This window comes from Mucilaginibacter sp. (genome assembly GCF_028288205.1).
In the GTDB taxonomy this organism is placed as follows: Bacteria; Bacteroidota; Bacteroidia; order Sphingobacteriales; family Sphingobacteriaceae; genus Mucilaginibacter.
In genome coordinates, this window is the sequence record NZ_JAQBOD010000023.1 from 1 (window position 1) to 45,964 (window position 45,964).

The 45,964-nt window shown below is 39.2% G+C and carries 35 protein-coding genes, 1 tRNA gene and 1 riboswitch; of the genes, 31 read left to right on the top strand and 5 right to left on the bottom strand.

From position 1 onward, the window contains the following. Nucleotides 1-568 precede the first annotated feature (568 nt). Nucleotides 569-640: transfer RNA gene (locus JWR23_RS05350), tRNA-Glu, on the bottom strand. 199 nt (nucleotides 641-839) lie between these two features. Between JWR23_RS05350 and JWR23_RS05355 the strand changes: the two genes are divergently transcribed. Genes JWR23_RS05355 through JWR23_RS05375 form a run of 5 tightly spaced genes read left to right on the top strand, consistent with a single transcriptional unit; the run spans nucleotide 840 to nucleotide 6,936 of the window. Beyond that, nucleotides 840-2,231 carry a mercuric reductase gene (locus JWR23_RS05355; protein WP_299513875.1) on the top strand — a complete coding sequence of 464 codons (1,392 nt, stop codon included), beginning with the start codon at nucleotides 840-842 and terminating at the stop codon, nucleotides 2,229-2,231. A 6-nt stretch (nucleotides 2,232-2,237) separates the two neighbouring features. Next, nucleotides 2,238-3,206, top strand: a complete 969-nt coding sequence (locus JWR23_RS05360; protein ID WP_299513877.1) for an ABC transporter ATP-binding protein — start codon at nucleotides 2,238-2,240, stop codon at nucleotides 3,204-3,206. Further along, nucleotides 3,199-4,770 carry an ABC transporter permease/substrate-binding protein gene (locus JWR23_RS05365; protein WP_299513879.1) on the top strand — a complete coding sequence of 524 codons (1,572 nt, stop codon included), beginning with the start codon at nucleotides 3,199-3,201 and terminating at the stop codon, nucleotides 4,768-4,770. Before JWR23_RS05360 ends, JWR23_RS05365 begins: the two co-directional genes overlap by 8 nt. A 5-nt stretch (nucleotides 4,771-4,775) precedes the next feature. Further along, complete coding sequence (egtB, locus tag JWR23_RS05370) at nucleotides 4,776-5,924, top strand: ergothioneine biosynthesis protein EgtB (protein ID WP_299513882.1); 1,149 nt, start codon at nucleotides 4,776-4,778, stop codon at nucleotides 5,922-5,924. 19 nt (nucleotides 5,925-5,943) lie between these two features. Next, on the top strand, nucleotides 5,944-6,936 hold the full coding sequence (locus JWR23_RS05375) for an L-histidine N(alpha)-methyltransferase (protein WP_299513883.1): 993 nt from the start codon (nucleotides 5,944-5,946) through the stop codon (nucleotides 6,934-6,936). A gap of 288 nt (nucleotides 6,937-7,224) precedes the next feature. Here the strand turns inward: JWR23_RS05375 and JWR23_RS05380 are convergent, their stop codons facing one another. Beyond that, the gene (locus tag JWR23_RS05380; protein WP_299513885.1) at nucleotides 7,225-7,620 is read right to left on the bottom strand and encodes a VanZ family protein; all 396 of its coding nucleotides are present in this window, start codon (nucleotides 7,618-7,620) and stop codon (nucleotides 7,225-7,227) included. A gap of 5 nt (nucleotides 7,621-7,625) precedes the next feature. Then, a complete protein-coding gene (gene gcvH / locus JWR23_RS05385) occupies nucleotides 7,626-8,006 on the bottom strand; it encodes a glycine cleavage system protein GcvH (RefSeq protein WP_299513887.1) in 381 nt (126 codons plus the stop codon). Nucleotides 8,007-8,106: 100 nt separating this feature from the next. Between gcvH and JWR23_RS05390 the strand changes: the two genes are divergently transcribed. Continuing rightward, nucleotides 8,107-8,685, top strand: coding sequence for a DUF4142 domain-containing protein (locus JWR23_RS05390; RefSeq protein ID WP_299513889.1), 579 nt, complete (start codon nucleotides 8,107-8,109; stop codon nucleotides 8,683-8,685). An 89-nt stretch (nucleotides 8,686-8,774) separates the two neighbouring features. Here JWR23_RS05390 and JWR23_RS05395 read toward each other — a convergent pair whose 3' ends face one another. Further along, nucleotides 8,775-9,185, bottom strand: a complete 411-nt coding sequence (locus tag JWR23_RS05395; RefSeq protein WP_299513892.1) for a response regulator — start codon at nucleotides 9,183-9,185, stop codon at nucleotides 8,775-8,777. A 250-nt stretch (nucleotides 9,186-9,435) separates the two neighbouring features. Between JWR23_RS05395 and JWR23_RS05400 the strand changes: the two genes are divergently transcribed. From JWR23_RS05400 to JWR23_RS05495, 20 genes are all read left to right on the top strand, one after another. Beyond that, a complete protein-coding gene (locus tag JWR23_RS05400; protein ID WP_299513895.1) occupies nucleotides 9,436-9,876 on the top strand; it encodes a MerC domain-containing protein in 441 nt (146 codons plus the stop codon). A gap of 20 nt (nucleotides 9,877-9,896) precedes the next feature. Further along, nucleotides 9,897-10,328 (top strand): Fur family transcriptional regulator, encoded by a 432-nt coding sequence (locus JWR23_RS05405; RefSeq protein WP_299513898.1) that lies wholly within the window; start codon nucleotides 9,897-9,899, stop codon nucleotides 10,326-10,328. Nucleotides 10,329-10,347: 19 nt separating this feature from the next. Further along, the gene (locus JWR23_RS05410) at nucleotides 10,348-11,172 is read left to right on the top strand and encodes an N-acetylmuramoyl-L-alanine amidase (RefSeq protein ID WP_299513900.1); all 825 of its coding nucleotides are present in this window, start codon (nucleotides 10,348-10,350) and stop codon (nucleotides 11,170-11,172) included. A 142-nt stretch (nucleotides 11,173-11,314) separates the two neighbouring features. Then, nucleotides 11,315-11,515: a hypothetical protein gene (locus JWR23_RS05415; RefSeq protein WP_299513902.1), complete on the top strand. Its 201-nt coding sequence runs from the start codon at nucleotides 11,315-11,317 to the stop codon at nucleotides 11,513-11,515. Nucleotides 11,516-11,568: 53 nt separating this feature from the next. Continuing rightward, nucleotides 11,569-11,634: riboswitch (Fluoride riboswitch) on the top strand. Between the two features lie 46 nt (nucleotides 11,635-11,680). Next, complete coding sequence (locus tag JWR23_RS05420) at nucleotides 11,681-13,054, top strand: voltage-gated chloride channel family protein (RefSeq protein WP_299513904.1); 1,374 nt, start codon at nucleotides 11,681-11,683, stop codon at nucleotides 13,052-13,054. Nucleotides 13,055-13,124: 70 nt separating this feature from the next. Next, nucleotides 13,125-14,240: a cyclopropane fatty acyl phospholipid synthase gene (gene cfa, locus JWR23_RS05425; RefSeq protein WP_299513905.1), complete on the top strand. Its 1,116-nt coding sequence runs from the start codon at nucleotides 13,125-13,127 to the stop codon at nucleotides 14,238-14,240. A 316-nt stretch (nucleotides 14,241-14,556) separates the two neighbouring features. Next, nucleotides 14,557-14,931: a transmembrane 220 family protein gene (locus tag JWR23_RS05430; protein WP_299513907.1), complete on the top strand. Its 375-nt coding sequence runs from the start codon at nucleotides 14,557-14,559 to the stop codon at nucleotides 14,929-14,931. Further along, nucleotides 14,924-15,772 (top strand): EboA domain-containing protein, encoded by an 849-nt coding sequence (locus JWR23_RS05435; RefSeq protein WP_299513909.1) that lies wholly within the window; start codon nucleotides 14,924-14,926, stop codon nucleotides 15,770-15,772. Before JWR23_RS05430 ends, JWR23_RS05435 begins: the two co-directional genes overlap by 8 nt. Before the next feature lie 13 nt (nucleotides 15,773-15,785). Further along, the gene (locus JWR23_RS05440; protein WP_299498287.1) at nucleotides 15,786-16,772 is read left to right on the top strand and encodes a TatD family hydrolase; all 987 of its coding nucleotides are present in this window, start codon (nucleotides 15,786-15,788) and stop codon (nucleotides 16,770-16,772) included. Between the two features lies 1 nt (nucleotide 16,773). Continuing rightward, entirely contained in the window at nucleotides 16,774-17,664 is an 891-nt protein-coding gene (gene eboC, locus JWR23_RS05445; protein WP_299513911.1) for a UbiA-like protein EboC, read from the top strand. A 115-nt stretch (nucleotides 17,665-17,779) separates the two neighbouring features. Next, the gene (locus JWR23_RS05450; protein WP_299513913.1) at nucleotides 17,780-18,946 is read left to right on the top strand and encodes a 3-dehydroquinate synthase; all 1,167 of its coding nucleotides are present in this window, start codon (nucleotides 17,780-17,782) and stop codon (nucleotides 18,944-18,946) included. 53 nt (nucleotides 18,947-18,999) lie between these two features. After that, nucleotides 19,000-20,205, top strand: a complete 1,206-nt coding sequence (gene eboE / locus JWR23_RS05455; RefSeq protein ID WP_299513916.1) for a metabolite traffic protein EboE — start codon at nucleotides 19,000-19,002, stop codon at nucleotides 20,203-20,205. Nucleotides 20,206-20,208: 3 nt separating this feature from the next. Beyond that, nucleotides 20,209-21,561 carry an alkaline phosphatase family protein gene (locus JWR23_RS05460; RefSeq protein ID WP_299513919.1) on the top strand — a complete coding sequence of 451 codons (1,353 nt, stop codon included), beginning with the start codon at nucleotides 20,209-20,211 and terminating at the stop codon, nucleotides 21,559-21,561. 143 nt (nucleotides 21,562-21,704) lie between these two features. Beyond that, a complete protein-coding gene (locus JWR23_RS05465) occupies nucleotides 21,705-23,441 on the top strand; it encodes an RICIN domain-containing protein (protein ID WP_299513922.1) in 1,737 nt (578 codons plus the stop codon). 546 nt (nucleotides 23,442-23,987) lie between these two features. Further along, nucleotides 23,988-25,715 (top strand): RICIN domain-containing protein, encoded by a 1,728-nt coding sequence (locus tag JWR23_RS05470; protein WP_299513925.1) that lies wholly within the window; start codon nucleotides 23,988-23,990, stop codon nucleotides 25,713-25,715. A gap of 235 nt (nucleotides 25,716-25,950) precedes the next feature. Beyond that, complete coding sequence (locus JWR23_RS05475) at nucleotides 25,951-27,171, top strand: Pycsar system effector family protein (protein WP_299513927.1); 1,221 nt, start codon at nucleotides 25,951-25,953, stop codon at nucleotides 27,169-27,171. 69 nt (nucleotides 27,172-27,240) lie between these two features. Then, nucleotides 27,241-28,098 carry an SdiA-regulated domain-containing protein gene (locus JWR23_RS05480; protein WP_299513929.1) on the top strand — a complete coding sequence of 286 codons (858 nt, stop codon included), beginning with the start codon at nucleotides 27,241-27,243 and terminating at the stop codon, nucleotides 28,096-28,098. A gap of 8 nt (nucleotides 28,099-28,106) precedes the next feature. Then, nucleotides 28,107-31,712 (top strand): BamA/TamA family outer membrane protein, encoded by a 3,606-nt coding sequence (locus tag JWR23_RS05485; protein ID WP_299513931.1) that lies wholly within the window; start codon nucleotides 28,107-28,109, stop codon nucleotides 31,710-31,712. 2 nt (nucleotides 31,713-31,714) lie between these two features. Continuing rightward, nucleotides 31,715-34,075: a GAF domain-containing protein gene (locus tag JWR23_RS05490; RefSeq protein WP_299513934.1), complete on the top strand. Its 2,361-nt coding sequence runs from the start codon at nucleotides 31,715-31,717 to the stop codon at nucleotides 34,073-34,075. A gap of 102 nt (nucleotides 34,076-34,177) precedes the next feature. Continuing rightward, on the top strand, nucleotides 34,178-36,769 hold the full coding sequence (locus JWR23_RS05495) for a BamA/TamA family outer membrane protein (protein WP_299513936.1): 2,592 nt from the start codon (nucleotides 34,178-34,180) through the stop codon (nucleotides 36,767-36,769). 17 nt (nucleotides 36,770-36,786) lie between these two features. On the opposite strand, the gene JWR23_RS05500 is transcribed toward JWR23_RS05495, so the two are convergent. Further along, nucleotides 36,787-37,926 carry a hypothetical protein gene (locus JWR23_RS05500; RefSeq protein WP_299513938.1) on the bottom strand — a complete coding sequence of 380 codons (1,140 nt, stop codon included), beginning with the start codon at nucleotides 37,924-37,926 and terminating at the stop codon, nucleotides 36,787-36,789. Nucleotides 37,927-38,197: 271 nt separating this feature from the next. Between JWR23_RS05500 and JWR23_RS05505 the strand changes: the two genes are divergently transcribed. The 5 genes from JWR23_RS05505 to JWR23_RS05525 all read left to right on the top strand — a co-directional run. Next, entirely contained in the window at nucleotides 38,198-38,770 is a 573-nt protein-coding gene (locus JWR23_RS05505; protein WP_299513940.1) for a fasciclin domain-containing protein, read from the top strand. 644 nt (nucleotides 38,771-39,414) lie between these two features. After that, nucleotides 39,415-39,942: an RNA polymerase sigma-70 factor gene (locus JWR23_RS05510; protein WP_299513949.1), complete on the top strand. Its 528-nt coding sequence runs from the start codon at nucleotides 39,415-39,417 to the stop codon at nucleotides 39,940-39,942. Between the two features lie 168 nt (nucleotides 39,943-40,110). After that, entirely contained in the window at nucleotides 40,111-41,082 is a 972-nt protein-coding gene (locus JWR23_RS05515) for a FecR family protein (protein ID WP_299513942.1), read from the top strand. A 230-nt stretch (nucleotides 41,083-41,312) separates the two neighbouring features. Next, nucleotides 41,313-44,840, top strand: coding sequence for a SusC/RagA family TonB-linked outer membrane protein (locus tag JWR23_RS05520; protein ID WP_299513944.1), 3,528 nt, complete (start codon nucleotides 41,313-41,315; stop codon nucleotides 44,838-44,840). A 37-nt stretch (nucleotides 44,841-44,877) separates the two neighbouring features. After that, on the top strand, nucleotides 44,878-45,964 hold a 1,087-nt coding region (locus JWR23_RS05525), incomplete at its 3' end, for a SusD/RagB family nutrient-binding outer membrane lipoprotein (protein WP_299513946.1).

The window sequence follows — 45,964 nt, forward strand, 5'->3', positions numbered from 1 at the left end:
CATGCGTGGAAAGTATGATCTGCTTATTATAGTTTACAACGATACTTCTTAATAGGTCGATAGTTGAAAGGATATTGACGCTGTCCATAGACTGAATCGGGTCATCGATAAAAATACAATCGTAACCTGAGGTGTTTAGCAGTAGCCAAAAAGATGCCTAAACTTAAAATATTAATCTGAGCGGTGCTAAAATAAAGGTTGGGTATCAGTTCGATCTTTTTGTTAACCTTATCTCTGACAAAGACATCCAGGCGTGGCGTGTCCGCGTCAAAATCAGCACTGAAATGCACTTCTTTGAAATCGGGGTGAGGGTCAATCTTGCGGTATAGGTCGTTAATCAAGTCCTCGAAAAAGAATTCTTTTGCCAACTGCCTAAAGGGAGTCGAACACCTAAAACATTGATTAAATAACCCCAGGGCACTTTTTTTAGAGAGAAAAAGTTCTGCAAAAATTTTCATTAAAACATCGAACACCTTTTTCGGGCTTACATGAATGTTCTAATTTCATGATAGTCAAAAAGTTAACTGCATAAAAAAAGGAAACATACAATTATGTACGTTTCCTTAAGTAGCCCGTAGGGGAATCGAACCCCTGTTTCTAGAATGAAAATCTAACGTCCTAACCCCTAGACGAACGGGCCATTTTAGGGCGTTTATTCCCTTATTTTGGGATTGCAAAGATATACCTTTAATGATAAATTAAAAATATTCTTTCAAAAAAATGCGCTTATGACTTTTAAACGGCAAAACTGAACTAAATCGGGCAAACAAAAACTGCCTTTACGCATTGTAAATCTATCAAAGTATAAACTTATCTTTATTAAATAAAACCGCAAAACCGTGAAACCAAAGCAATATGACGTAATAATAATTGGTGCAGGGCAGGCGGGCTTACCCCTGTCAAAAAAACTGGCAAAAGCCGGCAGAAAGGTAGTACTGATTGAAAAGCGATGGGTTGGTGGCACCTGTATAAATGATGGCTGTACACCTACAAAAACCTGGATAGCATCAGCTAAGGCTGCATATATGGCTGCAAATAGCGGCCCGCTTGGTGTTAAAGTTAAAAGCTACAAGGTAAATATGGCCCAAATAAAAAAGCGCAAGGATGATATTGTAATGCACGCGCGCACGGGCAGCCAAAAGGCTATAGAAGAAACCACTAACCTCGACCTGGTATTTGGCGAAGCTGTTTTTACCGGCATTAAAACTATAGCGGTAAAACTAAATAATGGCGGGACCGCGTTCTTTACGGCTGATTTGATATTTTTAAATACCGGCACAAAAACATTTATACCTGACATTGAAAGTTTGGCCGACATAAACTATCTTACCTCAACCTCTATTTTAGAATTGGACAAAGTGCCTAAAAAACTACTGGTGCTTGGCGGCAATTATATAGGGTTGGAGTTTGGGCAGATGTTCCGCAGGTTTGGTAGTAAGGTTACTATACTTGAAAAATCGCCAAGATTAATTTGGCGCGAGGATGAGGATATTTCTATCGAAATGCGGAAGATATTAGAGTTGGAAGGTATTGATATACAGACGGGTTCGCAGGCTATAAAGTTTGAAAAAACCAGGAAGGGTAAAGTTGTTGCTACTATCAAAAATGCCGGGCGTGAAAGAAAAATAAAATTTAGTCATGTTTTGGTAGCCGTTGGCCGTACACCCAATACAGAAACATTGGGACTTGATAAAACCGGTGTAAAGGTTGATGGGAAGGGCTATATCATAGTAAATGGTAAACTGGAAACCAATGTAAAAGGTATTTATGCATTAGGCGATGTTAAAGGCGGGCCGGCATTTACGCATATATCGTACAACGATTATACCATTGTTTACCGTAACTTGATAGAAAAAACGAATTACAATACTAATGATCGCCCTATACCGTATTGTATGTTTACCGATCCGCAATTAGGCCGTGTGGGCATAAGCGAAAAAGAAGCTAAAGAACAGGGTTTGGATGTAATAATAGCCAAACTACCTATGACCCGTGTGGCCCGTGCTGTTGAAACCGGCGATACCCGCGGATTTATGAAAGCTGTTATTGATGCAAAAACCAAAAAGATATTAGGCGCAGCCATTTTAGGTGCCGAGGGTGGCGAGATCATGTCGGTGCTGCAAATGGCTATGGAGGGTGATATTACTTATGACCGTATACGCTATTGTGTTTTTGCTCATCCACTCTATTCAGAGTCATTAAATAACCTTTTTATGCGCCTTAACAATTAGCTCCTTATGATAAAGGTTGATCATTTAAGCAAATCATTCGGGAAGATTAAAGCTGTGGATCATATTTCGTTCGAGGTAAAGGAACAGGAGAACCTTATTCTTTTAGGCACCAGCGGCAGTGGCAAAACCACTACGCTTAAAATGATTAACAGGCTTATTGAGCCAACCGGGGGCAAGGTGTTTATTAATGGCGAAAATATTTTAGATCAATCGCCTGAGGTTTTGCGCAGAGGCATTGGTTATGTATTGCAAAATAATGGGCTGTTTCCTCACTATACAGTTGCCGCAAATATTGCCATTGTTCCCCAATTGCTTAAATGGGATAAAAAACGAATTGAACATCGCGTTAGCGAATTGCTGGAAAAACTACACCTGGATAAAACCTATCTTAATGTTTACCCTAACGAGTTGAGCGGTGGCCAACAACAACGTGTAGGATTGGCCAGAGCGTTAGTTGCTGATCCGCCGGTTTTATTGATGGACGAACCCTTTGGCGCGCTGGATAATATTACCCGCTCAAAAATCCATGCCGAATTTAAGGCATTGGATGAGTTAAAGCGCAAAACCATTATCATGGTAACGCATGATGTGCAGGAAGCTTTTGAATTAGGCGACAGGATCTGCCTGATGCATAAGGGTAAGATCATTCAAAACGGCACGCCAACCGAATTGCTTTTTAGGCCGGCTAATAGTTTTGTGAAGGATTTTTTAAAGGAACAGCGTTTACAGCTTGAGTTTAAGGCTATAAGGCTAAATGATATAGCCCCCCTGCCCCCTGAAGGGGGAGCTTTTGATTTGCATGGTGAGCGTGTTGATGCTGGCGTGGCTTTGTGGTCGGTGCTTGAGCAATTTAAATTTACCAAAGCCGAGGGCTTGTCTATCATCAATCATCAAAATAAAAAAATAGGATCTATTAGTTTTGAGGAGTTAATGGCGGCATTTTATCAATATAAAAAACACCAGCCGCATGAATGAGCAACAGCAAACTTTATGGGGTTTTATGGTACAACAGAGCGATAAGTTGCTTACACAAACGTTGCAGCATATCGGGCTTACTTTTATCTCGCTTATAATTGCCGTGCTGGTTGGTTTGCCATTGGGTATTTTAATTACCCGCAAAAAAAACTTATCCGGCTCAGTATTAGGAATTGCGGGGATATTACAAACTATTCCCAGCATTGCTTTGCTTGGTTTTATGATACCATTGTTAGGCATTGGTGTTAAACCGGCTATTGTTGCTTTGTTGTTATATGCGCTGCTTCCCATCATTCGCAATACCTATACCGGCATTACCGGGGTTGATGCAGCGGTTAAAGAAGCTGCAGTTGCTATGGGCATGAATAAATGGCAGGTGCTTTTTAAAGTAGAGCTACCTTTGGCTATGCCGGTAATACTGGCCGGTATCCGTACCGCTACGGTAATCAATGTGGGTGTGGCTACGCTGGCGTCATATATAGCGGCGGGTGGCTTAGGCGAGTTTATATTCGGCGGCATATCCCTTAATAACACCAACATGATATTAGCAGGCGCTATCCCGGCAGCTTTGCTGGCTATTTTGTTTGATTTTTTGTTATCGTTATTACAGCACCTCAATTTAAAAAAACTAAAACGTGCTGCTATTGCTTTGCCGGTGTTGCTTCTTGTAATGGCATCGTTCTATTTTATTCCATCAGCTTATGGCGGCAAGTTAACTGCCGGTTTTACGCCCGAGTTTATGGGTCGGCAAGACGGTAACCTGGGCCTGCAAAGCAAGTACGGATTAAAGATCCGTACCATCGTTATTAGTGATGCGATTATGTATAAAGCCGCTTTTGAAAAAGAGCTGGATGTAATAAGCGGCTACTCGACAGATGGCAGGTTAAAGGCCTACGGATTGGTGATTTTGGATGATGACAAAAAAATATTCCCACCTTACTATGCCGCGCCAATTGTGCGGGAGGATGCCTTGAAAAAATTTCCTGACCTTGAAAAAATATTAAATATGCTATCGGGCAAAATAAATGATAGCATAATGACAGATTTAAACTACCGAACTGATTATCTTCACCAAAGCCCGGAACGTGTGGCTAAAGACTTTTTAATTGCACATAATTTATGGCAACCCAAACGCGGGGGAAATGGAAGTATTGTACGTATAGGCTCAAAAATATTTGGTGAACAATACATATTAGCCAGTATGTACACTATGCTTATTAAAGGCTATACCAATTATAATGTAGCCACAAAAACCGGTTTAGGGGGCACAAAAATTTGTTTTGATGCGCTTACCAATAACCAGATAGACCTTTACCCGGAATATACCGGCACTGGTTTGCTGGCAATATTACAACCCACGCAAAAAGCAATTGACGCGTTAGCGGGCGATAGGGATAAAACTTATATTTATGTTAAAAATGAGTTTGAAAAACGATACCAAATTAAATGGCTGCAACCTATAGGTTTTAACAATGCATATGCTTTAATGATGCGTAAAAAACAAGCAGACGAATTAGGTGTTAAAACTATTTCAGATCTGAAACAATATTTAGAGCGTAAATAAATCTGATGGACTTAACCGATTGCTACATAAAAGTTAGAAAACGTACCGAAAAGATATGCAGCCATTTGCAGATTGAGGATTACGTTGTACAGCCTGTGGTTGATGTTAGTCCGCCTAAATGGCATATTGGCCATACCACCTGGTTTTTTGAGACTTTTATATTGAAGCCCTATTTTACGGCCTACCAGGAATATGACCCGGATTATAACTATGTATTTAACAGTTACTACGAAACCGTTGGCAACAGGATAATACGCACAGACAGGGGTAATTTAAGCCGCCCAACGGTTAGTGATATATACCGCTACCGCGAATATGTGGACGAGGCAATGGCTAAGTTTTTGTGCCATGAGCCATCAGCAGAGGTGAGGGAACTATTAATCCTCGGCTTAAATCACGAGCAACAGCACCAGGAGCTTCTATATACCGATATTAAATACATATTGGGACATAACCCTTTGTTCCCGGCTTATGATAAAAGTTATATTTCGCCAAAGGTTGCGCAAAGCGATGCGGGTTTTATTAAATTGAATGAAGGTGTTTATGAAATTGGCTTTGAAGGCGAAGGCTTTAGTTTTGACAATGAATTAAATCGCCATAAAGTTTATTTAAACAGTTTCGGGATTAGCCCGAATTTGGTAACCAACGCCGAATATTTAGAATTTATAAATGCCGATGGTTATCACGATTTCCGCCACTGGCACGCCGAAGGTTGGGATTGGGTAAAAATTAATCAGATAGCAGCACCGCTTTACTGGCACTTAATTAACGATGAATGGTACCAGTATACTTTTCATGGTTTAGAGCAGCTTAAATTAAATGACCCGGTTTGCCATATCAGCTATTTCGAAGCTTATGCCTATGCGGCATGGAAAGGCTTAAGGCTGCCAACAGAATTTGAATGGGAGGCCGCGGCACTACAATTTGCATGGGGCAAAAGCTGGGAGTGGACAGAGAGTTCTTATTTGCCTTACCCGGGTTTTGCAAAAGCGGCCGGGGCAATTGGTGAATATAATGGTAAGTTTATGGTAAATCAAAAAGTGCTGAGGGGGGCGTCAGAAGTGACATCACCAGGGCATAGCCGTATTACTTACCGAAATTTTTTTCAAACACATTTACGATGGCAATTTACTGGCATAAGGCTTGCTAAGTAATAACACTAACCATTATACTATGAACCAACCTGCCACAAAACCCGAAATGATGGGCGCATCAAAGAATACAACCGCTATATTTTATGAGGATGTTATTAATGGATTGCAGTCATGCCCCAAGCGGCTTAACTCCAAGTATTTTTATGATGCTAATGGCGATAAGCTTTTCCAGGAACTGATGAATTGCCCCGAATATTATCCAACTAAATGCGAACTGGATATATTCTCCAATAAAACCGCCGCGTTGGCACAATCTATAATTGCTGATGGCGATGGGTTTGATTTGATAGAACTGGGTGCCGGCGATGCCATGAAATCAAGTTATCTGCTAAAATATTTATTGGAGCAGCAGGCTGATTTTAAGTATTTGCCTATTGATATTTCAAGCAGTGTAGTTAATTACCTTACCGTAAAGCTTCCGCTTACGTTGCCGGGCCTGCAAATTACCGGATTAAATGGTGAGTATTTTGAGATGCTTACAAAAGCGGCATCACTATCCGGCAGAAGAAAAGTTGTATTATTCCTGGGATCAAACATTGGTAACATGCCCGTAAATGAGGCTACAGAGTTTTGCAAGGGGCTGCGTAAACATTTAAACCCCGGCGATATGGTATTAATAGGGTTCGATTTGAAAAAATCGCCAAAAACGATACTTGCCGCCTATAATGACAAAGGGGGCATTACAAAAAAATTTAACCTGAATTTACTGGCACGAATAAACCGCGAATTGAACGCCAATTTTGATTTAACCCAGTTTGATCATTACGCCATGTACGACCCCGAAAGTGGTGCCTGTAAAAGCTATTTAATAAGCCTGAAGGACCAGGTTGTAACTATCGGTGGTAAAGAAAACGTACGGTTTATTAAGGATGAATATATTTATATGGAGATATCGCAAAAGTTTACCATTATGCAAACCGATCAAATGGCGGCAAACACGGACTTTCGGCCGGTCGATCGTTTCTTCGATAATAAAAAATGGTTTGTTGATGTGATTTGGATGGCCGGGTAGAATAACTCATTGTCATTTCGACGAGGAACGAGGAGAACTATCTCTTGAGCAACATCGAAAAAAATCTATACACTTAAAGGCTGACGATACAGGTGTATAGATTTCTCCCTATGGTCGAAACATGCTAAATATAATCTGTATACTAATTACCGCGATGCGTAAACAACTTGGGGTTCGCCTGCCTTTGGCGGGGTCTTTACTTTACCAAAGTGCGGGCAGCCGCAATCTTTTTTGAAAATACTGCACGCCGAAAGACTTAATGTGCCCAACAAACCAAGTATTATAAATCTACTTTTTAACATATTTAATTGCTCCAATTGTTACTAATATACTAAATATCCCCATACAAGCGCCAACAATGTCGGCAAAAAAGTCGTTCCAATCCGCGCTTCGCCAGGTAAAAACCAGTAGCTGAAGTAATTCTGTAAGGCCGCCAAGTGAAATAGCCACCAAGGTTATTATACCAGCAGTTTTATACGATAATTTGCTGCCATTTTGTTGCCTTATAAAACCATCACAGCAAAATACAACAAACACAAAGAAGAACCCGCAATGCACCAATTTATCAAAGCCGGTAAAAAACAAATGCGATTTCCCTACACTGCCAAAATCAGCATTGCACATTATTAAAACAAACAAGGCCCACAAAATTGTGAGCCTTTGATATTTAATAAATTCTTTCATTAATGTTATGCACCTACAAGGCCTTTATAGGCATCGGCAGATAATAGCGATTCTACATCGGCTGCATTAGCTACCGTAATTTTTACCATCCAGCCTTCGCCATATGGGTCAGAGTTTACCAGTTCGGGCTGGCTGTCAAGGGCCTTATTAACCTCTGTTACCGTACCGGTAACCGGCATAAACAGATCAGACACTGTCTTAACAGCTTCTACTGTACCAAAAACGTCTTCTTTACTAACCTCTTTGCCTACTGAGTTAATATCTATATAAACAATATCACCTAATTCGCCTTGGGCAAATTCGGTTATGCCTATAGTAGCTACGTTGCCTTCTAATTTAACCCATTCATGGTCTTTAGTATATTTTAATTCAGTAGGAAAATTCATGTTGCTTGATTTTATTTGGCCAAAAATAAGAAAACTTTATTCAACCAAATAAATTAACCTTATTAAACCGTATTTTTAATAAATATCAATCCCTAACTTGATGAAAAGAATAACACTATTAATTTGTACGGTATTTTCCGCATGCCTGCTACAAGCGTGCCACAGTAATAAAAATAACGAAGGCGATTCGGACGAGGGTACAACCAATACAGTTATTGATGCCTCAAAAAAAGTTACCATTATAGTTGGAAAGGACGATGCTAAATTTGTAATTGATGTTGCCCAAGGCTGCCTGGCCGAAATTAAAATAGGCGCGTTAGCCAAACAAAAAGGACAGGATAAACGAATAAAGAACCTCGGCGCTATGATGGTTAAGGACCTTACAAAAGGTAAAGGCCGATTAGTTGCCCTTGCAAAAGCCAAGAAAATAACCCTGCCCGATTCAATTAGTGCCGATGAGCAAAAGGCTATTGCTGAATTGGCCAAAAAATCAGGTAAGGAATTTGATCATGCTTATCTGGATAAAATAAGAGTTGATTATAAAAAGGCGCTGGAGCAGTTTCAAAACACATCCAAACACGCTTTTGACCCAGAGATAAAAGGGTTTGCAGCAAAAAATGTGCTGACCATACAAAGGCATTTAGATTTGATTGATGCAGTGCATGGGAGTATGAGATAGTTAACCCGTATCACTAAAATCCGTATCACCAAAAGACACTAAGATAAACAATTGCGCTATTATCAGAGGTCTCCTCTAAAGTAATCAGCTTAATTTGCGTTAAACATTTCTTTTATCTTATCAACGCTTAGAGGTTTAGAGATAAAGTTTTTTACCAGTGGATAAGATCTTGCCTTATTTATATCATTGCTAAAAACAGATGAGGATATAATATAGATCTTGCTTTTACCTAACGGGTCAATATTCAGGCGTTTGTATTCATCTAAAAACTCCCATCCGTTCATAATGGGCATGTTTATATCCAGCAAAATAAAGTCAGGTAATAAGGAAGGATCGTTTTTTTGTATTTCAACAAGCTCTTCAATAGCAAACCTCCCGTTAAGGCATGCGGATATAGCTGTATTATCCACAGCTTTTTTTATTAATTTAATTGAAATAAAATTGTTTATTTCATCATCATCCACTAATAAAATACTTACAGGTTTGCTATCGGCATTCATATATTAGGTTTATACGGACTAAGTTTTAAAAGGTTATTATTCCTATATGTTGTAAATATAAAGAAAAACAAAATTGTTTTATTGGTAATAAATTAACAAAAAACAATAATACATAAACTTAATTTTAAAAAGGTATAGCGTAAAGCTTTTACTTTTTAAGTAATTATACTGTCAAGCAAATATAATATTAATAAAATAAAATGCAATAATGTTGCATTTGCGGTACCTTTGCAAGATGGCAGCAAAAAAAATGAGATCTAAACTGGATAGCATAGGTATGACGGCTTCTACATTATGTGCTATACATTGCGCTATTGTGCCCATGCTAATTACCTTTTTGCCATTGGTTGGATTGGGTTTTTTGACTAACCCATGGTTTGAGTGGGGCATGATTATATTAGCTTTACTGTTAGGCGTATCATCAATTTTCATGTCATACTTCGGTACCCATCGTAAGGCATTGCCATTATTATTACTGTTTGCAGGTTTTACATTGGTAATAGCCGGCCATATATATTTAAGAGGCTGGATAGAGGCTATTGTTGTACCTGCCGGAGGTTTAACTATAGCTTTTGCACATTTTGTAAATTTTAAATATGTGGGTATATGCAACAATAGCAACCAGTTTTTTCATTTAAAACATGCACATAACGAAAAGCATATAGAGGGGGCTAATTCCGCTAATTCTTAGTAATTTTGTAAGGATAACCAATGAACAATAATCAACAGTTTGAATATTTATTAAAAAGGCACCAGTTAAAACGGACAGAGCCCAGGCTAAGGGTATTGTCATTGCTGTCGGCCAAAAGTGTTGCTACCTCACAGCCCGACCTGGAAAGTGTTATTGGCGATGTTGACCGGGTTACGCTATACCGGATACTAAGCGCATTCGAGGAAAAGGGCATTATTCATAAAGTATTTGATTTGAACGGGACCGCTAATTATGCCCTTTGCTCATCAGATTGTGCTGAGCATGATCATCATGACGAGCATTTGCATTTTAATTGTACATCCTGCAAAAAAGTGTATTGCCTTGATGACCTGGATGTACAACCCGTAAAGCTCCCGGCCGGATTTAAAGTAGAAACATTTAGTTTGAGCGCTACCGGCCTATGCCCAAAATGCAACAATAAAGAAGCATAAATTATACCCTATCGGCTAAATGAATAAAACCACCAGGAGTTTACAGATACTACTAAACAGTGCATTGCTGGTATTATTCATCTTATTAAACTCATTTACTAACCCGCAAGATTCTTCAAAAAAAGGCACTTTCCGTTTTAAAACAGTGGTGATAGATGCCGGCCATGGCGGTAAGGACCCCGGCACGCATGGCCTGCACATTACCGAAAAAACGGTGGCGCTATCTATCGCCAAAAAACTACGCAGGGCAATGCAGGAACAAATGAGCAGTGTTAATGTGATAATGACGCGCGCTGATGATACTTTTATACCGCTGGATAGAAGATCAGAGATTGCCAATGCGAATAATGGCAATTTATTTATTTCTATCCATTGTAATTCATCACCAGAGGGTACGGGCTATAGCGGTCATAAACAAAAAGGCACTATGATGCTGGTATATGGTTACCACCGTGTTAAAGAACAACTGGAAGCCATTCGCGAAAACTCCTCTATCCTGATTGAAAAAGATTATCAGACAAAGTATAAAAGCTATGACGAGAACGACCCGGTAAACCGCATTTTGCTAAACGCTTACATGCAAAAATACCGTAAGCAAAGCATCTTATTTGGCGATCTGCTTAATAAAGAATTTAAAACCGAAGGCAGGCAAACCATCGGTGTAAAAGAACAGGGCATATTGGTTTTGGCCCACAGCGCCATGCCGGCAGTAATGATAGAAACCGGCTTTATTAATAACCCTGCTGATGAAGATTACCTTATATCAGACGCCGGCCAGGATGAAATTGTACAAGTAATAATGAATGCGCTTAAAGAGTATAAGGTTAAGACGGCGGTGCAGTAGCCTAGGCGATTACTCACCGGTCTACGCTTCGCCGAAGAGAGGGTCGACGAGCATAGCGATGTCGGGGTGAGTAATCACCGCAAGCTTAACAAAGCGATAAAGTATATGAATAGATTAATCAATTATTAAAACCAATATAACCATGGATGAATTTGATAAAGCAATTGTACAAATAGGCATAAATAACTCCAGTGAAATAAACGGAGACCTGAAGGATTATTTCACTGTTATAAAAAAAGAAAACGGCACCTATAACTTAAAATGGGAAAAAGCCATTTCTACACATATACGGCATAAAGTTTCTGCTTTGGTTAAGAAGTATTATGTGCCGGAGGTTTTATAATGTTGACCGGGATTAATATGTTTCTTATTTAAATTTAATCCCTAACTTTGATTTCAACAAACGGAAATGGTGTCTTCCGACTCAACCGCCCTAAAAAAGCTGATGGCGCCTACAAAAATTTATTAACCCGCGGCATAGCCGTGCTTATTTTTGTAGGATATAATCATGAACAAAATATTTACCGCCACACACTTAACTACCCTAAAACATTTAATCCGCTGGACGTTGATCACGCTACCCATAGCAATTGCTATAGGCAGTATGGTGACCCTGTTTTTATGGCTGCTTACCTGGGCCGTACATTTCCGCTTTGCTCATCCCGAAATCTTATATGCACTGCCTTTGGCCGGTATAGCCATTTACTTCACCTATAAATATTATGGTAAATCATCTGATAAAGGAAATAACCTCATCATGGACGAAATACATGAGCCCGGTGGCGGCGTGCCTAAGCGCATGGCACCACTGGTATTATTAGCTACTGTTGTTACGCACTTGTTTGGCGGATCGGCAGGGCGCGAGGGTACGGCTGTGCAAATGGGGGGCAGTATTGCGCAATTATTCAGCAACTGGTTTAAATTAAGTGCTGCCGATACCCGTATTATACTTACCGCGGGCATAGCAGCAGGGTTCGGGGCGGTATTTGGCACACCCCTAACCGGGGCCATATTTGCTATGGAGGTGTTAACGCTGGGGCGCATTCAATATAATGCCTTGATACCCTGCCTGGTTGCAGGCATAGTGGGCGATATAACCGTTGCGGCATGGGGCATTCATCACACCGCCTATCATATTGATATTGTACCGGCTGGTCAGCATTTGTTTGCCGATTATTTGCCGTTTGATTTGTTGCTGCTGGCTAAAGTTATTGTAGCATCCATAGCATTTGGGTTAACCAGTTTGCTATTTGCAGAATCTGTTCATGGCGTTAAAAACCTTTTCAATAAATTCATCTTCCCAAAGTGGGCCATACCGGCATTGGGCGGATTAATGATTATAGCGCTAACATTTATTATTGGCAAACCTGATTATTTAAGTTTAGGGGTAGATGCAGAACATGCGGGAGCGGTTACCATACCATCGGCCTTTACTGCCGGTGGCGCCGATACCTGGAGCTGGCTATGGAAAACGATTTATACAACTATAACTCTGGGCACGGGTTTTAAAGGCGGCGAGGTAACCCCGTTGTTTTATATTGGTGCAACGCTGGGCAATACCTTATCTGTATTAATGAATGCACCCGTTAGTTTGTTTGCCGCGTTGGGCTTCATTGCAGTTTTTGCCGGGGCAACCAACACACCATTGGCTTGTACTATTATGGGTATTGAGCTTTTTGGTGGTGAGTATACTTTGTTTTTTGCGATTGCTTGTTTTACGGCTTATTTTTTCAGTGGTAACTCGGGTATATACAGCGCGCAACGAATTGCTGTCCCTAAAATTTTTGAGGAGAAATCGCCGGGCAAAATTATTTCCGGCACAAGCAGTAAAAGACGAAATTATCTGCAGGGAAAATTGGTAAAGTATAAGATAACTAAATAGAAGTGATCACTTTATCTCTTCTATCATGCCGAATTTATTTTTGTTACTTTGTTACTAATAGATTGATAGCATGAGCTCTCCAAAACAAATTATTGAACGCTTATTTAATGCCGCCGGGATCAAAATAAATGGCAATGACCCCTGGGACATAAGGGTGAATAATGAAAAAATATATAACCGTATCCTTAGCAAAAATTCTTTGGGAATGGGCGAGGGTTATATGGAAGGCTGGTGGGACTGCGATGATCTGGACGGTTTTTTTTTCAGGATACTGGCAAATCAAATGGACAGTAAGATCCCCATTGATATAGGTACAGTATTAACCGTATTAAAAGCACGTTTATTTAACCAACAAACTAAGGAGAAAGCAAAAGAAGTAGCCTATAAGCATTATAATATTGGTAATGACCTTTATAAAAAAATGCTGGATAAACGGATGATATACTCCTGCGGATACTGGGAGAACGCGCAAACTTTAGATGAGGCCCAGGAAGCAAAGCTCGACCTGATATGCCGTAAACTAAAGTTAGAAAGCGGTATGCGCCTGTTAGATGTTGGCTGCGGTTGGGGTGGTTTGGCTAAGTACGCCGCCGAAAAGTATGCCGTATCAGTAGTTGGTGTAACCCTATCAGAACCACAGGCGGTAATTGCCCGCGAAATTAACAAGGGGTTACCGGTTGATATAAGGGTGCAGGATTACCGCGATTTGAATGAACAGTTTGACAGGATAGTTTCGGTAGGTATGTTTGAGCATGTTGGTTATAAAAACTACAGCGCATTCATGAAAAAAATTTCAGTGAATTTAACAACCGACGGCATTTTTCTCCTGCATACCATAGGCGGCAATACAACGGAAACGAGTACCGACCCATGGATAAACAAATACATTTTTCCTAACGGCATGCGGCCATCTGCCAAACAAATAACAACCGCTATCGAGCCTGTATTTGTGTTGGAAGACTGGCATAACTTCGGTTTATACTATGACCGCACACTGGTAGAATGGCTAAAGAATTTCGAGCAGGGTTGGCCAGCTATAAGCAAAGATTACGATAATACCTTTTACCGCATGTGGCGATATTACCTGACCGTAAGCGCCGTATCATTCCGCGTACGCAAAAACCAACTTTGGCAAATAGTTTTAACTAAACAGAGTAGTTTACGAGGATATCAATCTGTTAGGTAAAAAAGCAAGTTATTCTAAAATAACTTTATTAATTGCAACCTCCATTTCGTCAGAATAGCCCTGATTTATCTATCAGGAAGTCCCGGTAGGCGAAAATTACAAAACGGATATAGCTGCGTTGAAAAGCAGAATAAAATAAAGAAGTGTACCAAGGTATACCAGGGTGTATTAACGTGTGCGTGGTACAGTACACTATCAAAATAGCCTATTCTTAACGTTTTACCTCAACTTGTAATTGCTTTTTTACAGAATACCTTACATTTGTGCGGTAATTTTACCTGCTCATAAACCCGGTATATTTTAAAAATTATTAGTCATGATCTTCATAATTGTTAATGTTGTTTTTTGCTTGTCGTTTTTGGTATTTGCTTACCTGAATCTGAACGATATTGATTGGTACCTTTGGGTGCCTATATATGTTGCTGTGGCCGCATGCTGCGGATTAGCTGTTTTTGGTAAGTATTACCCATCGGTTTATTTAGGATTGATTGCTTTTTACCTTATTTATGCCGTGATCCTGTTTTTTGCCAAAGACGGCGTGCGCGACTGGATAGTAAAATACAAACAGCCAAGCCTGGTAGAAACCATGCAGGCCGAAAAACCTTTCATTGAAAACACCCGCGAGTTTTTTGGCCTGCTCATTATATCCGCAGCGCTGATTATTGATTATTTGGTGGTGATGCATGTATAATTACAAAGTGGAAGAGATCAGGCCAATAATAAAGGATATCATCCGGGCCAATGTTGTGCCCGATATTTTGAATTGGCTGGAAGAGGAACGTGCGTTAAATACTTCGTTTGTTTTGCTGCCGCGAAAAACGGGTAAGGCAATTATAAATATTAACAAAGAGCAAACGGAACAGCTAAATACCATCATCCCCGGGTTTTCTGTAGGTGGCTGGAGCATAGACAGATTGGGACGCGCTTACCTCCTGTTGAATTTAGATGCCGCCAATAAAAGCGAATATTTCCGCAAAATAGAAAGCTTGTTTTTAGCCGCCGAGATGGGGGAATTAGTCGCGCTGTACTCAACTTTGCCATTGCTGGCTTACCCCGAGATATGGGTTAAAAGGTGTTCGGAAGGTATACGTAGCAATATTGGGTCTGTACTTGAAGCTATTATGTATCAAAATCCTTATCCCGCCCAAAACCTTGATCAAAGCGCCTGGAACCAGTTGGTGCTGAAAGCATTTTTTACCGATAAGGAAGTTGGCAAAATAATAGGTATTGATAGCCGTGCAAATAAAGAGCTGGCCTACATACTAAGTGATTACGCTCACGAACGCTGGGCCGCCAAACGCGAAGTAAATCCGAATTTGTGGAGATTAGTTGGTAAATTTATTGACGATAAACTTTTTGAAGATATAAAACGCCTGTTTGATGACGGCAATTTGGTTGACAGGAAAGCCGGGGCATTGGCTATATCCGCATCAAACTACCAGCCTGCAGCAGCGTTATTAAATAAATACCCCGAGCTGTCAACAGCAATTGAAAACAAGAAATTAAGCTGGGACACTTTAACCGGCAAATAAAATATAGAAAGATATGTGTTGCACCCATTCGTTTGAAGAAGTAAAATCTGAGCCTTTATCACCGCCTGTAAGCCTGGATGGCATAAAGGGTATGAAATTTTTTGATCCGCATGTTCACATGACCTCGCGTACTACGGATGATTACCAGGCCATGGCCGATGCAGGCGTTGTTGCCTTAATAGAGCCCGCTTTCTGGCTGGGTCAGCCCCGTACCGGTATTGATAGTTTCCGCGATTATTACAGCAGTCTGATTGGTTGGGAAAGGTTCCGCTCATCACAGTTTGGTATTAAGCATTATTGCACCATTGGCCTAAACTCGCGCGAAGCAAATAATGAAGCCTTAGCCGAACAAGTGATGGAAATATTGCCGCTGTTTGTTTATAAAGAGGGCGTGGTAGGTATCGGCGAAATTGGCTTTGACGACCAAACCCCTGCCGAAGAAAAATATTACCGCCTGCAACTGGAACTGGCAAAAGAATCTGGCCTGCCGGTACAGATACATACCCCGCACCGCGATAAAAAAGGCGGCACCAAACGCAGTATGGATATTGCCATAGAGCATGGCCTTGACCCGTATAAAGTTATCGTAGATCATAACAATGAAGAAACGGTTAAAGATGTATTGGACCGTGGCTTTTGGGCAGCATTTACTATTTATCCGTTTACTAAAATGGGTAATGAGCGTATGGTAGAGATAGCCAAACAATATGGCTCTGAACGTATCATGGTAAACTCTGCTGCCGATTGGGGCATAAGCGATCCGCTGGCTGTACCGAAAACGGCTGCCCTGATGAAGATTCGCGGTATTAGCGATGCGGATATTGAATTGATAACCTATCGTAACGCCATAACCGCGTTCGCGCAAAGCGGACAGATTGATGAGGCTGATTTTGCATCAATTACCAACGTGATAGACCAAAGCCAGAAATTTGAAGGCAATACCATTTTGCGCGGCGGACAACAACCACGGATAGATAAATCATCCATAATTATTAGTTAACATGAGAAAAAAAATAACCGTTTATTTAAGGCTGATGCGCCCGGCCAACATTGTAACCTCGGTTGCTGATGTTTTGGCGGGTGTGGCCATATCCGGTTATTTTTATCATCTCACGTTTACTACAGGCAGTTTTTATCCTATTGCTTTACTATGCCTGTCAACCATTGGCCTATACGGTGGCGGCATTGTTTTTAATGATGTTTTCGACGCAGAATTGGATAAGATTGAGCGCCCCGAACGCGCCATCCCAAGCGGGTTGGTCAGTAAAAAAGAGGCATCCTATTTAGGCGCATTTTTATTGCTATGGGGAATTGGATTTGCATTTTCATACAGTAATCATGCCGGGGCTATTGCCGTAACTATCGCGTTTTTTGCTTTGCTTTATAATAAGGTAAGTAAGCGTTATGCCTTTTTTGGTCCGCTTAATATGGGGCTGTGCCGGGGATTGAATTTGCTGTTAGGGATAAGTATAGTAGTATCATCTATTAACCAATATTGGTATTTAGCCGCAGTGCCTATACTGTATATATTCTCTATCACCATGATAAGCCAGGGCGAAGTACATGGCGGAAACAAACGCAATTTGTATATCGGCGGCAGTTTGTATGCAGTTGTTATTATTGCTATACTTTATTATTCGATTATTCAAAATCAGTTTATAACCATCCTGTTTATCCTGCCGTTTGCCTGGATGATATTTAGGCCGTTAATAACGGCTATACATCACCCTATTGGCAAAAATATAGGTATGGCTGTTAAGGCGGGCGTTATCTCGCTTATTTTAATGGATGCTGCGTGGGCCGCTGCGTTTGGGTCTATATGGGCGGCTATATTTATTGCTTGTTTGCTGCCTGTGTCTATGCGGTTTGCTAAGATGTTTGCGGTAACGTAATAATGAAATTAAAAGGAGGCACCTAAGGAGCCTCCTGATCCTAACTCAATATTTTCGTCAAATTTTGGATATATAAGCGATATTAATTTTATGTTTTAGATATTAGCTTTTTGATATGGAATATTTACAGCAGTCGTTTAGTGTGAAGTTTGAGTACAAGGTCTTTTTTACCACCGGCCTTTTTGATCTGACCAATACCGGTTTTGATGATTTTTTGTCGGCAGACGCGACATCAGCATCAGTAAAAAAAATATTGTTTGTAATAGACCAGGATGTACTAAATGCCAGCCCGGAACTGGCTGATAAAATAAGCAGATATTTTGCTATCCATAAAGCCGCGCAACTCATCCCCGAAATTATATTAATGCCCGGCGGCGAAACCGTAAAGAATAACGAATCTCATTTTAGTAAGCTATTAGATACCATAAATCACTATAGTATTGATCGTCATAGCTATGTTGCTGCCATTGGCGGCGGCTCACTTTTAGATATGGTGGGCTACGCGGCAGCGGTTGCGCATCGCGGGGTAAAGCATATCCGTATACCTACTACGGTTTTGTCTCAAAATGATTCGGGTGTGGGTGTTAAAAACAGCATAAATTACTTTGGTAAAAAGAATTTCCTGGGCACGTTTGCACCGCCCGTAGCTGTTTTTAATGATGACCAGTTTTTACTAACCTTGACCGACCGCGATTATCGCTCGGGTATATCAGAAGCAATAAAAGTCGCGTTAATAAAAGATGGCGCATTTTTTGAGTGGCTTGAAAATAACGCGGCCGCATTAGTGGCCCGCGATATGGAAACCATGAAATATTTAATAAAACGTTGTGCCGAACTACACCTTAACCATATTGCCAGCCTGGATCCGTTTGAAAAGGGCTCATCGCGCCCGTTGGATTTTGGTCATTGGAGCGCGCATAAATTAGAACAATTAACCAATTTTGCAGTTTTACATGGTGAAGCGGTAGCGTTGGGTATAGCTTTGGATACAGTTTATTCTAATTTATCCGGCCATTTACCGGTAGATGAAACACACCGCGTTATTAATTTAATAAAGAAGGTAGGTTTTGAAATTACTCATCCGTTATTGGAAGTAGTTGCAGATGATAGCCCGATTTTGGTTGGCCTGCAAGAGTTTAGAGAGCATTTGGGAGGGGAACTAACCATTATGCTGCTTGACCATATTGGCAAAGGAGTGGAAGTGCATAATATGAATACCACGCTGATAAAAAAAGCGAGTGAGGCATTACGGAACGAATACTCTGTGCTTGATCCGGCATAATTAGCCTTATCAAACCAGGAGCTTATAATTGTTAACTTATAAAACTTAGTATAATGCAATTAGCGTCTGGCCATTTAACTTATTGTACAAATATTCATGCGGGCGAAACCTGGTCCAAACATTTTGCTGCATTAAAAGAAAATTTTCCTGCTATAAAAACCCGGGTATCGCCGGATAAGCCAATGGGTATCGGCCTGCGCCTGTCAAATAAAGCCAGCCTTGATTTGCAAAAAGCAGAAAACCTGTTACTGTTTACACAATGGCTCAAAGAAAATGATGCTTATGTTTTTACCATGAACGGGTTTCCGTATGGCGAATTTCATCATACCGTAGTAAAAGACCAGGTACACGCGCCAGATTGGACAACCAAATTGCGTGTTGATTATACCATCAGGATGTTTCATATCCTGGCTGCCCTGCTGCCAAAAGGTATGGAAGGCGGCATTTCTACCTCGCCGTTAAGCTATAAATACTGGCATAAAACCGAACAGGAGTTGCAGAAGGTAAAAAATGAAGCTACCTCAAACATTTTATTGGTTGCAGGGGAGTTAATAAGATTGCGCCGGGCAACGGGTATAATAATGCATCTTGATATTGAGCCCGAGCCTGATGGGGTATTAGAAACCGGCAAAGAATATATTACCTGGTACAAAGACGTATTGCTTCCACTGGGAAGAGAAAGTATTGCAAAAAGATTTAATATTTCTGCTGATGAAGCGGAGCAACTGATTAAGGATCATATTACCTTATGTTATGATGTTTGCCATTTCGCAATTGGTTACGAGCCGCACCACGAAGTTATAAATGAACTGGCTGCAAAGGGCCTAAAAGTTGGCAAAATACAGATAAGCGCTGCTTTAAAAGCTACTTTACCACAAGATGCAGAACTACGTGAACCAATTAGAGATGCTTTTGCAAGATTTGATGAGTCTACGTATTTGCACCAGGTTGTCGCTAAAAAAATCAATGGCAAATTACTGCGTTACCCTGATCTGCCTGAAGCATTAGCCGATATAGAAAATGTTACGGTTAAACAATGGCGCGCACATTTTCATGTTCCGATATTTACAGAGGAGTTTGGCCTGGTGCAATCAACCCAGGCAGATATTGTTAAGGTGCTGGATATCCATAAAAGCGCGTTATTTACTAATCATTTAGAAGTGGAAACCTATACCTGGGGTGTATTGCCTGATGAAAAGAAGCTGCCTTTAAATGATTCGATAATACGCGAATTGAATTGGGTTAAAGATCAATTATAATTTATGATGATGAAAAAAACGGTTGTAATAGATGTGGTTGGATTATCCAAATCGGTAATAGGCGAGCATACCCCGTTTCTTCAAAAATATATAGCTGATAAAAATATTACTACAATCGAGCCGGTGCTGCCTGCAGTAACTACTTCGGTGCAATCAACTTATTTAACCGGTAAATGGCCCACGGAAACGGGCATAGTTGGGAATGGGTGGTATGACCATGTCGATGCTGAAGTTAAATTCTGGAAACAATCTAACAAACTGGTTAACGGCGAAAAAATATGGGACAAGGCTAAAAAAGAAGACCCTTCTTTTACCAGCGCCAATATGTTTTGGTGGTACAATATGTATTCAACTGCCGATTATTCGGTAACCCCTCGTCCGCAATATTTAGCTGATGGCCGTAAAATGCCCGATTGCTATACGCAGCCTGCCGGGTTACGTGATACTTTGCAGGAAAAACTGGGCCAGTTCCCTTTATTTCAATTCTGGGGACCGGGAGCCAACATTAAATCGACTCAATGGATTGCAGATGCATCCATGATAAACGATGACCTGCATAACCCAACGCTAACTACTATCTACTTACCCCACCTTGATTATTGCCTGCAAAAGTTCGGTCCCGATTTTTCAAAGATCAGCAAAGAGCTTAAAGAAATAGACCAGGTTGTTGAACAACTGGTTACCTTTTATAAAAAGAAAGGCGCCGAGATTATTATCCTGTCAGAATATGGTATTGCGCCGGTAAGCAATCCTATACATTTGAACCGTTTGTTCCGCGAGAATGATTTACTGCAGATACGGGTTGAACGAGGCTTAGAATTGCTGGATGCAGGAGCATCAAAAGCATTTGTAGTTGCCGATCATCAGATAGCGCATATTTATATTAATGATCCGGCTGTTACCGAAAAGGTAAAAGCATTACTAAAAGGCGTAAAAAGCATCGAGTTGATCTTAGATCGCGAAGCACAAAAAAAATATCATATTAACCATGAACGTGCCGGCGATATTGTAGTTGTCGCGGATGAAAAAAGCTGGTTCACCTACTATTTCTGGCTGGATGATGCCGTAGCGCCCGATTATGCCCGTTGTGTAGATATCCACAAAAAACCCGGTTATGACCCGGTTGAAATGTTTATGACCTCGAAAGGCAGAGCAGCTTATAAACTGTTGCGAAAATTGGCAGGCTTTAGGTACGTAATGGACGTAATCCCTTTAGATGCGACTTTAATTAAAGGTTCGCATGGGCGAACAAATATTGCTGACGAATATAAGGCGGTTTTAATAACTGATGGGGTACAAAAGGATGTTTTACCTACAGATGTGTTTACTATTATCTGGAAGAGTTTGAAGGGTTGATTGGTTTCAGTTTTTTTGCCCGCTTTAACTTGCTTCTATTCTATCGTAATTCTTTTGCTACAATCCATATATAACACTTAACTACCTGATGAATTTCTTAATTTGGTTATCTCTATAAACAATAAACCAAATTATAAACCATCATGTTAGTTCAAGTTTCACAGCAAAGCTGCTTTATACAAGTATCGGCAGCAAAAAATAAATCCCCTTTTTTAAAGCAGGCTTTATCTATACTGCTAATTTTTACCGCTATAGGCCAACAGTTGCGGGCACAGGATGTAGTAGACGCTACCACCATGAGTAATAAAATATTGGCCGGCTACCAGGGATGGTTCCGTGTACCTGGTGATAGGCCGGGAAGCAAAAGCTGGGCGCATGTATTTAATGGGAGCAACCTGGTGCCTGAAAAATTAGCCTTAGATACCTGGCCGGATATGAGCCAATATGACGCCGACGAAAAGACCGTCGTGCCCGGGTTTACCAATCCCGACGGCAGTCCCGCTACTATGTATAGCGCGCAAAATCCAAAAACCGTATTGCGCCATTTTCAATGGATGAAAGACTATGGCATTGATGGTGTGTGGCTATCAGAGTTTTGCGGAAGTTTTCGCAATGGTAAGCCGGATTCGGCCATGTATACAATTATGAAAAACGTACAAGCCGCTGCAACTAAAACCGGGCGCACCTGGGCATTTATGTGGGATATGAGTTCATTCGGCCCAACCACATCTAAAGAAATGGTTTACAATACAATAGTAGAGTATTGGAAAAAAATGGTGGACGACGGCATTGCCACAGATCCGCGATATATGCACCAGGATGGCAAACCTGTATTGTTGATATGGGGCTTTTTTCCTGACCGGCCAGCCTCACAGCCAGATCACATGACACCGGTTGTAGATTTTTTGCTAACCCCCGGTAAATATCAAGCCACTTTAATAGCCGGTGCTGATAATAAATGGAGAAAAGGTACGCCCGAGTTTATAGCCATGCTAATGAGGATGCAGGGCCTGCAACCATGGAGCGTAGGCCGCCGGGTTGTTGACCACAACACAGGCTACCAGGTAGAATATATGGATGAATGGGCAGACGATATGGCTATGTGTAAAGCTCATGGAGTTGTTTTTCAGCCGGTTATCAATGCGGGTACGCATAAAGCCGGCCCGCCGCCAACGCCTCCCGCGCTTCCGGCTGTACCAAGGCGTATGGGTAACTACTTATGGGAACAATTTATAAATGCTTCTAAAACAGGTGTTATAAACAGCGCGTTTATTGCCATGTTTGATGAGGTAAATGAAGGAACGCAAATAAATAAGATCACCAACAAGCCACCGGTACAAGCGCCGTTTTTAACCTACGACGGAGCTACCAATGATTATTATCTGCGTTTGATAGGTACCGCGTCAAAAATGTTGAAGAACAACGTACCCTTTACTTCAACTATTCCTATTTCGCCTTTTGATGAAAAGAAAATATATACTATCAAAAATAAGGCAAGCGGTTTAGTACTGCATAGTAAAGGCAAATTAGTAAAAAGCCCTATTGTACAGGCCGCGGGAAAAGGTATAGAATGGCAACTGGTATATGACGGCAATGGCTTTTTCACTATAAAAAACAAATTATCAGGCATGGTGCTAAGCGCAGGTGCGGATAATATACATGTAACACAGGTAGCCAACTCAAAAAGCGATAATGCGAAATGGCATTTAGAATGGGACGCTACAGGCGCTTGCAGAATAATTAACAAAGCAGTTCCAATAACTTTAAGCAGCAATAACTCAACAATTGCTAATCCGGCAATTACGCTGGTAACAGCCCCTGCAAAACCTGATGATCTGAAAACCCGCGATGATTTGCGCTGGCAGGTTATTGAGCAGTGAGTTAGTATTGGAGATTAGTTGATTAGAGGTTAGTTATTATAGATTTGACAACTTTTTAAAAGTTGTCAAATCTTAATTTAAAGCCTCCGTCGGGATGCCTCAAGAGAGTAAATTTTTTGTTTCATCACTCCCAAATCTGCCTATTTGTAATTAATTGATAATTAGTAATATAATTACCAATTACGCATAAATATACTGACGAATAAGTTGTTACATTTTGTTACATCGCTTTTTTGTAGTTTGTTTATTTTCAATTAGTTAAGTCAAAATCTTGTTTCACTTGTTACATTTTGTTTCACTATCGCGTGTAACAAAAACAGCGCTGCACCACATGCAACGCAAGCTTAAACTGGCACACACGTGCCTTTCCGGGAACGCATTCGTAATTCTTTTGCTACATTCAATCGATTGCACTAAACTGTCATAATGAATTTCTTAATTTGCTTAATCTCCGTTACTGCAGTTAAACCAATTAATAAAACAAACCATATGACACTTCAAATTTTACAAAAAAACCGTTTTCGGCTTTTAAAGCGCGCATCAGTTATGCTGATGGCACTTATGGCTGCAGGCATCCAGCTTAGGGCGCAAAAGAGCCATGTTAACACACAGAAAGTTGACGCTGCTACCTGGGACAATAAAATAATGGCCGGTTACCAGGGATGGTTCCGCAACCCGGGTGATAACCCGAAGAATATTAACCAGGGATGGTCGCATTTATTTAGCGGCAATGGGGCTAATGGAACAATTATGCGCCCCGGTTTTGATATGTGGCCGGATATGAGTGAATATACCTCAGACGAAAAAACCGCGGTACCGGGATATACTAATCCAGACGGGAGCCAGGCTTACCTGTACAGCGCGCAAAATGCTAAAGCGGTAATGCGCCATTTTCAATGGATGAAAAAATATGGTGTTGACGGCGTTTGGGTGTCTGAGTTTTGCGACCACTTTCCGCTTGGCAGGCAGCAGAGCGATAGCACCACTGTATATACCATTATGCATAATGTACAAGCCGCTGCCAAAGCTACCGGGCGCACCTGGGCATTTATGTGGGATATGAGTGGCTTTACCAGCAGAAACCCCGCAACATTAATTAGTAAAGAGGATGTGTACAAGATCATAATAACCAACTGGAAAAAAATGGTTGACGAAGGCGTTACCAGTACCAGTGGGTGCTATATGCACCAAAATGGCAAGCCGGTACTGCAAATATGGGGGTTCTTTCCTGATCGCCCGGCATCACAGCCGGATTATATGAACGCGGTTATAGACTTTTTACAAGCTCCCGGAAAATACCAGGCGGTTATATTAGCCGGTGTTGATGATAAATGGAGAACCAAGGGAACCCCTGAATTTGTAAATATGCTGATGAGAATGCCTGGCTTACAACCCTGGAGCGTAGGTCGTGCCACTGTTGACGCGGCTACCGGATACAAAGTGCCCAATAGCATTAATTCATGGGCCGCCGATATAACCATGTGTAAGGCTCACGGTGTAGTATTTCAACCTACCATCAATTCGGGCACCAATATAGCAGGACCGCCGCCGCCGCCTGGGAAATTACCATCTGTGCCACGTCGGAGCGGTAACTACTTGTGGGCACAGTTTGTAGCTGCTCAAAAAACAGGCGTCATCAACAGCGCTTTCATTTGTATGTTTGATGAGATAAATGAAGGTACACAGATCATGAAAACTACCAATCATCCGCCTACACAGTATCCGTTTCTAACATTTGATGGGGCTACCAGCGATTTCTATCTGCGTTTGGTAGGTACCGCCTCCATGATGCTGAAAAACCATATACCTATTACACCGGTTATACCTATCTCGCTTTTTGACACGAAGAAATGGTATAGGATACAAAATAAAGCCAGCAGCTTAATGCTTACCAATCAAAGCAAAACAGCAAAAACACCATTGGTGCAAACGGCTGATGAAAAATCAACCGGTGGCGAGTGGCAGTTAGTATATGTAGCCGATGATGGTAACAGTTATTATAAAATAAAAAGCAGGTTATCAGGCAAGGTATTAAGCCGCGCAGCGGATGACTCTATAATACAAACCCCTGACGTAAAATCTGATTACTCAAAATGGCACTTTGAATGGGATGGCACAGGCTATTGCCGCATTATAAATAAAGTAAGCGGGAAGGCCTTAAGCAATGATAACCTTACTACTGCAAGTGCCCCGGTTATACAAGTTAAAGATCCAACCAAACCGGCTGACCTTAAATCGCGGGACGATCTTCGCTGGAAAATAATAGAAGAATAGTAAACCGTATATAAATAAAATAAAGCCCGCCCCGATATTATTGAGGCGGGCTTTATTATTTAACGGACAGAATTGCTATGCGTGAGATAAACCGTATAAAGTATTGACCCGCATAGGGATTAATTTAGTATAAACGGACTTGTAATAAAGGCATATCCCCAGCTATGGCAAGCAGGAAACGGCAAAAATGTAAACATTCTGAGTATCTGTCTGTATATAGATAAATATTAAGCCGATGTCTACAAGCGTAAACTATACAAAGTTGTTGCAGCAGGTTAAAAAGTTTGTTTTATCTTATTACAAAACGCATTTTGATCCAAAATTTACCTATCACAATGCCGATCATACAAATGATGTAGTAGCTGCGGCAAAAAAAATAGCCGGTCACTATCAATTAAATGACGAAGATAGCTTCGCTGTTTTAACCGCAGCCTGGTTTCATGATATTGCTTATTCAACGGGCCCCACAGATCATGAAGCGAAAAGCGTTATTATAGCTATGGACTTTTTGAAAGGTTTTAATCTTCATGATGACCTGCAGAAAAACATTATGGATTGCATATTAGCAACCAAGCTGCCGCAAACTCCTGCCGATATATTACAATGCATTATTTGCGATGCCGACCTTTTTCATTTTGGTACTGCTGATTTTCAACGGAAAAGCAAACTACTGCGAAAAGAGTTTAATGCTTTATATGATACGGATATGAGCAAGGCAGAATGGCGCAAAAAAAGTATTCAGCTAATGGAAGAGCATGAATACCATACAGATTACTGCAGATTATTGTTAAATGAAAAAAAGGAAAGAAATCTCCGGGAACTAAAAGAGAAACTGTATATACAAGAAGATAAATTTGAACAACTTGAAGAGCCAACTATAGCTTCGCCTGAAGATAATATGCATGTTTTTAAAAATGGCAAGAATAAGCAAGAACTAAGCAAAGGGGTTGAAACCATGTTCAGGCTTACCTCAAGCAACCACCAGCGCTTAAGTAATATGGCCGATAGTAAGGCTCATATTATGATATCTGTTAATGCTATTATTATTTCACTGTTGTTGAGCCTGTTGTTAAGGAACATAGCAACACACCATAACCAGATTATTCCGGCTATTATGCTGCTTACAGTAAACCTTGTAACTATAGTATTTTCAATATTAGCTACCCGTCCCAACATCTCGCGGGGTACTTTTACAGAAAAGGATATTGATGATAGAAGTGTTAACCTTCTTTTTTTTGGCAATTTTTATAAAATGGATTTTGACGATTATAAACAAGGTATGGTAACCCTTATTAATGATAATGAATTTTTGTACGGTAGTTTAATAAGAGATGTATATGCCCAGGGGATAGTATTAGGGCGTAAATACCGGTTGCTAAGAGTGTCTTATAATGTATTTATGTTTGGGCTGGTAGTTTCGGTTATAGCCTTTGTTATTTCTTCATTAGTTAAATGATAGGGCGCCGGCGCTTGCCCATTTAACATTTTATCATTCAGGTAAATATTAAAATTAACCCCTATCAACATGAAAGCAATAATTATAAACAGTATAGTAATAATAATTGGCGGATCCATTTTATTATCATGCATACAAAAAACCACCTATAGCAGCCCTATTGGCTATGATTTTACTAAGCCCGTAAAATATAATATGCCTGCGGAACTGAATGAAATTTCAGGTATCACATTCAATAAGGGTAAAAGCGATAGGGTATATGCCGAGAGTGACGGAATTGGCAGAGTTTTTTATTTCCGCCCGGGCGATAAAACAGTTAAATACACCGAATTTAAAGAGAACGGCGACTTTGAAGATATTGCGATAAGCGGGAGCCAGGTAATTATGCTGCAAAGCAAGGGTGTGCTGTTTACTATCCCTTTATCTGAGATTGGTAAACCACAAACCACAAACCTGCAAAAAAACAAAGATATATTGCCCGAAGGCGAATATGAAAGCATGTATGCTAATGACGCCGGCGAAGTATATGTATTATGTAAACATTGTACTATGGATAAAACAAGCAAGAAAAGCAGTGGCTTCATATTTCAGCTGGCGGCGGATGGAACAGTGAAAAAAACCGGAGACTTTAGTGTGAATGTAAAGCATATTGAAGAATTGCTGGGAGTGGATAAGATAAGTTTTCATCCATCGGCATTAACCAGGAACCCGCTTAATAATGATTGGTATATACTTTCATCAGTAAATAAAATACTGGTTGTGGCAGATGCTAAATGGAAAATAAGGCACGTATATAAATTAGATCAAAACCTGTTTACACAGCCAGAGGGTATAACTTTTGATGATCAAAATAACCTGTATATATCAAATGAGGGCCATGTGCCCCAACCGGGAAATATTTTAAAATTTCCGTATAAAAAGCAATAATTTTTTTGATGAAGAGACTTTTATTATTACCCTTATTATTAGCTGCATTTATAACTCATGCCCAGGATTCCGTTCGCTATCGTATTATTTTAATAGGTGATGCAGGCGAATTGGGTAAACAGCAAAATGGGGTGCTTCAAAGTGCTGTAAGTAATATTTTAAAAAATAAAACTTCTGTATTATACCTGGGCGATAACATTTATCCCATAGGTATGGGGCTGCCGGGAAGCAGAGAAGAAGAGAGTACAAAAAAAATATTGCAGATGCAATACCAACCCATGCGCGCAGCAGGTGCCCCTGTATATTTTATACCCGGCAATCATGATTGGGACAGGATGGGCCCAAAAGGCTTATCAAAAATAAAACGCGAGGGCGAATATTTGTTAGAGCAAAAGGATTCATTGTTAAAAGTGGTTCCTGCAAAGGGCTGTCCGGATCCCACAGAGATAAATATTAATGATGACCTGGTTGTTATTGCGTTTGATTCGGAATGGTGGCTGTATATTTATAATAAAGATAATCCTGATGCCGACTGCGAGTGTAAAACTAATGAAGAGGTTATTGACCGCTTTAGAGAATTACTTTATAAAAACAGGAATAAGATCATTATCCTGGCAGATCACCATCCCTTTGAAACTTATGGGCACCATGGCGGCAGCTATATATGGCAGGATTATTTGTTCCCGCTAACATCTGTTAAAGAAAGCTTGTATATACCGTTACCCGGGCTGGGTGCACTTTACCCCCTTTTGCGCGGCACCTTTGATAACCCCGAAGATAACGGTCACCCGCTATATAAGACCATGATCAAAGAAATTAACCGTGTTTTTAATGTAGACTCGAACGTTGTACGCGTTTCTGGCCATGAGCATGGGTTGCAATTTATAAATGATGGCGGAGTAATGCAGGTTGTAAGCGGGGCCGGTGCAAAGCGGGCGGTCGTAAAAAAAGGCAAACATTCTTTATTCGCTTTAAAAGAAGCAGGTTATGTAACGGTTGACCTGATGATTGATAAAAGCATGAAGTTTACTTATTATGCCAACACAGCTAAGGATAGCGTATTTAAAAAAGTATTTACCCACAGCAGGTCATTTATTAAGGTGCATATTCCGGTTGAAAAGAGCGACCAGGTAATAAAAGAAGATAGCATTACCATTGCGGCTCACCCGTCGTTTGATAAAGTGGGTAAACTGCACAGGATTATATATGGCGAGAATTATCGTAAAGAATGGTCTGTAAAGGCAACATTGCCCATTATAAAAATAGACGAATATCAGGGTGGCCTTAAACCGGTAGGATTTGGCGGTACACATCAAACTAAATCATTATTGTTAAAAAATGCCGCCGGTAAAAGTTATATCATGAGCAGTATTGAGAAGTATCCGCTTATTTTACTTCCTCAGGCTTTAAGGCAAACCTTTGCCAAGGCATGGTTACGAGATGCTATGTCGGCACAATATCCTTTTGGCGCCGTTATAGCTGCCGAGCTGGCTGCCGCGGTTAAAGTGAGCCATACAAACCCCACCATAGGCTGGGTAGCTCCGGATACACATCTGGGCTATTACGAGAAAGAATTTGCTGGCAAAATTTGCCTGATAGATGAACGTGAACCCGGCAGCGACACCTCAATTAATACAGGTAATATGATAAAGCTTTTAAATGCCAGCTTTAATAACCGTATTGATAGTATTGAGTTTTTCAAGGCCCGGTTGCTTGATTGGTTCCTGGGCGATTGGGATGAGCACGAGGATCAATGGCGCTGGCAGGCTAAAATACGTAATGGTGTAAGATACTTTACTGCCGTTCCGCATGATAGGTCGGAAGTGTTTTTTACTAACCAGGGCATAATACCTAAAATTGCATCGAGAGAATGGGTTGCCCGGTATTTAAAGGGGTATAATGCAGGGTCTAAATCTATAAATGATTTTTATTATAATGACCATACGCTGAACACCCGTTTCATGACCCAGATAGGCCATGAGCAATGGATGCAGATAACCCGCAGCTTTGCAGTGGCACTTACCGATGATGTTTTAGAAAATGCCTTGCGAAAAATGCCGCTGGCTATTTATCGTATAAGACATAAAGAGCTTTTGGCACAAATGAAAAAAAGACGTAATAGCCTTATTAATGCCGCCGAAACATACTACCGGTTTTTTAACAGGCGGGTAGATATTAAGGCAACGGACCGGAGCGAAAAATTCTCTATCCGGGACACCCTTAATGGTAGCCTGATTATACAAACCACCGTATCCGCAGAAAAAAGCAGAAAAAACATTTTATTCTCAAGAATATTCGATCCGAAGATTACCAAAGAAGTGCGGCTATATATATCTAAAGGCGATGATAGTGTTTTTATCGACAAAAAAACATCATCAATAAAAGTCAGGGTAATTGGGGGGAACGGCCATAAACAATATAACATTGTAAATGCCAGCCCCAAAGTGAATATTTATGAAAAAGTAAATACTGCCACATTTATTGGTGCTGCGCAAGGTATGGTTGATAAACATATATCAAACGATACATCGAATATAGCTTACGTTCCTACTAACTTATATCATACCCTATTACCACTACTTAATTTAGGATATAATTTTGATGAGGGTTTTTATGTTAACGCGGGCTTTAAATATATTCACCAGGGATTTCGTAAAAATCCCGGCAGTTCACAACAGGTAATGCTTGGCCGTACGTTTGGTACAAGATCAACACATTTTAGCTACACCGGCGAATGGATAAATGTCATTGATAAAGCCGATGCTGAAATAGCTGTTAAAGCAGCATTTCCAGATGTTATCAATTTTTTTGGTCTCGGTAACCAAACGGCATTTAATAAAGCCGGCGAGTACCAGGATTACTACCGTGCCCGTTTTGGTTTTTATACAGCCGATGCAACATTGCGGTTTCAAAATCTGGCGGGCACTACCAGTTTAAGAATTGGCCCATCAATACAATACTATCATTCTATTACAAATAATGACCCGCATCTTACTGATAATATCTCACTCGTTCACAGCTATGATAGCACCAGCATTAATAAAAATAAAATGCATGTGGGTTTGGTAGTAACTTATACAAATGATAAACGCAACAACAAGGTACTTACTGATTGGGGCGTATATGTTAATGTAAGAATGCAGGCTTATGCCGGCTTGGGTAATTCTGCACATACTTTTTTCCAGGCCATACCCGAGGCAATTTTATATAAAAGCGTAGATACCAAATCAAACTTTGTGATTTCTGAAAGGCTTGGTGGTGGCATAACATTTGGGCAAACAACTTTTTATCAATCAATGTTTTTAGGAGGGGATAATAACCTTGTTGGTTTTAAGCAAAATCGGTTTGCGGGACAGCAAATGATGTACAACAACTTAGAAGCAAGGATAAAGCTCAGCGACTTTTTTCCATACATTACACCCGGCCAATTTGGTTTTACCGCAGCTTACGATATTGGGCGCGTATGGGTAAAGAACGAACCCTCTAACGAATGGCATAACGGTTTTGGCGGCGGGATGTATTTTTCGCCATCGGATATGGCGCTCTTCCAGTTTAAAGGAGGGTATTCTAAAGAAGGATTTTATCCGTATATTAATTTTAGTTTAACTTTTTAACTATGCATACCAGGGTAATAAATATTAGGGAGCAATTGCATATTAAAAACTTTGTTGAAGAACATTTGTCTTTTAAGCCCTTTATCAAATACCTAAAAAATCATATCGGGGTTGAAAAAACTATTAAATCTCAATTTTACCAGTTGGTTTTAAATAAATTTAAAAATTATCCCAATTTAAAAACAGATTTTATTGAGTCGCAGGATGCAGCAAAGTATGCCGAAATATTAGAGCTGGTATACACGATACTTTCACCCACTACTGATGATGAAAAAACGCTTTTTTGGGCACTGGGCACACCGGTCTGCGCTAAAATAGTTTTTAGCACAGATGCTTTTTCTGAGCTGGTTAAAGAACAAAATAAGCAAGATAAAAAAACGCGCTTAAGTGATAAGGAGTTTAAGCAAAATCAGTTAAATTTTATTTACAGGCTGATATTACAACGTCTTTATAACTTCCCTGATGATTTGATTAATGATAGTGTTTATGCATTGCCGGATGCTAAAACAAAGCTCACCAAATACTACCGTGTACATATTGATACCAGATTTATTGATATTACCCACAACAAACCACTGCCCGAGTTAAATCCCGAAGTAATAGAACCTTTCATTTATGAGGGTGCCGATACTATGCTGTTAAAAGATATCATCCCGTTAAATATGTTTAGCATGGAAGGCTTTTCGGTAATTAAAATGGAAGATATTACACCAGAACATTCTATTGAAACTATCCGCCTTGCATTAATAAATAATACCGGTCAGGATGATTTGTATAAAGAAGTTATCAATTCATTACAAACGCTTGCAGGTAATGCTGTTATCAACTTTGGGTTGCTGCCCTTTTTAAGGATAAACGGTAGGCTGATTTTTGATACTGAAGAATGTTGTAACAGCATATTAATACAAACCAGAAAAAACCAGCAGGACGAGGGAGACGCTTTTAATAATTTTATCAGTAGCTATATTGAAAAGCCGGAAGCTATGTTTTTTAATACACTATCGGCCCAAAAAATTTCAAAATATCCTTTTTTAAAAGCGCTTAAAGAAGCAGGTATTACTTCGTATGCTATATTGCCTGTTTTTTATAATAAACACCTTGCAGGCATCTTAGAAATACATGCCGCACAACGGGTTTTGTTTTATGAAAAACTGCTATCGCAAATACAAGCTGCTATACCCTTAATATCACAACTATTACATAATACTGCCGAGCAATTAAATGAAAAGCTGGAAGAGGTGATAAAAACCAAATTCACCACGCTTCAACCATCGGTTCAATGGAAATTTAATGAGGCTGCATGGCACTATCTGCTTGAAGGGCAGAAAAACGAAAGGCCCGAAATAGAGATTGTTTCTTTTCGTAATGTGTATCCTTTGTACGGTGCCATTGATATAAGAGACTCGACTATATATCATAACAGGGCATTAAAAAATGATATCGGTACATTAATAAATGTATTAAATACACTCGTTAAGGAGCTGAAAATTCAAATCAGTAATAAACGTATAGTCGCCGCTTTATTAAGCAAACAAACATTATGGATTAAAAAGATAAAAGCGTTTGAAAAGGCAAATGATGAGACCATGCTTAAAGATTTTCTTCAGTGTGTTGTAACTCCTTACCTGTTTAATTTGATAAATAAGTATCCATCAAGTGAAAAGCTGATAAATACTTATACCAAATCAATTGATGAAACCGGCGAAACCTTTAAGAACAGGCGCGAGCTTGAAACGTCGATTAAGTATATTAATAAAACGTTAAGCAACTATTTTGACCAGGCACAGGGGAAGCTCCAAAAAATATATCCATGTTATTTCGAAAAATTCAGATCGGATGGCATAGAGTACGATATTTATACCGGGCAGGATATAGCACCCGAAATACCTTTTGATGATAAACATTTGAAAGATTTTAGGTACTGGCAATTAAAGGCCATGATTGATGTTGCCCGGCTTACCAATGCGTTAATTGAGAAAATGCCGGTGCCATTACAAACCGCGTCGCTGATATTTGTACACTCCAGCCAGATAGATATTTGTTTTAGAAATGATGAAAGGCGTTTTGATGTAGAGGGCTATTATAACATTAGGTATGAGGTTATAAAAAAACGCATTGATAAAGTACATATAAAAAACACCAAAGAAAGATTAACCCAGCCCGGCAAAATTGCGTTGGTGTATTTTAATAATGCCGAAGCTGATGAATATATTGCTTTAATAAAACAATTCCAAAAAGACAAAAGCCTTAAAATGGATATTGAATTTATTGAGCTTGAGAATCTGCAAGGCGTTACCGGCTTAAAAGCGTTAAGAGTGAGCATTAACTTAACTAACGTGTTTGGCGGTTCGCTTTCCGGTTAAGAATTTCAATCACTAAACCCTTTATTAATATAGCATTGCTAACAATTTATGTACAATGGTGTTATGTTTAAAATACTTATACATAGCCCTTATACTTAGCCCATGCTTTTAAACATACCTTATAAAAACTGTATTCCTTTTATTCTTTCAGGATTTTTAACTGTAACCTTCACAACTGTTTTAGCACAACAAAATAGTAACGACAGCATTAAAGCGGCCCCCCATGCCAAATATGATCATGTAACCCCGCAGCGCAGGTTGTTTTTTGGCGAAAATTACCGTAAGCTTTGGGCATTGCCAGTTAACATGAAAGTGTTTTACCTGGGAAAAGAAAAGGGCGGCTTAACTATAACCGGGTTAGGCGGGGGTAACCAAACCCGCTCATTGCATTTACAAGATACTTCGGGTCATAAATATGCTTTGCGCTCCGTTCAAAAATATCCTGAAAAAGCATTACCTAAAGACGAAAGACATACCATAAAAAAGGATGTTGTACAAGATGAAGTTTCTACCTCAAATCCATATTCGGCATTAATTGTACCGCTATTGGCCGAAGCTTTGGAAATACCACATGCCAGCCCGCAAATAGTTTATGTGCCCGATGATCCGGCGTTAGGAGAATACCGTAAAGAGTTTGCCAACCAGGTTTATTTGTTTGAAGATATGGAGCCAATAGATGGTAAAAAAGCATCTAAAACTGATAAGATACAGGATAAATTACAGGAGGATAATGATAACAAAGCCGACCAAAAACTATTGCTGCGCGCCCGGCTGCTGGATATGATAATTGGCGACTGGGACAGGCACGGCGACCAATGGCGCTGGGAAAAAGAAGATGATACCGTTAAAGGGAGTTTGTACAAACCAATTCCACAGGATAGAGATAAAGTTTTTTATACCACATCCGGAATTTTGCCCTGGTTTGCAGCCGGCAGTAACCCGCAGCTGCAACCATTTGGCGATAAAATTAAGCATATTGGTAAATGGAACCACAATGCACGTTTTTTCGATTTGTACTTTCTTAATGAGTTAAATGAGCATGATTGGGAAGAGCAAATAGCCTATGTGCAAAGCAAATTGACTGATGGATTGCTTGCAAGCGCTGTGAAATTAATGCCTGCAGGCATATATACGCTTGTAGGTAAAAAAACCACAAAAAAACTTATAGCGCGGCGCAATAATATTAAAGAGAACGCCTTGGAATATTATCGGTTCTTAGCCAAAAATGTTGACGTTCCTGCTTCTGATAAAAGAGAACAGTTTGCAGTTGATCAACAAAAGGATGGAAAGATTAATGTAACCATTTATAAAATCAAGCAGGGTGATAGCTTAGGAAAGGCCTTTTATCAGCGTACATTTAATCCGGAGGTTACTAAAGAAATAAGGCTGTATGGCATGGGCGGGAAAGATGTATTTCAGGTAACCGGTAATACAGCATCACCTATAAAAGTGCGAATGATTGGTGGTAATGATGAGGATAAATTTGTAGTGGATAGTTTGCTGAACGATCGAAATAAACTATTCATCTATGACAGGTCTGATGAGAAAAACACTTTACCTTCTGATAAATATGCCAGGATAGCTACATCCAAAGATACCAACGTTAATAAATATGATAAGGAGAGTTTTAAATATGACCGGTCATCACCCAAAGCCGGCTTAGGTTATAATACAGAAGACGGGGTAAGGCTACAAGTAGGCTATGTTATTGAAAAACATGGTTTTCGCGATGATCCTTACATTTACAAGCAGGATTTTTCTGTAGGATATACTTTATCTAAAAAATCATTCATATTTACTTATTTAGGCGATTTTAAAAACGTTATCGATAAAAATGGTCTGGCTATAAATATACTATCCCGGGGGCCGCGTAATGTTAATAGCTTTTTTGGTTATGGTAATGAATCTGTTTTTGTAAACCAGGGCGCAAAAACATTTAATTATTACCGTAACAGGTATGATTATATTATAGCAGATGTACGGCTTTATCAGCAAAGCGAAAAATGGCGCATAAGTGAAGGATTAATTGGTCAATATTACACCAGTAAAGCTGATAATAATACCGGTCATTTTTTTAATGAGTACAACCAGCTTCGCCCCGGCGACAATTTATTTGCTGCTAAAACTTATGGCGGTGTAGTTTTTGGCACTGAATATGATACCCGCGACAGTAAAACATTTCCTACAAAGGGCGTGTATTGGAATACAAAAATTACCGGTTTAACCGGTATTAATTTAAGTGGGCACACCAATGGACAGATACTTTCTACATTTAGTTTTTATTTAAACCCCGGCAAAGATTCTGTATTTGTAATTGCTGACCGTATGGGTGCCGGCGCATTTACCGGCAATGGAGAATTTTTTCAAATGATGAACCTGGGTGGCCCATTTAGTTTACAGGGATATCATACAAGCCGTTTTATTGGCAGGCAAATGGTGTTTAATGACTTGGAGATTAGGCTAAAACTCTTTAAATTTAATGCTTATTTGTTTCCAGGCACATTGGGCCTTATCGCTTACAATGATGCCGGCCGGGTTTGGCTTCCCGGCGAAACATCAAGTACCATACATGATGCTTATGGTGGCGGTTTGTTTATTACGCCTTACAGTAAATTTATATTGTCTGCGGTTTTAGGTCATGCTCCGGCGCCTGAGGGTAATTTACTTTATTTAGCAGCCGGGTTTAGATTTTAACATTAATAATAAGGCTATTAAGGAGATATATTAGGCTTTGGTGGATTCGGATTAACGGTAACTGTTACCGCAGTTCTTGAGCTGTTACAACCGCTATTGGTTGTTTGTAAATAATAAGTAGCAGTAGCAGATAATACAGGAGTTAGATAGGTTGAATTTGTAGACAATAGATTGCCGCCAGTAGCGGCATTATACCACTGGTATGGGCCACCGGGAGCCGTTGCTGTAAGCGTTGCCGTATTACCTGAGCAAATGGTTGCCGACGATGCGGTTGGTGCTACTGTTGTAATTATACTTAAAGTAGCTTGTTTAGTAACCGGCCCGCAATTGGTTATCTGGTCATTCACAGAAACAGTGTAAGTGCCTGCTGTACCAACAGTTATTGATGGGGTGGTTTCGCCCGTACTCCAGGAATAAGTATAGGGTGCACTTCCGCCGGTTGGTGTTGCCGTTAATGTGGTCGTGGTGCCCGGACAAATTAGCGGGTTAGCTGGCGTTATATTAACAGCAAGCGGCGAAAAAGTATAAACCCTGACAGTGTCATTTTCTGTTCCGCTACAAATTGTGCTTAAACTTCCGGTCGCCTTATAATCTATATATGCGGGAGCCCCTACCGCTGGAGTAACATTGACACTTGTCCCCGATGTTTGGCTTAAATAGGAGTTATAGGCCCCGGTTGCACCCGGATAGATGGATGTCCAGGTAACAGATTGCGGCAGTAGCCCCGAAACGCTCATTGTGCCCGTACATCCCTGCCTTAATTTAAGATTACCTGATGTTGAAGACCCCTTTATAGCAGTAATTGTATAGTCTATAAAATTATTACCGGGTTTACAAAATGATATTTGAATGGTACTTAACCCGCTTATACAAGCCGGTGTTCCGATAGGAGTTAATGGCCCGCAATTAACCGTATAAAAACAGGATCCGCATAATTGATCTGTATTAAAATTGATCAGGCTTGTAGATGGATTAACTTTAACAGTAAAACTTATACAATTTGATCCTGAACAACAATTTCCGCTTCGGTTCCCGGATATAGTTACTGCGGTATCAGCAGTTTTTGAAAAATCAACAACAATAGGGGTGGCACACGATTGTGAGTAACCCTGGTAAGTTAATGTTACAAATAAAAGAAATAATAAATATGCCCTCATCTAACAAAATGTTATTGCTTTTTTACGAAAATATGGAATTAAAGTTGCTTGCTGTAAATAAGGGCTTGCATCGTCAAAGGCCTGTTACCGGTGTAATATTAAACAAATAGGACCTGCTAAAATGAAGACGCAAAAATACGTGAAAAATCAATTTTGTAAAAACAATTAAAACTTGTTTAAGTTATTAATAATATTCATGGTATTCATTTAAAAGAAAAGCGATATAGGGAAAGTGATACTAAATAACAAGTTAAATTAAATAATGAATAACATGAAAAAGTCAATTGTAATGATAGTCTTATCTGCTCTGATAAGTATAACTGCAAATCATGTATTTGCACAAATACCAGACACTTCAAAAAAGGTAACACCGCCTATAACTGCCCCTGTCCAGCCTACCGGCGATGTGATTAATGCTTTATCAAGTAATGCCAATTATTCAACAACAGCACAGCTTATAAAAGCAGCCAATCTTGAACCTATTTTAAAAACAGGTGGGCCTTATACCATATTTGCACCAAATAATATTGCATTTAGTAACCTTCCGGCCGGGCGTTTAGATAGTTTAACCAGGGACACAGCAAAACTTACCACGTTGTTAAAAAGCCATATAGTTACCGGACGATATGCTAAAGCTGATATAATTAAAGCCCTGACAGCAGGTAAAGGGAAGGCAATCTTAACCACGCTGAACGGCCAAACGTTAACACTGGCTGTTAGCCCTAAAAGTACGTTACAACTTACCAATGCTGCCGGAAATACTGCCGAAGTGACTTTATATGATCTGATAGGCACAAATGGTATTGTAAATGGCATTAATAGCATTTTGATGCCGGGCAAATAGATACTAGCAGAGAAGAAGGGAATACAATTCGACCCACTGATGCCATTTTGATGTTTTTTAGATGGTTTAAAAAGAAGGCAAGGCCAGATAATTATTTATTTGGCGTGCCTTGTTGTTTGTTTTCTTTATAATAGTATCTAATTGAATTGATGCTGCACCTATCATATCTATAAGCTCTGCATTTGTTGGATCAGTGTTGTTTTTTTGTTAAATAATTGCAAAAGCCCGGTGCTTGTAACCGAACTTCGAACTTCATGCGATTGTATCCATTATATTTTCCTAAGTTTCTCATTTTGCTTTTCTATCATTCTTAAATATAAATGCTGCTCTGTAATGTCTCAGGAAAAAACTACCGGGACATTAACTGTTACAGAAAAAAAGCCGAAGGCGGTAAATTGCTTTATTTTTAAAAATTAATTAGTTTTTTGGAAAAAAGACCTGATTTTATTTATTTTTTTAGGTTAAATTTCAATATCGCTAATTAATTGAGATTATTTGTGTAGAAAAACGCCTTATAAGTGAATATGTTTCAATATTACTAAGATGATTATGCATTTTTTATAAATAAAAGTTTTAATTTTACGATTAGTTGATCTTAAAATTATATTATTATTAAAAAATATTCTAAATATAACGAAGAAAGTCTGCTTGCTTGTCTAAAAGAGGGCGATATATCTGCTTTTGAGCAAATATATCAACTGAATTGGTCGATTCTTTATAGTTATGCCTACAATATTTTAAGAAATAAAATGATTTGTGAGGAAATAGTTCAGGAAACATTTCTTTCATTATGGAATAAGCGTGAAAACTTACCTATCATAAATTCACTAAAAGCTTATTTGTTTTCAGCTGTTAAATTTCAAATTTTAAATTATATCCGCTCTGAAGAAGTAAAAAGAAAATACGCTGCGAGTTATACTTTATTTGAAAAGTCATTATATGATAATTCAAACGAAGAAAATATACACCTGGTAGATTTGGAGGATTTGATTGAAAGCGAGGTTTCAAAATTATCTGATAAATGCCAGCAAGTTTATAGATTGAGCAGGAATGAGCATCAATCTATAAAAAATATAGCCGATCTGCTAAATATATCTCACAAAACTGTAGAAAATCATCTTACTAAGGCATTAAAGCAATTAAGGTCAACTTTGAGTGGGTTTTTCTTATAGTTAATTGCACTATTCGCACTGTTTTGTTATTATACTAATACTTTTTTCATGTTTTATTTGCAATTGTATGTCATTTAATGAGTTTTTATTAAAAAAATTAAATAAATGACTAGGTGTATGGGGGCAGTTAACTGACTTACATATATAACTATACAATTGTTGTAACAAATGCAAGAAAAGTTTGATAAATTAATTGATGGGTATCTAAAAGATCAATTAAGTTTTGAAGAAAAAAACAAGGTTGAGATGATGCTTGATTATCTGACCGATTCTACAGCATTTGATAATCTGTCTAAGTCGGAGCGGGACAATTCTAAAAAGGAAGTATACAAGCGCTTAATTGAACAGATAAAGCCTGTAAAAAAAAGGCCCGCATTGATAATACGTATGTATCCTTTTTTAAAGGTTGCTTCCTGTATTCTTTTATTTGGTGTTTTTATAGCTGTTTTCCAGGACAAGCTTAAGGATGTGTTCAATATCCAACAATATGCTTCAGTTAAAAACTCATCCGGCCGCATTACCAAAAAAATACTTTCAGACGGAACTATTATTTGGTTAAAGGGAAATAGTAAATTGGATTATCCTGTAAAGTTTAAAGGGGCTGTAAGAAGTGTTAGCCTGGAAGGGGAAGCGCTTTTTGAGGTAGCGAAAGATGCAGCACATCCCTTTATTATTCATTGCGGTATCTTAACTACCCGTGTATTGGGTACTAGCTTTAATATTAGGCATACAAATAATAAAACAGAGGTGAATGTTTTAACCGGGCGCGTTTTTTTAAGTTCAAAAAACACTACTATTACTTTGCGACCTTATCAAAAGGCGGTATACTTACCATTAAAAAACGTTATTACCAAAGTAGTAAAACCTGTTTTTGATGTTACTGCACTTACAAAAGGAACAGAATACGATATGTTATTTAATGATGTAAAGGTAGGGGATGTTTTAAAGCGAATTGAAAAGAAGTTCGGTATATCCATTACTGTAAAAGACTCCACAATATACAACAGCCTTATTACTGCTGATTTTACAGATCAATCTTTGAAAAATACAATTAAAATGATTAGTGAAGCGCTCAATATTGATTATGAAATAAATGGAAACGCTATAATATTAAAAGATAAGCATATACTAACCAACTAACCAACTAACTAATTAAGATAATTGCCTATGATTTAAATAAGGACTCACTAAAATTAAAAAGCAGAGATGCTGAATCCATCCCTGCAGTATAATAACCCCTTAGTTCTCTCACGAATAACCCATTGTTTGGGTAAGGGATTTTTTTGTCTCATTCAATCAGGAAATCAACAAAATTTAACAAAAATATGCAAAAATGTAGGAAAAGGAAAAAGGATTTTTTAATAAAGCTTATGCGAATATCAGTTTTACAAATCATTGCGTTGACCGTACTATCGGGTATAGCTTTCGCAAATCCTGATTATGCACAGATTTTAGATAAAAGACTATCAATTAACGTAAAAGACGTTACGTTAATTGATGCATTAAGTAATATTAAGAATAAGGTTGATGTAAAGTTTGTTTACAGCTCCAGTATGATCCCGCTTAATACTAAAGTTACTATTAATGCCAGTCAGGAAAAACTGGGTATTATTTTAAATACGCTGTTTATCAAATTAAATATTAAATATACTGTAAATGATAATAGCGGTTACATCATTCTAAAAAAGGATGATAAGCTAATTTCAGATAAAGCAACGCTTATTACACCAATAAATGTTGCACAGCGCGTGGTCGCGGGAAAAGTAACATCAAAGACAGACGGATCTACTTTGCCGGGAGTTAACGTATTAATTAAAGGTACCAATAAAGGTACTGCTACGGATATAGATGGAAAATATTCATTAATTGTTCCGGGTGATGAAAGTATTTTAGTTTTTACATATATAGGTTATAAAACGCAGGAAATTGCAGTAGGTAATACTTCTGTTGTTAATGCTCAACTTGTAGATGACTCAAAAGCTCTTAATGAAGTTGTGGTAACTGCAGCCGGTATAAAACGGGAAAAAAATTCATTAGGATATTCTGTAACAACAGTTAATGCCGACAAATTAGCTCAAAAATCTGAAGCTGATCCATTAAGGGCGTTAGAAGGAAAAGTTGCCGGTGTTAATGTTGCTTCATCTGGCGGTACAGCGGGTGGTGCTACAAATATTACTATCAGGGGTAATTCTTCCCTTAATGGAAATAACCAGCCATTATTTGTTGTAGACGGTATACCATTTGATAATTCAAGCTTTGCAAATGTTGGTGCTACCAGCGTTGGAGCTGCTGCCGTTACTAACCGTGCTTATGATATTGACCCAAACAACATATTAAGCATGACTGTTCTTAAAGGTGCAGCAGCGGCGGCGCTATATGGTTCAAGGGCCGCTAACGGAGCTATTATAATTACAACAAAATCCGGAAAGAAGCAGAGCAGAAAAGGAACAGAAATAACCTATAGCACATCTTATGCTGTTGAAAACGTTTCTGGTTTACCTGATTATCAAACCAGTTACGGACAGGGAACTAATAACGATTACAGGCAAGGTGTTTATGCATCATGGGGGCAGCCTTTTCCGGGGGTTTCAAGTATTCTTCCAACACGTACAACTATTCCGCAACAGTTAACCCGTACGTTTAGTTCAGCGGTATTCCCTCAATTTTATCAGGCGGATGGTATAACACCTATCCAGATACCCTATAAATCTTATGCTCAGAGTAACGTAAAAGACTTCTTTCAAACAGGTAATTTATTTGAAAATGCCATTTCCATTTCTTCAGGTAGCGAAAAAGGCAGCTTTACGGCTGGTATATCCAGAAGTAACAATACTGGTGTAGTTCAAAATAATACTATTACCCGTACCTCAATAAATTTGGGTGGCAACATCAAGCTTGAAAATAAATTTTATGTAAGCGGCTCTATCAATTATGTTCAGACAGATCAAAAAGCACCTCCTATTGGTGGTAGTGGCTCTATCATGTCGGCCTTAATGTATACCCCTACAAGTTTTGACCTTACACATAATCCTTATGAAAATCCAATAGATGGTAGTAACGTATATGATTATACAGGTGTTAATAACCCTTACTGGTCTGTTAAGCATAGTGTTTCAACAAGTAATGTCGACCGTTACTACGGAAACTTAGTGATAGGATTTGACCCGTTGCCATGGTTAAATATTCAAAATACTGCCGGTTTTAATGGATATACTGACAGGCGGGTAGACGTTAGAGGAAAAGGCGCATCTTCTTATAGCCCGGGAAGTATCACTATAGATAATATTTATCGCCAGGAACTTGATAATACCTTGTTGGTTACTGCCACCAAAGCGCTCACTCAAAATTGGTCTTTAAAATGGATAGTAGGTAATAATATTAATCAGCGTTTAACAAGCCGTACAGCTTTTTATGGTGACGGAATGATTGTTGCCGACTTAAATACCATTACAAATACAAGTTCTATAACACCTATACAATTAACAAATAATAGAAACTTTATTGAACAACGATTTTACGCATTTTTTACAGATATAACTTTTGATTATAAGAATTATCTTTCTCTAAACTTAGTGGGCCGTAATGATATATCTTCAACATTGCCTGTAAACAACAGGACCTATTATTATGGTGGAGCAAATGGCTCATTTGTGTTTTCTAAGGCATTAAAACTGCCTGATAATATACTTAATTTTGGTAAAATAAGAGCAGGATATACCCGGGTTGGTAATGAAGCAACACCTTACCAAACAGCAGAGTTTTATCTCATTAATTCAAGTGCAGGCGGTATAGGCACACCTTTTACACCAGCTAACGGTAGTACTTTTAACACGGTAACGCAAACCAATTTGCTTACCAACAGCAATTTAAAGCCTGAATTTATTACAGAGCTGGAGTTAGGAACAGAATTGCAATTTTTCGATAATCGTATTGGTTTAGATTTTACTTATTATAATAAAAAGAGTACTTCTCAAATATTTGAAGTAACCGCGGCTCCTTCAACAGGCTATACCTCGCAAATACTTAATTTAGGTAAATCTACAAATAGTGGTATTGAAGTTGGGCTTAATTTGGTGCCTATACGTACTAACGGTGGGTTTAACTGGGATATATCAACCAATTTTACCCGTAACAGAAACATCATTAATAATTTAGGCGGTTATCAGCAATTTGTTTATGGCGGCTCTGTGCACATTGTTGGCCAGCCTTACGGCCAAATATATGGTACCGGTTATGCACGTGATGATGCAGGTAATATATTGATAGATCCTAATACCGGAAAACCGCTTACCTCGCCTGCTCAAAAAGCAATAGGTAATCCTAATCCTGATTTTGTATTGGGCATTACAAATAATTTTAGCTTCAAGAACTTTTCATTAAGCGTGTTATTTGATTGGAAAAAAGGCGGAGCCCTATATTCCAGCACCGTTGGCAATATGCTGGCCCGTGGTGTAACTAAAGATACGCAAAACAGAGAATACCAAATTGTTTCTCCGGGTGTATTAGGTAATGTGAATACTTTAAAACCATTGCTTGATGCAAACGGTAAGGAAATACCTAATAACGTAGGCATGTCTTATGAGGATTATTTCTTCAGCGGTGGATTAGGGCCCGGTGGTGTAGATGAAGGTTCTGTTTTTGATGCTACAGTATTTCGGTTGCGTGAGGCATCTCTTTCTTACCAGGTACCAAAGAATGTTTTGAAAAAGACGCCATTCGGAGCTGTTTCTATTTCAATAAGCGGCCGAAACCTATGGTATTATGCGCCAAACTTCCCTAAATACACAAATTTTGACCCCGAAGTAAGTTCAAATGGTGTAGGCAATTCTCAAGGTTATGATAACCTTGCTGTTCCAACAACTAAAAGGTTTGGGTTTAACTTAAGAGCAAGCTTTTAAACAAATGAAATCAATGGCATTTAAATCAGATATACTTATGAAATTAAGATATAAAAACTACATTTTGCTGCTGACAATTATATTGTTAACGGGCAACTCCTGCAAAAAGTTTGTAGATATAAACAAAGATCCTAACAACCCCACATCGGCACAGTTAGCATTATTATTACCTTCTACTGAAATATCAATGGCCGGTAATCTTACCGGAATAATAAATGGTACATCTACCATTATGCAACACACTATTGCTTCAACTAATTTAAGTCGTTATCAAGAATCGGGCAGTGATTTCAGTAGTTCCTGGGATGGGCTTTATAGCCAAACGCTGAATGACATCGAAGCCATTATAGCCTCCGGAACAGCGCAGCAGCAATGGGGCTATGTAGCTATTGCTAAGATTGAAAAGGTTTATGTATATAGTTTAATGGTTGATATGTGGGGGGATATACCTTATTCGCAAGCACAACTTGGGCAGCAGAATAATGCTCCTGCTTTAGAAGGCGGCGCGGCAATTTATGAAAAGCTGCTTACCTTATTAGATGACGGCATTGCGGATGCAAACAAAATAACTGCAACCACTTTGGTTCCAAATAGCTCGGATGTATTCTATGCAGGTACTAAAGCTTCATGGATCGCTATGGCTAACTCATTAAAGTTAAAAATGTATAACCAGATTCGTTTGGTTGACCCCGCAAGATCAACCGCGGCAATAAAAACTTTAATTGCAGGTACATTAATCAATAGTAATTCGATTGATTTTACCTTTAAATATGGTTCGGCTATAAATCCAAGCAATCGTCATCCATGGCATAAGTCAGAATACACATCTGGTAAAAGTTTCTATCAAAGCCAATCGTTCATAGATTTAATGTTTGGTCTTGATGATCCTCGTTTGCGATATTTTATCTTCAGACAAAATGCTACAGTAGGCTTAAATAATTCAAGCAACGGTAATGGTTATTATGGCCGTAATCCCGGTGATGGTACAGCAGCACCTGCTTATCAGGCCCGCCGGTCAACTTTTGGTATTTATCCGGCAGGCGGCTTGTATGACAATGCTCCAATAAATAACTTACCGGTAACCAACCTTTACCTTACAAATACCGGCGCTACCGGTTCAACAA

Excerpts from the sequence above, each read along its gene's own strand:
- JWR23_RS05435 (WP_299513909.1), top strand. The coding sequence starts at position 14,924 with ATGTATAATTACAAAGTGGAAGAGATCAGGCCAATAATAAAGGATATC.
- JWR23_RS05365 (WP_299513879.1), top strand. The coding sequence starts at position 3,199 with ATGAATGAGCAACAGCAAACTTTATGGGGTTTTATGGTACAACAGAGC.
- JWR23_RS05430 (WP_299513907.1), top strand. The coding sequence starts at position 14,557 with ATGATCTTCATAATTGTTAATGTTGTTTTTTGCTTGTCGTTTTTGGTA.
- JWR23_RS05520 (WP_299513944.1), top strand. The coding sequence starts at position 41,313 with ATGCGAATATCAGTTTTACAAATCATTGCGTTGACCGTACTATCGGGT.
- JWR23_RS05495 (WP_299513936.1), top strand. The coding sequence starts at position 34,178 with ATGCTTTTAAACATACCTTATAAAAACTGTATTCCTTTTATTCTTTCA.
- JWR23_RS05505 (WP_299513940.1), top strand. The coding sequence starts at position 38,198 with ATGAAAAAGTCAATTGTAATGATAGTCTTATCTGCTCTGATAAGTATA.
- egtB (WP_299513882.1), top strand. The coding sequence starts at position 4,776 with ATGGACTTAACCGATTGCTACATAAAAGTTAGAAAACGTACCGAAAAG.
- JWR23_RS05405 (WP_299513898.1), top strand. The coding sequence starts at position 9,897 with ATGAACAATAATCAACAGTTTGAATATTTATTAAAAAGGCACCAGTTA.
- JWR23_RS05475 (WP_299513927.1), top strand. The coding sequence starts at position 25,951 with ATGTCTACAAGCGTAAACTATACAAAGTTGTTGCAGCAGGTTAAAAAG.
- eboE (WP_299513916.1), top strand. The coding sequence starts at position 19,000 with ATGCAATTAGCGTCTGGCCATTTAACTTATTGTACAAATATTCATGCG.
- JWR23_RS05400 (WP_299513895.1), top strand. The coding sequence starts at position 9,436 with ATGAGATCTAAACTGGATAGCATAGGTATGACGGCTTCTACATTATGT.
- JWR23_RS05420 (WP_299513904.1), top strand. The coding sequence starts at position 11,681 with ATGAACAAAATATTTACCGCCACACACTTAACTACCCTAAAACATTTA.
- JWR23_RS05415 (WP_299513902.1), top strand. The coding sequence starts at position 11,315 with ATGGATGAATTTGATAAAGCAATTGTACAAATAGGCATAAATAACTCC.
- JWR23_RS05490 (WP_299513934.1), top strand. The coding sequence starts at position 31,715 with ATGCATACCAGGGTAATAAATATTAGGGAGCAATTGCATATTAAAAAC.
- JWR23_RS05390 (WP_299513889.1), top strand. The coding sequence starts at position 8,107 with ATGAAAAGAATAACACTATTAATTTGTACGGTATTTTCCGCATGCCTG.
- JWR23_RS05480 (WP_299513929.1), top strand. The coding sequence starts at position 27,241 with ATGAAAGCAATAATTATAAACAGTATAGTAATAATAATTGGCGGATCC.
- JWR23_RS05380 (WP_299513885.1), bottom strand. The coding sequence starts at position 7,620 with ATGAAAGAATTTATTAAATATCAAAGGCTCACAATTTTGTGGGCCTTG.
- JWR23_RS05360 (WP_299513877.1), top strand. The coding sequence starts at position 2,238 with ATGATAAAGGTTGATCATTTAAGCAAATCATTCGGGAAGATTAAAGCT.
- cfa (WP_299513905.1), top strand. The coding sequence starts at position 13,125 with ATGAGCTCTCCAAAACAAATTATTGAACGCTTATTTAATGCCGCCGGG.
- JWR23_RS05515 (WP_299513942.1), top strand. The coding sequence starts at position 40,111 with ATGCAAGAAAAGTTTGATAAATTAATTGATGGGTATCTAAAAGATCAA.
- JWR23_RS05395 (WP_299513892.1), bottom strand. The coding sequence starts at position 9,185 with ATGAATGCCGATAGCAAACCTGTAAGTATTTTATTAGTGGATGATGAT.
- JWR23_RS05450 (WP_299513913.1), top strand. The coding sequence starts at position 17,780 with ATGGAATATTTACAGCAGTCGTTTAGTGTGAAGTTTGAGTACAAGGTC.
- JWR23_RS05460 (WP_299513919.1), top strand. The coding sequence starts at position 20,209 with ATGATGATGAAAAAAACGGTTGTAATAGATGTGGTTGGATTATCCAAA.
- JWR23_RS05410 (WP_299513900.1), top strand. The coding sequence starts at position 10,348 with ATGAATAAAACCACCAGGAGTTTACAGATACTACTAAACAGTGCATTG.
- JWR23_RS05440 (WP_299498287.1), top strand. The coding sequence starts at position 15,786 with ATGTGTTGCACCCATTCGTTTGAAGAAGTAAAATCTGAGCCTTTATCA.
- JWR23_RS05485 (WP_299513931.1), top strand. The coding sequence starts at position 28,107 with ATGAAGAGACTTTTATTATTACCCTTATTATTAGCTGCATTTATAACT.
- JWR23_RS05500 (WP_299513938.1), bottom strand. The coding sequence starts at position 37,926 with ATGAGGGCATATTTATTATTTCTTTTATTTGTAACATTAACTTACCAG.
- JWR23_RS05470 (WP_299513925.1), top strand. The coding sequence starts at position 23,988 with ATGCTGATGGCACTTATGGCTGCAGGCATCCAGCTTAGGGCGCAAAAG.
- eboC (WP_299513911.1), top strand. The coding sequence starts at position 16,774 with ATGAGAAAAAAAATAACCGTTTATTTAAGGCTGATGCGCCCGGCCAAC.
- gcvH (WP_299513887.1), bottom strand. The coding sequence starts at position 8,006 with ATGAATTTTCCTACTGAATTAAAATATACTAAAGACCATGAATGGGTT.
- JWR23_RS05375 (WP_299513883.1), top strand. The coding sequence starts at position 5,944 with ATGAACCAACCTGCCACAAAACCCGAAATGATGGGCGCATCAAAGAAT.
- JWR23_RS05465 (WP_299513922.1), top strand. The coding sequence starts at position 21,705 with ATGTTAGTTCAAGTTTCACAGCAAAGCTGCTTTATACAAGTATCGGCA.